General features: G+C 35.5%; 36 protein-coding genes (1 of these 36 running past the window's edge). 11 read left to right on the top strand and 25 right to left on the bottom strand.

Features of this window, described 5'->3' with window-relative positions:
- Positions 1-230: 230 nt before the first annotated feature.
- Positions 231-1865: a glycoside hydrolase family 10-like protein gene (locus GOQ17_RS09335; RefSeq protein WP_159637072.1), complete on the bottom strand. Its 1635-nt coding sequence runs from the start codon at positions 1863-1865 to the stop codon at positions 231-233.
- Between the two features lie 61 nt (positions 1866-1926).
- Positions 1927-3042 (bottom strand): N-acetylglucosamine-6-phosphate deacetylase, encoded by a 1116-nt coding sequence (gene nagA / locus GOQ17_RS09330; protein WP_159637071.1) that lies wholly within the window; start codon positions 3040-3042, stop codon positions 1927-1929.
- A 76-nt stretch (positions 3043-3118) separates the two neighbouring features.
- Here nagA and GOQ17_RS16595 point away from each other — a divergent pair, with 76 nt between their 5' ends.
- Entirely contained in the window at positions 3119-3235 is a 117-nt protein-coding gene (locus GOQ17_RS16595; protein WP_394350606.1) for a hypothetical protein, read from the top strand.
- 2 nt (positions 3236-3237) lie between these two features.
- Entirely contained in the window at positions 3238-3624 is a 387-nt protein-coding gene (locus GOQ17_RS09325; RefSeq protein WP_159637070.1) for a RidA family protein, read from the top strand.
- A 175-nt stretch (positions 3625-3799) separates the two neighbouring features.
- Here the strand turns inward: GOQ17_RS09325 and GOQ17_RS09320 are convergent, their stop codons facing one another.
- Together GOQ17_RS09320 and GOQ17_RS09315 are read right to left on the bottom strand one after the other, a co-directional pair.
- Positions 3800-4795 carry a Kelch repeat-containing protein gene (locus GOQ17_RS09320; RefSeq protein WP_159637068.1) on the bottom strand — a complete coding sequence of 332 codons (996 nt, stop codon included), beginning with the start codon at positions 4793-4795 and terminating at the stop codon, positions 3800-3802.
- 3 nt (positions 4796-4798) lie between these two features.
- Positions 4799-6163: a DUF4270 family protein gene (locus GOQ17_RS09315; protein ID WP_159637067.1), complete on the bottom strand. Its 1365-nt coding sequence runs from the start codon at positions 6161-6163 to the stop codon at positions 4799-4801.
- 243 nt (positions 6164-6406) lie between these two features.
- On the opposite strand from GOQ17_RS09315, the gene pncA reads away from it, so the two are divergent.
- Positions 6407-6997, top strand: coding sequence for a bifunctional nicotinamidase/pyrazinamidase (gene pncA, locus GOQ17_RS09310; protein ID WP_159637066.1), 591 nt, complete (start codon positions 6407-6409; stop codon positions 6995-6997).
- On the opposite strand, the gene GOQ17_RS09305 is transcribed toward pncA, so the two are convergent.
- Positions 6990-9740, bottom strand: a complete 2751-nt coding sequence (locus tag GOQ17_RS09305) for an outer membrane beta-barrel protein (RefSeq protein ID WP_236537109.1) — start codon at positions 9738-9740, stop codon at positions 6990-6992. The genes pncA and GOQ17_RS09305 overlap by 8 nt on opposite strands.
- 96 nt (positions 9741-9836) lie before the next feature.
- Between GOQ17_RS09305 and GOQ17_RS09300 the strand changes: the two genes are divergently transcribed.
- The 4 genes from GOQ17_RS09300 to GOQ17_RS09285 all read left to right on the top strand — a co-directional run bounded on the left by GOQ17_RS09300 (position 9837) and on the right by GOQ17_RS09285 (position 14601).
- Complete coding sequence (locus tag GOQ17_RS09300) at positions 9837-10379, top strand: TetR/AcrR family transcriptional regulator (protein ID WP_159637064.1); 543 nt, start codon at positions 9837-9839, stop codon at positions 10377-10379.
- A 97-nt stretch (positions 10380-10476) separates the two neighbouring features.
- Positions 10477-12180: a glycoside hydrolase family 3 protein gene (locus tag GOQ17_RS09295; protein WP_159637063.1), complete on the top strand. Its 1704-nt coding sequence runs from the start codon at positions 10477-10479 to the stop codon at positions 12178-12180.
- A gap of 109 nt (positions 12181-12289) precedes the next feature.
- Positions 12290-13717: an L-serine ammonia-lyase gene (locus GOQ17_RS09290; RefSeq protein ID WP_159637062.1), complete on the top strand. Its 1428-nt coding sequence runs from the start codon at positions 12290-12292 to the stop codon at positions 13715-13717.
- A 77-nt stretch (positions 13718-13794) separates the two neighbouring features.
- Positions 13795-14601 (top strand): MBL fold metallo-hydrolase, encoded by an 807-nt coding sequence (locus GOQ17_RS09285; protein WP_159637061.1) that lies wholly within the window; start codon positions 13795-13797, stop codon positions 14599-14601.
- Here GOQ17_RS09285 and GOQ17_RS09280 read toward each other — a convergent pair.
- From GOQ17_RS09280 to gltX, 8 genes are all read right to left on the bottom strand, one after another.
- The gene (locus tag GOQ17_RS09280; RefSeq protein ID WP_159637060.1) at positions 14540-15439 is read right to left on the bottom strand and encodes an AraC family transcriptional regulator; all 900 of its coding nucleotides are present in this window, start codon (positions 15437-15439) and stop codon (positions 14540-14542) included. The two genes, GOQ17_RS09285 and GOQ17_RS09280, sit on opposite strands and share 62 nt — an antisense overlap.
- 119 nt (positions 15440-15558) lie before the next feature.
- On the bottom strand, positions 15559-17082 hold the full coding sequence (locus GOQ17_RS09275) for a hypothetical protein (RefSeq protein ID WP_159637059.1): 1524 nt from the start codon (positions 17080-17082) through the stop codon (positions 15559-15561).
- Between the two features lie 21 nt (positions 17083-17103).
- On the bottom strand, positions 17104-17265 hold the full coding sequence (locus tag GOQ17_RS09270; RefSeq protein ID WP_159637058.1) for a hypothetical protein: 162 nt from the start codon (positions 17263-17265) through the stop codon (positions 17104-17106).
- A gap of 357 nt (positions 17266-17622) precedes the next feature.
- Positions 17623-18318 (bottom strand): lipoyl(octanoyl) transferase LipB, encoded by a 696-nt coding sequence (gene lipB, locus GOQ17_RS09265; RefSeq protein ID WP_159637057.1) that lies wholly within the window; start codon positions 18316-18318, stop codon positions 17623-17625.
- A 2-nt stretch (positions 18319-18320) separates the two neighbouring features.
- A complete protein-coding gene (gene hflX, locus GOQ17_RS09260; protein WP_159637056.1) occupies positions 18321-19514 on the bottom strand; it encodes a GTPase HflX in 1194 nt (397 codons plus the stop codon).
- Positions 19515-19660: 146 nt separating this feature from the next.
- A complete protein-coding gene (locus GOQ17_RS09255) occupies positions 19661-20986 on the bottom strand; it encodes a mechanosensitive ion channel family protein (RefSeq protein WP_201288595.1) in 1326 nt (441 codons plus the stop codon).
- A gap of 50 nt (positions 20987-21036) precedes the next feature.
- Positions 21037-23142, bottom strand: coding sequence for an ATP-dependent DNA helicase RecG (gene recG, locus GOQ17_RS09250; protein ID WP_159637055.1), 2106 nt, complete (start codon positions 23140-23142; stop codon positions 21037-21039).
- A 107-nt stretch (positions 23143-23249) separates the two neighbouring features.
- Positions 23250-24770, bottom strand: coding sequence for a glutamate--tRNA ligase (gene gltX, locus GOQ17_RS09245; RefSeq protein ID WP_159637054.1), 1521 nt, complete (start codon positions 24768-24770; stop codon positions 23250-23252).
- Positions 24771-24884: 114 nt separating this feature from the next.
- Here gltX and GOQ17_RS09240 point away from each other — a divergent pair, with 114 nt between their 5' ends.
- The 3 genes from GOQ17_RS09240 to GOQ17_RS09230 are packed head-to-tail and all read left to right on the top strand — an operon-like array spanning position 24885 to position 27028.
- Positions 24885-26111 carry a sensor histidine kinase gene (locus GOQ17_RS09240; protein WP_159637053.1) on the top strand — a complete coding sequence of 409 codons (1227 nt, stop codon included), beginning with the start codon at positions 24885-24887 and terminating at the stop codon, positions 26109-26111.
- Entirely contained in the window at positions 26092-26604 is a 513-nt protein-coding gene (locus GOQ17_RS09235) for a DinB family protein (RefSeq protein ID WP_159637052.1), read from the top strand. The genes GOQ17_RS09240 and GOQ17_RS09235 overlap by 20 nt, the downstream gene beginning before the upstream one ends.
- 1 nt (position 26605) lies before the next feature.
- Entirely contained in the window at positions 26606-27028 is a 423-nt protein-coding gene (locus GOQ17_RS09230; RefSeq protein ID WP_159637050.1) for a hotdog fold thioesterase, read from the top strand.
- A 62-nt stretch (positions 27029-27090) separates the two neighbouring features.
- Here GOQ17_RS09230 and GOQ17_RS09225 read toward each other — a convergent pair whose 3' ends face one another.
- The 5 genes from GOQ17_RS09225 to GOQ17_RS09205 form a co-directional block, all read right to left on the bottom strand.
- The gene (locus tag GOQ17_RS09225; RefSeq protein ID WP_159637049.1) at positions 27091-28662 is read right to left on the bottom strand and encodes an ADP-ribosylglycohydrolase family protein; all 1572 of its coding nucleotides are present in this window, start codon (positions 28660-28662) and stop codon (positions 27091-27093) included.
- A 58-nt stretch (positions 28663-28720) separates the two neighbouring features.
- A complete protein-coding gene (locus GOQ17_RS09220) occupies positions 28721-30253 on the bottom strand; it encodes an ADP-ribosylglycohydrolase family protein (RefSeq protein WP_159637048.1) in 1533 nt (510 codons plus the stop codon).
- 43 nt (positions 30254-30296) lie between these two features.
- Positions 30297-31301, bottom strand: a complete 1005-nt coding sequence (locus GOQ17_RS09215) for a GRP family sugar transporter (protein WP_159637047.1) — start codon at positions 31299-31301, stop codon at positions 30297-30299.
- Positions 31302-31312: 11 nt separating this feature from the next.
- Positions 31313-32251, bottom strand: a complete 939-nt coding sequence (rbsK, locus tag GOQ17_RS09210; RefSeq protein ID WP_159637046.1) for a ribokinase — start codon at positions 32249-32251, stop codon at positions 31313-31315.
- 185 nt (positions 32252-32436) lie between these two features.
- Positions 32437-33462 (bottom strand): LacI family DNA-binding transcriptional regulator, encoded by a 1026-nt coding sequence (locus tag GOQ17_RS09205; RefSeq protein WP_159637045.1) that lies wholly within the window; start codon positions 33460-33462, stop codon positions 32437-32439.
- Between the two features lie 385 nt (positions 33463-33847).
- Between GOQ17_RS09205 and gluP the strand changes: the two genes are divergently transcribed.
- Entirely contained in the window at positions 33848-35158 is a 1311-nt protein-coding gene (gene gluP / locus GOQ17_RS09200; RefSeq protein ID WP_159637043.1) for a glucose/galactose MFS transporter, read from the top strand.
- 48 nt (positions 35159-35206) lie between these two features.
- Here the strand turns inward: gluP and GOQ17_RS09195 are convergent, their stop codons facing one another.
- The 7 genes from GOQ17_RS09195 to GOQ17_RS09165 form a co-directional block, all read right to left on the bottom strand.
- Positions 35207-35791: a 5-formyltetrahydrofolate cyclo-ligase gene (locus GOQ17_RS09195; protein ID WP_159637042.1), complete on the bottom strand. Its 585-nt coding sequence runs from the start codon at positions 35789-35791 to the stop codon at positions 35207-35209.
- Positions 35792-35879: 88 nt separating this feature from the next.
- Positions 35880-36440, bottom strand: a complete 561-nt coding sequence (gene efp / locus GOQ17_RS09190; protein WP_159637041.1) for an elongation factor P — start codon at positions 36438-36440, stop codon at positions 35880-35882.
- Between the two features lie 67 nt (positions 36441-36507).
- Complete coding sequence (locus tag GOQ17_RS09185; RefSeq protein ID WP_159637040.1) at positions 36508-37128, bottom strand: ABC transporter ATP-binding protein; 621 nt, start codon at positions 37126-37128, stop codon at positions 36508-36510.
- 21 nt (positions 37129-37149) lie between these two features.
- Entirely contained in the window at positions 37150-37944 is a 795-nt protein-coding gene (gene lpxA, locus GOQ17_RS09180) for an acyl-ACP--UDP-N-acetylglucosamine O-acyltransferase (RefSeq protein ID WP_159637039.1), read from the bottom strand.
- A gap of 10 nt (positions 37945-37954) precedes the next feature.
- Positions 37955-39346, bottom strand: coding sequence for a bifunctional UDP-3-O-[3-hydroxymyristoyl] N-acetylglucosamine deacetylase/3-hydroxyacyl-ACP dehydratase (locus GOQ17_RS09175; RefSeq protein WP_201288594.1), 1392 nt, complete (start codon positions 39344-39346; stop codon positions 37955-37957).
- Positions 39347-39370: 24 nt separating this feature from the next.
- The gene (lpxD, locus tag GOQ17_RS09170) at positions 39371-40399 is read right to left on the bottom strand and encodes a UDP-3-O-(3-hydroxymyristoyl)glucosamine N-acyltransferase (RefSeq protein ID WP_159637037.1); all 1029 of its coding nucleotides are present in this window, start codon (positions 40397-40399) and stop codon (positions 39371-39373) included.
- A 34-nt stretch (positions 40400-40433) separates the two neighbouring features.
- A protein-coding gene (locus tag GOQ17_RS09165; protein WP_159637036.1) for an HD domain-containing protein crosses the window boundary here: on the bottom strand, positions 40434-40642 show its end. It continues 1048 nt past the right edge of the window; the window shows 209 of its 1257 coding nt (coding positions 1049-1257); the start codon falls outside the window, past its right edge; its stop codon occupies positions 40434-40436.

Raw genomic sequence — 40642 nt, 5'->3', positions numbered from 1 at the left:
TTAGCTTTAAAAATCTCAAATTGGGATGATAATAGCCAAATAGCATATCCTTATTGACTAAACTTACAATAAGGACCATTAATAAACAATCTTTCAGAAATCCCTTAAACAAAAATGACTGAGTAAGCTTAATACTATACTCAGTCATTTGTTTAAGTCTCTTAAAAAAATAGAAAATTTTTCAGTGCCCTCTAAAATTCTGACCCTTTTTTATAATGATATTTTAGTAATTATTTTACATTTTTTGCCTCGTACGCGCTTTCATTTCCTAGACGATCCACAGCTTTCACCGCAATGACTGTCAACTTTCTGCCGTTTTTGATTTGTGGGAATTCTTTAGCTGAAATATGATTTTCTACAATATCCCATTCCCAAGCATCACCGTATTTTGCATAGATAATAAAGTGTCTTACCTGCTCTGGCTGTTGATGCAACCATTTAGCAAAAATTTTACCTTGTTCTGGAGTTATTAATAACGTCGGAGCCAATAATGGGTTTGCTTTAAGCCAAGGAGACTTCGGCACCAATGATTTCTCTTTATAAGGACCATTTGATAACGCTGGCAACATTTCGGCATTTTTAGTTAAACCTGCAATACTCCAATGTACTACACCCGGACTTTTAGGCACAATGGCACGCGTCGCATTGATTTGGTTGACGATTTCTGTCGGTTTGTGCGCTGATTTTACTTCTACGGTATTCAAACCAGGCCAAAGATGTCTTCCGAAAGTATTTTCCGACTCCCACCATTTCAACAATGCCGTAAAACTTTGTTTTGCTGGTTCAATAGGCCAATACAATTGCGGTGTAAAATAATCAATCCAACCTTTATTCAACCACAATTTAGCATCTGCATACAATTCATCATATTGTGAAGAACCTGTTACACCAGCTGGATAACCTGGCTTCCAAATTCCAAATGGGCTTAATCCAAATTTTACAAATGGCTTTTCTGCTTTTATTTCTTTATAAATACGCTCAATAAAATTGTTGACGTGCGATCTTCTCCAATCTCCACGAGTCAATTCCCCATCGTTAGACTTATAGATATTCCAAGTCTTGCTATCAGGAAAATCCGCTCCACCATTGTAACTTGCATATGGATAGAAATAATCATCAAAGTGTACACCATCGATATCATAACGTTTTACGATATCATTTACCACACGAGATGCATGATCTTGCGTACGTTGATCCGCTGGATCAAACCAGTACATGCCATTTTTCAGACGAACTACATAATCAGAGGCTGTTCTTGCCATAGATTTCGAAGTAACTTCACCACCATTGGTATGATGCGCTCTATACGGATTCAACCAAACATGCAATTCTAAGCCACGTTTGTGGGCTTCCTCTACCCAAAATTCCAAAGGATCATAATATGGCTCCGGTCTTTTTCCTATTTCTCCATTCAAGAAATAAGACCATGGCTCAAATTTACTGTCATATAATGCATCAGCTGACGGACGAACTTGAAAAATAACAGCATTAAAGTTGTTATCTTTTAGCATATCTAATAATTTGATAGCCTCTTCCTTTTGCTGAGCCGTCGTCAAATTACGCTTAGATGGCCAATTTATATTTGCTACAGTCGCAATCCAAGCCGCTCGAAACTCACGTGGAACTTCTGGTAATTGGACTTCAACCTTTTCTTCCTTTTTTACTTGTTCTGCTTTCTTCTCTACAACCACTGATTCGACTTTTGCAGCAGGAATAACTACAACATTTTTCGTCGTATCCGCGTTAATAGATGTAGTAGTTGAAACTAATACTTTTGCATTTTTAGATTTACGAGATTTACACGAAATCGTAATTACTGCAAGTAGACTTAATAAAGTTAATAAACGAATTACATTAATTTTCATAGGATACAAAACTACAGATATAGTTTTATTATATATTATTTAAAGTGTAAAAGAATTATGGCTATTTGTCTACCTTTTGACCTTTGAAATAGACTGAATCCACACGAAATGCATCATCAAAAACTAAAATGTTAGCTAGTGCACCCTCTTCTAATCTTCCCAAATCGTCGCGATTTATTAAATTAGCAGGGTATAGTGTTGCCATCCTAATCGCTTCATCTAGTGCAATGCCTATGTGCCTCACACAATTTTCCACAGACTTAATCATACTTACTGCTGATCCCGAAAGAGTTCCATTAGGAAGCACATAATGGTCTTTATTATAAATATGCTTATAGATACCCTTATCACAGGATGTTACCGCATCGGTGATTAAAAACAATCTTTCACCCATCATAGCCTTACTAATTTTAACTGCTTCGAAGTCTACATGTATACCATCCGCAATTATGGAAGCGTGTACTGAATGATGGTTGTATGTTGCACCAGGCAACCCTACATTGCGGTGATGTAATGGAGACATAGCATTCCACAAATGTGTAACCGTTTTCACACCCGACTCGAAAGCCTCATTAGCTTCTTCATAAGTGGCATTACTATGTCCTGCGCTGATTAATATACCTTTGCGTTGCAAATATTGTATACATTCCGAACTCATCAATTCTGGAGCAATAGTCATCATCTTTACTACACCTTCATCTTCAGCTAAAAGATATTCCATTATTGATTCTGATGCTTCTATAATAAGTTCTTCGGGATGAGCACCTCTCTTGATAGGATTTAAAAATGGCCCTTCTAAATGAAGACCAAGAGCAATTTCTGACGAAGTGGATTTATAAATTTCAATTGCTTCTTTAAAAACCTCTAAAGTATTTGTCGCCAAGGTGAGATAAAAAGAAGTGCAGCCTTCACGAAGCAAAGCTTGTTCTATTCTATTAATAGAATCCACAGTCAAGTCTGCAGAAAATAAGCTTCCAGCGGCGCCATAAATTTGCAAATCTATAAGGCCAGGTGCTATATATTTCCCTTGTACATCAATTTTTTCAAAACTCTCAGGAATATTTGTTTCATCAACTACACAAAGAATACTTTCGCCTTCAATAAGTAAGGCTTTATACGTGTAGGTATTATTTCCTGTGAAAATAATACCATTGGTTAGGGCAAATTTGCTTTTCATATATACAATTATACTAAAAGCTTTTTTGAATTTGTAATTACACCGCTAGCATTGTAACTTAGCTCAATAGAGAAAAATGAAACAACTAAACACGAAAAAACCTTTGTCAATTCGCATCATGTATGTGATTAATGCCTTAGCCATTATTCTCTTCTTACTAGGAATAATTTATAAAATATTTATAGATAAATAAACATGTCACAAAAGGTAATAATTAATACTGAAAAAGCTCCTGCAGCTATAGGCCCTTACAATCAGGCTATAAGGGCAGATAAAACATTATTTGTATCTGGTCAAATTCCTCTGATTCCAGAGACCATGGAATTGGTTACGTCTGGAGTTCAAGATGAAACTCACCAAGTTTTCAAAAATATCCAAGCAATTCTTTCAGAAGCAGGATACGCTTTGGAAGATGTAGTAAAAGCTTCCATTTTTTTGAGTGATATGGGCGATTTTGCAACCGTAAACGAAATTTACGCTCAATATTTTACTACGAACCAGCCAGCTCGCGAATGTGTAGCTGTAAAGACATTGCCTAAAAATGTAAACGTTGAGATTTCTGTGATTGCTTGGAAAGCTTAATCAGAATACAATAACAAAAAAGCTGCTTTGATAATATGCTCAAAGCAGCTTTTTTATGCAGTAAATGCTAGAGGATCTAAATTAAAAGGGGAATAGAAACTTAGTTTCTATTCCCCTTTTAATTGTACTATTCATTACAATACTAGAATATAGTACTGTATTAAACTATCTATAATTATCTAACCGGAGTAAATACCCAGTTATCATCAAATTTTAAAGAACCATTAGCTCCAGTAGCTAAATAACCTTTACCACCAATCGAGTAAGAAACAGCACCGTCTCTTGCATTTTGAGGCAATGATTGGTGTTTGCTTTCCCATTTTCTAGCAGCTGGATCGTATTTCCATACTGTATTTAAAGAAGCTCCTTTTTTACCTCCTACTACATAACCGTAGTTACCAATCACGAATGTAGAAGCACCTTGACGTGTCAAATCGTACGTGTTATCAGTATCTTTTAATGGTGTTTCTTCTGTCCATTTTGTTCCATCAAAAGAATAGAAATCTTCAGGGAATTGGTTGTTATCAAAACCACCACCAACGTATGCTTTATTACCAATTACGAAAGCAAAAGCATTTACACGTTTTTGTTTGAACTCAGAACCAATTGCTTCCCATTTGTCAGCAGCAGGATCATATCTCCAAAAGTCTTTTAATGTTTTTTGTGTCTTTGTAGCACCTAAACCTACATAAGCATAATTACCTAAAGTAAATGCTACAGCACCATAACGAGCTTCTGCATTAGCAGGCAATGACGCTATTGGAGTCCAAGTACCATTGGCAGAATTATATTTGTAGAAATCTTTCAATACATCAGTACCATCAAAACCTAATCCTACATAACCATTCTGACCGATTGAAAAACCTACTGCACCATTACGCGCAACACCTGGGAAATCTTCTATTTGTTTCCAAACGTTATTTTCAAAAATCCAAGCATCATTCGTTCTTTCATTAGTCGTTAGAATACCTGTTGCTATAAAACCTTTATTATCAATCTGGAATGAAGCAGCAGCACTTCTTGGATCGCCATCAAAAGCAGATGATCTAACCCATTCCGTAGGCCCATTATCTGTCGTGTTATCGTTGTCGTCGTCTTTTTTACAAGAATTAAATGCTGAAAGTGTAAAAGCACAGGCTAAAACAATACATAGCCAATTTTTCTTATTCATAAATTATCTAAATTTAGTATATACAATATTTAATTTAATCTTAGGCTTACCATTCTCCGTTGCAATCTTAGCTGTATTAACAGTACCGAAAAGCGCTGGAGTAATAGTTGATATCAACAAATCCGTATCAATATATCGATTTGTATTAATATTTTTTATGTAATCAATCAAGTTAAAAATATATTTTCCATTCTGCCCTACGTCATTTCCTGGCATATACGTAGCTTGTTGAATCGTATTGGCGAATGGTGAAGGCACATAGTTCGTAGCTAATCCATTTTTATCGGATACAATCAACATCAAACTAGACGGAGCTGGATAATTTCCACTGCCCAAAGCTTCTGTTTCAATAATTAACTCCGCTTTATTGATACTAATGTTTTCATTGTACATGAATTCCTTTAATGTAGGAATTTTAATTTTTGTAGCTAGCCCAGTTCCTGACTGAATAACAGCACTTCTGTTGGCTTGTTGAAAAGATATTTCTCTATTTGAGCCACTTAATCCTTCAAATGGTGTACCTGTTCTATCATATTCAACATTATTGTATTGATAGGATGGTGAATAATTACTGATCACTTTCTTTCCTGTAACCTTGAAGCCATCTGACCCTACATAAGAGTAATTAAGGTGAATATTTAATGTGTCATTAAACCCTAAAACAACTGTATTGTTATCTTCTGGCACAATAGCTATTCCTTTCAGATAAGATTGAAATGCTTCTATATTACTTACATTAAAATCATTAGTGTTTATTTTATCAAAAAGATCCTTACCAAATTCATCAGTCAACCTTAAGCTGATCGTATCTATAGAATTAACATAAGGCCTAAATTGACCCGTACCTAATGCCGAACTTTCATAAGCAAACTTCTTATCACTAAATATTGTTGGCCCATTTACGTATACAGGAGCGTTATAACTGTCAATAGAGGAAAGAATATTCGTTGTAACTATTTCTTGCGTTACTTTATGTACAGAAAGGGTTTGTATTTGTGTCGTATCACCATAATAATATCTTACATTATTAGGTCTTAGCACAACATTCACCGAATCAAAGACCGCACCCTCAGGAATATTATCTGTGTATGAATCTAATGCTAGTCTAAGATAAGAAGTCGACTTAATTGAACCCAAGTCATTAGATCGAACTTTTCCTACCAAAATATTTCCTGTAGCAGAAGATGGAAGATAGTTTAATTGGTATGTCGAGGTATGTACAGTAAAAGAGTCAATGAAAGTGACCGCAATGTCTTCATCAATTTCGTCTAATGAAACGCTCATCTCTTTATTACAACTCGCAAAAAGTGATAAGGCAGAAATAATAGACAAAAAGTATAAATATTTAAAACGTAATAATTGACTCATATATATTAGTTGACATGCAAATGTAAGTAATACCTACTGTTAAATGTGTTATAATATGTTAAATATCTACTGTTCATAGATACGCGGTGCAAATCTAACAATTTATTTTGTTTTACTGACTTTGCATTCATATAAAATACACCTTTAAAACACGTGTAAATTCACACATCTGCTACACATTTTCTTTAATTTATCCGTCCATGAATTATCTTAAGTAAGCAATAATTTTTATAACTTCATATTATGAAAGCACTAATTATAGTAGACGTTCAAAATGACTTTTTGCCTGGCGGTTCTCTAGCAGTTCCTGCAGGTGACGAGATCATTGAATTGATAAATAAAATCCAATCCAAATATGAAATCGTAGTCGCTACGCAAGACTGGCATCCTGCCAACCATAAAAGTTTTGCATCGATGCATCCGAATCATGAGGTATTTAATGTAATTGATTGCAATGGATACCCGCAAACATTATGGCCCAACCATTGTGTACAAGGAACTTCTGGAGCAGACTTCTCTCCAGCATTAGACACGAATGCTGTACAAACGATTTTTCGCAAGGGAATGGATAAAAATGTTGATAGCTATAGTGGATTTTTCGACAACCTCAAAAGTAGAAATACAGGTTTAGATGGCTTTATGAAATCAAAAGGAGTAAATGAAGTGCACATTTGTGGATTAGCGGCTGATTTTTGTGTGTACTTTACAGCTATTGATGCATTAGATCTCGGATATAAAGCCGCTATTATTTCAAAAGGAACAAAAGCTATTGACAAAGATTCTTATATGAAGAAAAAAGAATTTTTTCTTCAAAAAGGAGGACTATTTATTTAAAAAGATTAGTTGACCCAAATTTTCGTAGATTATATGTAAAGGAAAGTAAAAAATATCTATTCAATGTATTTGATGTCACATCGGATATATTATTTTCTGTGACTCTTCTGCTTATATTTTGTGCTTTATTTAATAAGTCAAAACCTTTTAACGATACTTCCCCATTATTTTTTTTAAATAGTTTTTTACCAATCGAGGCATTCCAAATCCACGTTTCTACATTCGGATAATCCAAAATACCTCCGTTGTTTAACCACATCAAGTTTGATGTCAATACTATATTTTTAATTGGCTCAATAGAGATATTACTATTTAATCGGTGATTAGTAACATGATATGTAGCTGTTTGCATCATAATATTGGATGTCTCGCGTCCATCAATATGATATGACAGCCCTACAATATATTTCTTTGAGAACTTAGAGTTGACACCAATACTTTGTCCATACCCAAAAGTCTTGTTTTTAATAGGCAATTCATTGATCTGTGCCAATTCATTATTGAGATAAAATCTTGTATTCAAGTTGAGGTTCAGCTTTAGTTTTTCAATTGGAAACCCATAGCTGTTATTGACACGAAAATTATATGCACCATCAGCATTTATTGGACGAATATATTGTCCACCTGCCCCCAATCGGATATCATCAAATAAAATAATACTTGTATCCGTTTGTATGATACTGTTTATGATCTTATCTTGTAAATATTCGAAAGAAATATTCGTTGTCAATGATCTTCCTGTTTTTCGATTTACGTCTTTATACTGAACACGCATGGTATGCGCGTACTCTTGTTCAAGATTAGGATTTCCGTTAGTAATACGCAGTTCATTTTGATTATTTATAAAATCCTGCAACTGACTAATAGCTGGTGTATTCGTTTGTGTATTATAAGAAAATTCCACTTCTTTGGTCTGTCTAAACTTATAACGGGCTGATAACTCTGGCAACAAACTACTGAAATCAGCTGTAGTTTTTAAATTGATAGGCACAGTGCGATTATTGAGCCTCATACCATGTTGATATTGTACCCCAACTTGAAAACGTATAGAATCTTTTACAGCAAAAATATACGACAGTCCTGCACCATGATAATTATAATCATTTCTGAATTCATTAGAAAGCCTATCTCTTAATTCACCAGTCTGTCCCGTTTCAGCCAAAAACTCATACGTCTCCCTATTAGAATATGAAGCGGTATTTCTAAAATTATACTGCGCTTGCAAGCGACTAAATTTGGATAAATTTTCCGTAAATGAAAGTCTAGTGTTAAATCCAGAACCATATCCATTCGTCAGGCTCTTATTATTATTGGTATCAACACGATTGAGTAATGCATTCCGATAATATTCCGTCACAGCAAGATTCAACCCCAAGGCATCATTGGTGTTTTTATTACCACTAGCAGAGAGAGAGACGGTACGCCCCTGCTTCTTCAAACGCAACATATAAGTTAAAGATGCGCCATAACTCAAATTACTATTATCACTATCCGAAGAACGCGCAGACTTGTTGATAGGATTGCTATTCGTATTAATTGTATTAAAATCAGTAGAACTTAATCTTTCGGAATTGGTGTACTTAAAATTAGGCGAAAAATCTAATCGATTTGTTGAGTCAATTTGCCATTTGAGCCTTCCACCAAATGTATGCTCTGTATTATTTGCATCCGAAAGTTGATTTTGCGTTCGAAGTTGGTTAGCCTGCCTTTCGGATAAGTATTGAATATTTGACAGCGAATTGGTAAGCGTTGTTGATGAATTGAAATTATAATCCGAACTTACCTCCATCTTGGATTTTGGATAGGTATTGCTAAATGTAACAGCAGCTGCATAAGTATCGGACAATCCACGATCCGTATTATTGTTGCCACGGCGAGAACCACCGCGCCCTTGCTCACCAAAATTTGTTTCATTGATGTTATTAGCCATAAAATTTATGGCATATTTCTTATCACCGTTGAAACTATTGGTGGATGAGTTGACCGAAAACTTATCCCTATCGCCCTTACTGGCAGCTGACTTTCCAAAATAACCAACTTTCTTATCAGGCTTGGTGACTATATTTATTACTTTGCTTCGTTTACCGTCATCAAATCCCGAAAATCGAGCTTGCTCAGATTTCTCGTCTATCAATTGAATCTTTGCTATGATATCAGCTGGCAGATTTTTGAGAGCTACTTTCGGATCAGAACTAAAAAATTCCTTACCATCAACGATGATGCGCGTGACTGGCTCACCGTGTGCTGTGACATTTCCATCCTCATCTATCATCACACCTGGCACTTGAGCGACCAATTCATCTGCATCCGCAAAATCCCTTGCTACAAATTTGCCGGCATCATATTCCATCGTATCACCCTTTAAAAGAACCGCAGGTGAAGCACTAATAACAACTTCATCAATACCGATATTTTCTGCATCCAATTTAATAGCTAACGTTTCACTTTTAGAAGACTCAATCCGAATTGGTAAAAGTTTCTGTTGAAATCCCAATGCTTGGATATTTAGATTATAATCCCCAGCGGGCACTTGATTGAAAGAGAAGCTTCCTAGCTTATCAGAAGAAGTAGATTTGACACTAGATATATGCTGATTGGTCGAGACTAATCGAATAGTTGCCCCCATTATAGCGGTAGAATCAGTTTTATTAATCACACGACCATTTATTCTTTGCTGCGCAATAGAAGATAGTGTACTTATCAAAATGAAAAATAGGAGAATTAGTTTTACAAATGGTTTCACAATAGATAAACGTCTATGATACAATATTACTTTAAAACTGTTAAACTTCAAACTTATTCTTAAATTGAATATATTTGCTTGATTGTACGTGTTTATATGAAGAGTTCCCTGTTAAGTAGAAAAGAGAAGATATTGGAAGCAGCACTCCTTTTGTTTGCTAAGAATGGTTATGCTGACACCTCTACCAAAGAAATAGCCGCTAATGCCGGTGTATCTGAAGCTTTAATATTTAAACATTTTGGAAACAAAGATGCGCTGTTAGCTCATCTTATTAAGTCTGGCTATAGACGTGTTCTTCAGCATCACCGAGGAATGATGACTTACAAAAGCGCTAAAGACTTTTTGAAAAATATGATATTCTTGCCCAGCAAATTAGTAGCTGAAGAACCTTTATTCTGGAAATTGCAGGAACGATTGTATCATATTCCTTTTTCAAAGTCACAACACGATCAATTTATGAAACCTGTTCATCCCATCATCATTCGGGCATTCAAAGAATTGGGCTATGACAACCCAGAAATAGAAGCACAATATTTGTTATTAGTAATAGATATGTTGTGGAAAAAAGAAGCAAGTGGGGAGATAGATAATTCAATTGATTTAGCACTTCTTTTAGAAAAAAAATACCAACTATTGTGATGCGTTTTTTTGCGTTATGTTGTAACAATTTCGCAAAAACATTGAAATATCGAATTATTATAATATTTTCGTGACTATATACTTTAAATAAAATATTATGCTGAAACCTATTTTAGCTTTTTCTTTAGCATTATTGACCTCATTAGGAGCAATGGCACAGAAAAGACCTGATTTTGTGAAATTCATTAATAGTGAACACAAATGGGTCGACTCTGTATTTAATAGTCTTACTCCAAAAGAACGTATTGGTCAATTATTTCTAGTTCGAGCCCACACCAATTTGGGACAAAAATTCATTGACTCTGTCGGCACAGTTGTAAAAAATGAGCAATTAGGGGGATTAGTAGTTTTTCAAGGCGGGCCAGTTCGTCACTTGGATATGATCAACAACTACCAAAAAGTTTCTAAAGTTCCATTATTAGTTACTATTGATGGTGAGTGGGGATTAGGCATGCGTCTTCCAGATTCAACACAATCATTCCCTTATCAAATGACCTTAGGAGCATTACAAGATAACTCTCTTATCTATGACATGGGAAGAGATGCGGCAAAGGACTTTTTGCGAATTGGAATTCATTTCAATTTTGCCCCAACTGTCGATATCAATAATAACCCAAAAAATCCAGTTATTGGGTTCAGATCATTTGGTGACAATAAAGAAAACGTAGCTGTAAAATCTGCAGCTTATATGAAAGGAATGATTGACGGAGGTGTGTTAGCCTCAATCAAGCATTTCCCTGGTCATGGTGATACAGATGTGGATTCACATTATGACTTGCCAAAATTAAATTTTAGTCGTCAACGTTTGGAAGAATTGGAATTATATCCTTTCAAAGAACTTATCAAACAAGGCGCTAGTGCAGTAATGGTAGGGCATATGGACATTCCTGCATTAGATAACACACCAAATTTACCATCATCAATTTCAAAAAAGGTTGTTACTGATTTATTGAGAAGAGATTTGGGATTCCAAGGATTGACTGTAACAGATGCCATGAATATGAAAGGTGTCACTAAATACTTCCCTGATGGTGAAGCGGACATCTTGGCAATTGAAGCTGGTCATGATTTATTAGAGCTTTCAGAAAATAGTGCGCGTGCAATTGCTTTAGTTGAGAAATCTATTCAAAATGGTCGTTTGAAACAAGCAGATATTGATGCGCGCGTAAAAAGAGTGTTGGCAGCTAAACTTTGGTTAGGATTAGACAAATATACTCCAGCAGGACGCAATAGCGTGTATGAGGATCTTAATAGACCAGAGACGAAATCTTTGATTCAACGTATGGCAGATGGATCTGTGACCGTTTTAAAATCAAATCGCCGTATTCAATCTTTCGATACTAAAAAAGAAACTGTTATAGTAAGTGTAGGTATCACTGCAGCGCAAGATTTTGAAAAGGGAATGGCGGGCAGATTATCAAATGTGAAAAACATCTATATTTCTGGTAAAGAGACTGCAGCGCAATTAGGCGATTTAGTAAAAGATGTTAGAAATCATGAGCAAATTATTTTAGCAATCCATGACAATAGATCTCGCCCAAGACCTACATTGGACTTTTCGGATGATGTGAAGGCTTTTGTAGATAAAATAGCAGGTCGTCGTACGATCACCGTGATGTTAACAAATCCTTATGCGTTAACTTCTGTAAAAGTGGATCGCAGTGCGTCAATTGTGATGGGCTATCAAAATGAAGCATTCATGCAAAGAGCTGCTGTAAAAGTTCTTTTGAAAGACATCAAATCAAAAGGTAAATTACCTGTAACGATTAACAAAACATACACTTACGGAAAAGGACTATAAGACCGTTTAATTATAAAAAAATAGCCAAGTTGAAATATCAACTTGGCTATTTTTTTGTCATTTATAATCCTAACTTTGCGGAAAATTATTTACTCAATTATCAGCGATTATGGCGTCAGAGCAAATTTCTGTTTTCGATATGTTCAAGATAGGCATTGGTCCGTCTAGTTCTCACACGTTGGGACCTTGGCGAGCAGCACAACGTTTTGTTCAAAAATTAAAAGATACAGATGTATTAGATAAGGTAGAGCAGGTAAATATTCTTTTATATGGCTCTTTAGCCAAAACAGGTGTTGGACACGGCACCGATATCGCGATTTTGTTAGGATTAAGTGGTGATGATCCCGTGACTTTTGATGTCAATCAAGTAATGCCCAAAGTTGAGCAAATCAAATCATCTAGTTCACTTGTTTTAGGTGCCCTAAAAGAAATAGAATTTTCGTATACCAATCAATTATTGTTTTTGTTTGACCAAAGCTTGCCTTTTCATCCGAATGGCGTTACATTTCAAGCTTTTCTTAACGACGGCAAAGCGATTAGTGAGACATATTATTCTATAGGTGGAGGATTTGTTGTTCAAGAAGATGACTCTGAATCTGTACTTTCTGAAGTGGATTTACCATTCCCAATTGATACTGCACAACAATTGATGAGTGCTTGTATGCGAACTGGTCTCAAAATCTCGGAGTTGGTTATGGAAAATGAATTATCATGGCGTCCTGAAGAGCAAACAAGAGAGGGCATTCTAAATATATTTCGTGTCATAAAAGAGTGTATTTATAAAGGCTGCCATACTGAAGGAGTTCTTCCTGGTGGGCTAAATGTTGAAAGAAGAGCCTCAAGACTTAATAAGCGAATGCTTAAAGGTCGTGAATATTCAGATTACGACTCTTGGGTTGAAGCTATCCGTGCTGGAGGTAAAGACTTTGGTTATATCTTGGATTGCGTGAGTTGTTTTGCATTGTCTGTAAATGAAGAAAATGCCTCTTTTGGACGTGTTGTGACTGCTCCAACTAATGGTGCTTCGGGTGTAATACCGGCTGTACTACAATATTATATAGCATTTTATGATGCATATAATGACGATAAGATTATTCAATTCATTACAACCGCCTCCGAAATAGGATCCATTTTCAAAAAAGGAGCTACAATTTCGGCAGCTATGGGTGGTTGTCAAGCAGAAATCGGTGTTTCTTCAGCGATGGCAGCAGGCGCATTGACCGAGTGTTTAGGCGGTTCACAAAGACAAGTGCTGATGGCAGCAGAAATAGCTATGGAACATCACCTTGGTTTAACTTGTGACCCAATTGGTGGTTTGGTACAAGTTCCATGTATCGAGCGTAATACTATGGGCGCTATAAAAGCTATTACGGCTGCCCAATTGGCTTTGCAATCGAATCCCGACAAAGCGAAGGTTAGTTTGGATGCTGTCGTAAGTACCATGTGGGAAACGGCCCAAGACATGAACGTAAAATACAAAGAAACAGCTGATGGTGGTCTAGCGGTCAAAGTGCCGTTGAGTTTGCCAGAGTGTTAATTTTTCATTTCTTATAAAAAATATAGAAGCTCTTGTCCATAATTGACAAGAGCTTTTTCTTTACCTTTGTTGCCGATATGAAATACTGCTCGATTGCTTCTGGATCTAATGGGAATTGTTATTATGTTGCCAAAGGTGACGATGCTGTATTAATTGATATAGGCATCAATACCAAGCATGTGCTTATACGTATGGAACGTTTGGGTATTGATCCCACTAGCATTAAAGCAATTTTTATCACGCACGAACATACCGATCATATACGCGGTCTTTCGGTTTTCAGCAAGCGTTTTCAGATTCCAGTTTATATCACACAAGGGAGTTATGAAGGGTCGAAACTGCATATGCCAGAGCACCTAATCAATTTCATTCTGCCGGATGAGCGAGTGCAAATAGGTGACCTCACGGTAATGGGTATTCCAAAATATCATGACGCCAAAGAGCCCTGTAGTTTCGTAGTAACAGATGGGGACTTCAATGTTAGTATAATGACGGATTTAGGTCGAGGATGCGATAATGTGAAACATGTGATTCAGCATTCGGATGTATTATTGTTGGAGAGCAATTTTGATGAAGAAATGTTACAAAATGGCCGATATTCATATTTTCTAAAAAATAGAATTCGAAGTGGGTGGGGACATATTTCGAATGCTACAGCATTGGAATTGCTACTTGAGAATCGTTCGCCACGATTAAAGCATCTGATTTTGGGACACCTGTCAGGAGAGAATAACACCGTGGAGTTGGTTGATTCCTTATTCAGACCACATTGTCAAGATATTGATTTTTCCATAGCTACACGCACGGAAGAAACTCCCATTTTTACGGTAAAAATTTGTCATGATCGTAATCCAGCTTTCTATACTCTTCCGCACGAATACTAGTTTCCTTCTTGAAAAATTTAGCAAAGTTTGTAGGATCACTATAACCCAATTGAAAAGCAACTTCTTTGACCATGATTGCTGGATTTTGTAAAAGTTGTTTTGCTCTCAACAACAGGGCTTTCTTGATGAATTGCTTTGGGGTCTCTCCGAAACTTATGCGCATCGATTCTTGCAATGATTTTATTGAAACTCCAAGTTCATTTGCATAAAACTGAACATTATTTTTTACATTATTATTTCTTAAAACCATTATTTTAAAACGAATACATAGTTCACGATGCTTATCCATAAATGGCACCTCCCCTACACTATTGAGCTGTTTATCAATAGTGTGCACACATATTGTAAACAAATTTTCCAATATTAATGCAGTATTGACATGGAAAGGTTGGTAAATTTCGGACCATAATAGGCAGCAAAGTTTTTTCATTGTCTCAAATGAATCATCGGACAATGTCACTTTCTCATGTTCCTTAAATTTGAAGATTATTTCAAAATTTTGATGAAAGTTGAACATATTTTTAGTTTCATACAAAAAAGTGTCTGTAAAGCTTATTATATATCCTTTTACATCTGTATATTCTTTGAAAAAATGTATTTGCTCTGGTATTAGGATGGTTACATCTTTGGGGCCCAACTTTAAGATATGCTGATCCATTTGATGTGCTGCATCTCCCTCCAAAATTATAATTAATGCAAAAAATTTGATAGCATGGGGAACTCCAATAATAGCGGCTTTTTCCGAAATAAAATCTTCAATTCTCCGAATGGAGATTTTATGTTCATAGCTAGCTGGAGTAGAGTAAATATACTCTTTAATCTTAGTTGTTGTATTCATATATTTTTAAGAGCATTATACTGATGCGCTATGACACCTACTAATCCCTAAATTAGCAATAAATGAATACATAAAAAATAAGCGCAATTTTATTAAAAATTGCGCTTAATAAGATATTCCTATAGATACCTAATACACCTTATTTGCATCTCTTTAGTTTTTTCCTCCGAAAAAAACTGTGCGGTAATTGGGTTGTATCCACTGAATTGTATACTCTTCGCATTTGAAGCTGTTTCAGATTCCCACATCCAGTATTTTTGAGAGTTATCTCCTAATGCAGGGAAAAACAAATATGATGAGGGATTTTGTGACATCGCTCTTAGATCTTTTGAGCCAAAGAATGCGCCGTGAACACCATTGTACCTGAATTCCCAATTTGTAGAAGAATTAGGAATTTGTTCAATCAAGTTTTGATATTCATCAGTTGAAGGAGTTCTCCATTTTCCACCGGATACTTTTGAGCATGGATCCCGCTCGATAGAATATTCTGGCATGTCCTCTTTCTTCACTTGCCCACTATCATAATTTTTAGCAGGTTCAAGCATATTGAAATACCAATAATCACCTGTCTGATTAGGTTCTACAAAATAGTATTCCACCTCACCATTCGATAATTTACGGTAAGCTAAGTTTCCTGGAGCCCACCCTATCCCTATATTCTCATATTCAAAACCTGGCTCAGCTGTAAAACTTTTAATAGTAATATCCAATTGATATGCTATGCCTGGCTCTAATAAAAGGCCTTGAATCTGCAAATCAGTTTTAGTAATACCATTAATAGTTAATGATTTGAAAGTCAAATTATGGTCAATCTCACCATTTGTGTAAAGAATAAGCGGATTCGAATTTGCCTCAAAGTTACTTCCACTAATTATAAATGGATTTAATTTCGTAGCCTCTTCCTCATGGGTAAATTTCAAATTAAGAGGATAGTTTACTGATTCTCCTATGTTGAATAAGGCTGTTTTATACGCTTTATGCAATACCACATCCCCAACATTCTGAATAGCACCCACCGAAGAAGATGTATTGATCGTAGCACTTAAACTTGTGAAAGCATGTTTCAAAACAATTTTCATATCTGTATTGCCAGATTGAAAAGATATATTCTTGAAAATTTGAAAGGCAAAATCTTCATTATTTTCATATTGCAATGTGATTTCGTTCCAATTCACTCCTTGTTGAACATCAAGCGGATCTAAAGAGTTTTTTTCACCTAAAGAGTATATAAATATGTTATAAATATCTTTTGCATTTAACCTTATTGAATTCTGATTAGTTCCACTTATTAAATCTTTAGATTCTAAAAAATTGAATTCATCATCAAAAATTAACACACGGTAATGTGTCCCTTTTTCATAAGTGAGTTTTAAATTACTTTTTGTGACTGTTCTTGGCGTCGTTGCAGATTTACCAGATTCCTTTATCAACACAGAAACAATCTTATCATCACCAAAAGGAACAATAAATTCTTGCAATGAAGTTTTATTATTTAGGCTTGAACGTTTATTATTCGCCTCAGTCCTCGTCGCTCCTTGCAGATCTAGACTTACTGTTGCCTCACTTGACAATGAAATGTCAGTCGACTTTTGACATGACATTACTCCAATTAAGAGCAAAATCACAAATATATTTTTCAGCATTTTAATAGTTATTTTTTGAAATTACCATTCCACATTTTCGTAAATCTCAGAAGTCTCCCATTCATTCAGAAGATTAGTATCTTCTGGAACAAATTTTACGTCTATTTGATTAGACCCTGTAGATATACTTTCTTCTATTTCTACATATTCCACTAAGATTTCTGGTTTTAAATACTTTTTCATGATAAGTGATGTATTATTAAATAAAATTAGATCGCACGACAACTGTTTTTTAGAATAATTTTGCTCTAATAACGCCATCTTTATTTGATGGTAATATTACCTCTTATAGTAAATGTAGGCGCAAAAATAGCCATTTTTAAGATAACAAAATGGTGAATAAGGGCTAAAAAATGGTTAAATTGCGTTCATCTAATTATTCTAATCAATAAGTAAATCACAACAAAACACATTAAGTTAGTTAAACAACTAGCTTTCGAGGAGATTAAATATCTAAATTTATTAATTCATAAAGTACCAAAGAATATAGAGTGAATTAGAAAATTACAAGTATTTAGAATTTTTTAAGATGAAATTAGGTCACACAAGTTCCATGTGAAATAGGTTGGCTATATGATTCTTTAGCTTTTCTTTCACTTCATCCATATTGAGTTTTCTACCGAGTTCGCGCTCCATCGAGGTGACGTCTTTATCATCAATCCCGCAAGGAATAATATTTCCGAAATAATTCAAATCTGCATTCACATTAAAAGCAAATCCATGCATGGTTACCCAGCGTGAAGCACGCACTCCCATCGCACAAATTTTGCGTGCTTTGTCGTTTTCTGCATCCAGCCATACGCCAGTAAAACCCTCATATCTTCCCGCTTTAATGCCATAATCGGCTAAAGTTAAGATAATAGCTTCTTCCAAAGTTCGCAGATAAAGATGAATATCTGTGAAAAAATTATCCAAATCCAAAATAGGATATCCTACAATCTGTCCAGGGCCATGATACGTAATATCACCTCCACGGTTAATTTTGTAAAATTTCGCTTCTTTTTCTTTTAATCCTTCTTCATCCAATAGCAAATATTCTTCATGACCACTTTTCCCTAAGGTGTATACATGCGGATGTTCCGTGAAGATTAAATAATTCGGAGTCGGATTTTCTAAATTATTTGTTCTATTATCTTGTTTTATAGCTAAAGTTTCGGCAAATACCTGCTCTTGTCTATCCCACGCCTCTTGGTAATCCACCAATCCCCAATCTATAAATTGTACTTTTTTGTTCATTATTAATACAACAAATTATTATACGGATAACGTGCATTATGCATTTTAGAAATTATCTCGTAAAGCTTTTCTTTGAATTCTTCGATGTTGGTTTTATTCGTTGCCGATAAGAAAATGGCAGGGTCTGAATTTTTAGCCATCCATGAATTCTTGAAGTCATTTAAAGTAACTTTGATTTCTTCACCATTTTCGTCGACTTCGACAGCTGGTTTAAACGCATCTATCTTATTAAAAACCGTTATTACAGGTTTGTCTAAAGCATTAATATCTTTCAACGTCTCATTCACTGCGATAATATGGTCTTCAAAATTCGGGTGTGAAATGTCCACCACATGAATCAAAACATCAGCTTCACGCACTTCATCCAATGTCGATTTGAAAGATTCCACTAAATGATGCGGTAATTTGCGGATAAAACCTACAGTGTCAGAAAGTAAAAAAGGAAGGTTATCAATGACTACTTTTCTAACTGTGGTATCTAATGTAGCAAAAAGTTTGTTTTCGATATAAACCTCCGCTTTTGAAATCATATTCAATATGGTTGATTTCCCAACGTTAGTATAACCTACCAAAGCTACACGAATCATGTCACCACGATTTTTGCGTTGGGTTGCATTTTGTTTATCGATGGTTTTCAGTTTCTCTTTTAGCAAGGAAATCTTATCCAAAATGATACGTCTATCCGTCTCAATCTGCGATTCACCCGGACCGCGCATACCGATACCTCCACGCTGACGTTCCAAGTGTGTCCACATACGAGTTAATCTTGGGTATAAATATTGCAATTGCGCTAGCTCGACTTGGGTTTTTGCCTGCGCTGTCTGTGCGTGACTCGCGAAAATATCCAAAATTAAACTCGAACGGTCTAATATTTTGCGCTTCAATTCACGCTCAATATTACGTAGTTGTGAAGGTGTTAATTCATCATCAAAAATGACCATATCCACTTCTTCCGCTTCAGCGTACTCTCGTATTTCTTCTAATTTTCCTGTTCCCACAAAAGTAGCGTGTTCTGGTTTTTGCAGTTTTTGTGTGAAAACTTTTACGGTTTCAGCACCTGCTGTTTGCACCAAAAACTCTAATTCTGTTAAGTAATCTTGAGCCATTTGGTCAGATACATCAGGTGTAATGACCGACACTAATATTGCTGTTTCTTTCTTCGGTGCTGTATCTACTAATTTGAATCTTTTCGACATAAATATTTTTTAAACTAATATTAGAACAATGAACTAAAATTTCGGTCTTGTCCTAACATATGATAAACAAAGATAGTTTTTTAGATGGCAAAAAATAAAACTGTAGTTGCTATTCCTTGCCGTAATAAATCTTAAATATTAACAACTTAGTTGCTAATATGTTTATCGAAATTTGGTAGTTGCATTGCTCTAACCCTTAAATCATCCGAAGCTGGAAGTTCAAATATCTCCAAATGAAAATATTTGATAGCAGCAAATATATGGTCAAACAAATCTGCCATTACGCCTTCAAAATACAGCCACTCTGTTCCTTGAGTAAATGCATAAACCTCTAGAGGCAAACCATGTTCTGTAGGCGCCAGATGACGTACCATCAACGGATATTCCTTGTGGATATTCTTGTTATTCCTTAAATAAGCTTGGATATATGCTCTAAAAAGACCAATATTCGTCATTCTACGTCCATTGACTTTTACGCTCTCATCTACCTCATGTAATGCATTATAGGTCGCGATTTCTTCCTCGCGAGTAGCTATAAAATCTTTTAGCAGATGAATTTTCTTTAGCTCTTCAATTTCATTAGAATTCAAATAGCGAATGGAAGATATCTTGATGAAAATTGCACGCTTAATTCTTCTGCCACCCGATTGTTGCATACCTCGGTAATTTTTGAAGGAGTCGCTCAGTAAAGCATGAGTAGGAAGTGTGACGATGGTTTTGTCGAAGTTTTGAACTTTCACATTATTCAAATTTATCTGTACCACACTGCCATCAGCACCATATTTTTGCATTTCAATCCAGTCGCCCACACGCACAGAATCATTGGCAGAAACTTGAATACTCGCTACGAAACCCAAAATCGTGTCTTTGAAAACCAACATCAAAATAGCTGAAGCTGCACCCAAAGAAACCAAAAATGACCACGGTGAATTGCCTGTAATGATAGAAAATGAAACGGTGAATACAACAAATATCAAGAAAATCTGAATTACTTGTAAATAGCTATCAAGAGGCTTGTCGAAAAATGCTTTGGAGGTTTTTAGAATATCCCTTAACGTTTTTAATAAGGCATTAGAAAGCTTGTAAACAGCTATGACAACAATTACGCTTAATGCTTTTATTAGAATTTCTCGAAATGAATTAAAGCCGACAAATAAATGCGGAACAGTTTGCTGCGCTATGATAATTAATACCAAATGACTGAAGTCATCTAAAACTTTATTTTCCAGCAATTTGTCATCCCAAATTGTCTTTGAGCTACTGATAATTTTTATGAATAAAGTTTTTAGAACTTTTCTGAAAATAAAATCTGTAATGAGCAAAATGATAACAACACTTAATAATAAAGTAATTGTTGTCAATATGTGCGTTAATTTGCTCGTGCCACCAAGATAAACGAGTGTATTATAAATTTCTTGGTACAAATCACTAATTTGCTCGGACGCAATATTCGTTAAATCCGGGTTTTCCATAAGTATTGCAAATATACAGAAATACCTGCTTTGGAATTGAAACGCTAATGTCAGGAAATCTTATCCCAAGAGATTCCAGAGTTTCGCTGATTGAGATAATTTAGCAATATTTGATTTTCTGGAAGGGCCAGATTAGGGTCAGTTTTGAAGATTATAATAACAGAATTTCGAGCTTCTGCTAAGATTTTTTGGTCTTTAGCCAAATCAGCAATTTTCATGTCTAATACGCCTGATTGTTGCGTGCCAGAAATATCACCTGGACCACGTAATTCTAAGTCCACTTCGGCAATTTCAAAACCATCATTCGTACGCACCATGGTTTCCAATCGCGTTCGACCTTCTTTGCTCAACTTATTACCTGTCATCAAAATACAAAACGACTGTTCAGCGCCACGACCTACACGACCACGCAATTGGTGCAATTGTGATAAACCAAATCTTTCGGAATTTTCAATCACCATGACCGAGGCATTTGGAACATTCACCCCAACTTCAATTACTGTCGTAGCGACCATAATCTGCGTTTCTCCTTTTACGAATCGTTGCATCTCAAAATCTTTATCCTTCACTGGCATTTTACCGTGTACAATACTGATCTTGTATTGCGGCAGCGGAAATTCCTTTTGCAAACTTTCTAAACCTGCTTCCAGATTTAATAAATCAAGCTTTTCACTTTCTTTTATCAATGGATAAACGATGTAGACCTGTCTGCCTTTAGCGATTTCTTCGCGCATAAAACCAAAAACACGCAATCTTTGATTTTCGAAAAAATGAACAGTTTTAATCGGTTTACGACCCGCTGGCAATTCGTCAATAATAGAAATATCCAAATCCCCGTAGAGCGTCATCGCCAAAGTTCGTGGAATTGGCGTGGCTGTCATGACCAACATATGAGGAGGAATAACATTCTTACGCCACAATTTAGCACGTTGCTCCACCCCAAAACGATGCTGCTCATCAATTACTACAAAACCTATATTCTTGAATTTCACTTTATCTTCAATCAAGGCATGTGTACCGATCAGAATATCTAATGTGCCTTCTTCCAACTCTTGGTGGATGATACGACGTTCTTTCGTAGAAGTCGATCCCGTAAGCAATTTGATATTGCAAATACCTTCACCTAATAATTCCTTTAATCCATTGTAATGTTGGGTAGCTAAGATTTCTGTTGGTGCCATCATACAAGCCTGATAGCCGTTATCAATTGCAATCAACATACTCATCAGCGCGACAACAGTCTTTCCCGAACCAACATCACCTTGCACCAAACGGTTCATTTGCGCGCCTGTATTGGTATCAATACGGATTTCTTTGACTACACGTTTCTGTGCATTCGTCAAAGGGAATGGTAATCTGGTATTGAAAAAAGTATTAAATTTTTCGCCGACTTTATCGAATCGATGGCCTTTATATTTTTGCGTATTTAGTTGTTTGTTGCGTAATAATCGAAGTTGAATAAAGAATAATTCTTCAAATTTCATTCGCCGAATTGCAGCATTGAGGTCGTCCACATTTTGTGGAAAATGAATGGAAAGCAGAGCTTTTGGGTAGGCAAGCAAATTGTGTGTGTTAACCAAATATTCTGGCAATGTTTCTCTGAAACTTCTGAATGTAGTTTCAAGTGCGGTTTGTTGCAGTCGCTGAATTCCTTTTGTGTCGAGATTGAATTTCTTCAATTTTTCTGTCGAAGAATACACCGGTTGCATCGTTAGATTACCGATTTTCTTCTCTTGCACATTATACAATTCGATTTCGGGATGTGTAATTGATATCTGTCCGTTAAATTCTGTAGGTTTCCCATAGATAATATAAGCAGCCCCAACTTTTAAGCTTTTCTGTAAAAAGGAAACACTCTGAAACCAAACCAATTCCATCGAGCCTGTGTCGTCTTTGAAAACACCGACAAGGCGCTTTGCTCTTTTTTCACCAACTTCTTTCAGTTGAACCAATCGACCCAAAACCTGCGCACCAATCAAATCAGGATGCAATTGACGAATCTTGTGGAATTTTGTACGGTCAATATAGCGAAAAGGATAATATTGCAATAGATCGCCAATAGTGAATATCTGTAACTCTTTTTTGAGTACATCGGCCTTTTGTGGGCCTACACCTTTGAGGTATTCGATGGGAGTAATTACAGATAAATCAGCCATTCCTAAGAATGGCTAAAATACAAAAATTATTAAAGGGAAAATTTATAAAGCATAATAAAAGCCATTCAGAAGAATGGCTTTTTGCATTTAGTTACACAAAATAAATACTATTTAAATAATTCCAAAGCTTTCTTTACTCTAGAAACTACTTGTTCTTTTCCTAATAATTCTGTAATTAAGAAGACATCCGGCCCAAATTTACCACCTACCAACATAATACGATAAGGCATCATCAGTTCACCTATTTTCATTCCTGACTCTGCTACTTTGCCTTTGAAGAATGGTTCTAAAGCAGCAGCTGTCCACTCCGATTGGTTTTCAAATTCAGCAATTATATTCTCAAAAAATGCCGTTTTATCTTCACTCCATTTCGGCTTTACAGCATCAATATCATATTGCGTTGGCTCTTCAAAAAAGAATGATGTCTGTTCCCAAAAATCAGAAAGATAAGTCAATCTCTCTTTAACCGCTGTTAATACTTTATTAATGTATGCGTCATCAACATTAGTAATATTATGTTGCGCTAACACTTCTTTGATTTGAGGGAGAAGCGCTGCATTATCCGTTTTCTTGATCCACTCGTGGTTGAACCACTTAGCTTTTTCAAAATCAAATTTTGCCCCGCTTTTGCTAATTCGATCAACAGAGAATTTTGCTATTAATTCTTCAATAGAGAATAATTCTTGTTCTGTACCATCATTCCACCCCAATACACCAAGCATATTTACGAATGCTTCTGGCAAGAAACCTAATTCACGAAAGCCTTTTGTCAAATCACCTGTTTTAGGATCAGTCCAGTTCATTGCATAGACTGGGAATCCTAAACGATCGCCATCCCGTTTACTCAATTTACCATTTCCGTCAGGCTTTAATATCAACGGTAAATGCGCCCATTTTGGCTCGTGTGCTTTCCAACCTAAGTATTCCCACAATAGCAAATGTACTGGAGCTGATGGTAACCACTCTTCACCACGGAAGATATGCGTAATTTCCATAGCTTTATCGTCAACCACTACAGCCAAATGATAAGTTGGCATTCCATCAGCTTTTAACAATACCTTGTCGTCAATTAATTTTGTTTCAAAAGAAACGCGACCACGTATCATATCATCAAAAGACACCATTTCTTCTTCCGGCATTTTGATGCGAATGGTATGAGGTGCTCCAGATTCCAACAATGCTTTAGTTTCTTCTGCTGACAAGCTCAATGAATTTCGTAAGCTTAATCTATTCTCATGCGAATATCTAAAGTTTGGATGTAATTGACGTTGTTGATCCAGTTCTTCCGCTGTGTCGAAAGCATAATATGCATAGCCATTGGCCACTAATTGTTCAGCATACTGGCGATATGAGGGCTTTCTCTCACTTTGGCGGTATGGTCCAAATGCGCCTGGTTTTTCTGGGCTCTCATCTGGCGAAATACCGCACCACGCCAAACATTCGTTAATATATTCTTCAGCACCAGCCACAAAACGCGTCTGATCTGTATCTTCAATTCTTAAAATAAATTCACCTTGGTGATGTCTAGCAAATAAATAATTGAACAAGGCAGTTCTTACACCACCCAAATGCAATCCCCCTGTAGGACTCGGCGCGAAACGCACTCTAACTTTTTGTTGTGAACTCATGCCACAAAATTACTTATTTCTCATTTAATAAATGAATTAGAACACAAATGTTCCTCTTAAATAAACTTCAATTATTGAATAAATTACTTATTTTGTAATAGTTTATAATCTGGAATGAATCCTTATCAATACAATTCAAAACAAACGTGGAAAGTACTTTTGCTAGTTTTTGCTGCCACAATTGGGATAGCATCACTGTTGTATAGCGATTACTTGGTAAAAAGCCTTTCGAAATCAGAACGCACTAAAGCTGAAGTTTGGGCAATGAGCACACGTAGTATTATGACAATGCCTGATGTAGACGATGAGTTTATCAGCTTCATTTATGCTGTTCGGGATAGCCTAACACTACCCGCGATTATTACAGACGAACAAGACAATATTATTTTTTGGCGCGATTTGGATTCTACCAAAACAAACATTCAATTAGAAGATTCTCTCAAAAAGAATGTAAACTATGACCCTCAATATTTTCAAAATGAGCTAAATAAAATGAAGCGCGCCCATGCTCCCATCCATCTAATGTTAGAAAATGGGGAGAAATGGTCGGTTTATTATCAAGAGTCTAAAGCCCTTCGCAACCTTCGAATATTTCCATACATACAACTTTCACTTATCGCCATCTTCTTGATTATTGCCTATTATGTATTCAACTCCATACGAAAATCAGAACAAAACCTAGTTTGGGTGGGAATGGCAAAAGAAGCTGCGCATCAATTAGGAACCCCCATTTCATCATTAATGGGATGGATTGAATTGATTAAAATTAAGTTTGATGCCGAGGATGATCAGGTTGTGAATGAGATGGAACGAGATGTCACCCGATTAGAAATTGTAGCAGATAGGTTTTCCAAGATAGGCTCTCGTCCTGTCTTATCTAATCATAATGTATACGAAGTGATCGAAAATTTTGTAGAATATTTCAAGATTAGAACTAGTGACAAGATTACATTTCAACTCACTGGTGAAAGTCACCTCGAAGCGAAACTTAATGTTCCCTTGTTTGATTGGATCATCGAAAACCTTTTGAAAAACGCGGTCAACGCAATTGATACAGAAGGAAACATCAGCATTGTAATTAAAGAAAATATTGCGAAAGAAGAAATTTTTATAGACATTAGTGATACCGGTAAAGGAATACCAAAATCTAATTTTGAAGCTATTTTCCAACCTGGATTCACCACAAGACAACGCGGATGGGGATTAGGATTGAGTTTGACCAAAAGGATGGTGCGTTATCATAAGGGAAATATTTTTGTCAAAGAATCCGAAATCGGAAAAGGCACCACATTTAGAATAGTACTAAAAAGTAATTTAAATTATGAAGCTACTCAAGTCTGAAGATTATCCAGCTATCTACGAAGATTATATTGAAAATGTACAAGGTGATGTATTTGATGAGCTTGTGGCTCAACTCGAAACATTTCCAGAATTTATCCGCCAAATCCCAAAAGACAAAGAATTATTCAGCTACGCTGAAGGCAAATGGACGGTGAAAGAAATACTTTGTCATATTATCGATACCGAACGCGTAATGTCGTATCGTGCGCTACGATTTGCACGTAATGACATGACCGCATTGGCGTCATTTGAACAAGATGAATTTGTAATCAACGGACGGCATAATGAACGTGAAATAGATAGCATTATTGAAGAGTTCATTCACCTCCGACAAGCCAATATTGCGCTATTTAAAACCTTTAATGAAACAGAACTTGCTAGAAAAGGTATGGCCTCCGATCGGCTGATTAGTGTCCTTGCATTTATATACGTGATAGCAGGTCACTTGAATCACCACAAATTTATTTTGCTCCAAAAATATTTAAACAATTAATATGATTTGGAATAGAAAATACTCTGTTGATGAGATAAATGAATTGTTTGCTAGAAATATGACGGGATTCTTAGAGATAAAAGCAACAGCTATTTCGGCAGATTCATTGAAAGCAGCCATGCCTATCACAGAAAAAGTATTACAGCCTTATGGAATTCTGCATGGTGGAGCATCTGTGGTATTAGCCGAATCCTTAGGAAGTGTCGCTTCAGCGTTAATTATCAACACCGAAACACACAATGCGGTAGGATTGGAAATAAATGCGAATCACCTTAGACCTGGAAAACTAGGTAGTACCGCGGAAGCTGAATGCAAACCTATTCATATCGGTAGAACAACACATGTTTGGGATATCAAAATACATGATGACAAGAAAAGGCTTATTTGTATTTCGCGATTGACTGTAGCAATTGTAAAAAAATAACACCCCATTTCCGTACGTTATCAGTATGAAAATGGGGGTTAAAAATCTATAAAACTTAATAATTAATGAGAGTGGTATACTAAAGCTCTTTCTAAATAAATTTTATTTCCGCTCGATTTAGGGTTTTTACTTTCTGAAACCACTAATTTCAACGTATGTTTACCTGGAGCAAGATTTAAATCATGAAATAAATAAGCACGATTCACATCATATTTACCAGCCTCCTCGCGATAATACGTGTCAACTTGCTTTACATGTTTACCATCAATATAGATATCCGCTTTTCCACCATCAACATTCCAACTTCCTAACAAAGAAACTCCTGTTCCTTCGAATTCTATATTCAATTCATCTTTAGGTGAATGAGCAACTTTGTATAAATCAGGATCACCATCACCATATACGAAATCTTTCCAATCTCCAGTTAAAGTCCAATGCTTAGCATCTTTCATTCTCATTTCATACGAAAGCTTGCTGTTAGGAAATGATTGCTCCAATTGACCATTAAATTTGGCTTGTTGAAGTTTAATGACATAACTGTCTTCCGTAATTTTACCACCGTGGCGAATTATATTTTCTTCAATAAATTTCAGTGTTTGTTGTTTAGCTGTGTTAAATGAAGATTGTGTATGTAAAAAATGCTTATCAGCAATATTTGGAATATGTGATTTGAACTCTTCAGGAAGCTTTTCGTAACCTTGCATCACACCCAAAACCGCGGCAGCATTCGCAGAATTACAATCTGTATCTTGACCACATCTTATGGCGATTTCCATTGTTTTTTGTAGATCACTATTTCCATACAAAAGACCTATAACGATATATGCACCATTCAACTTAGCATCAATATTAAAGTCGTGATAAGGCGCACAAACATCGTGCTTTGCCCACTTATCCTCAATAACAGACCAAGTCTTTCTCCAATCATCTGGATATTTCTTGTGTGAATCAATTACATCCTTAATACACAATGCGTATGTACTTTCAGATGGAATAGCTTCCAAAGCCTTATTAATAACTGTCTGGATGTCATTCTCATAAAAAGCAATACTATGCATAGCAGCTACAAACATACCTCCATACAAACCATCTCCATAAGCCATGATACGTCCAATACTATCCGCCATTGCATTTGAAGACTGCGTCATAGCAGGATGTATAAACCCTATAAAATCTGACTCTATCTGGAAATCGATATCATCCGCATGAATATTATTACTTGGTTCACCTGTAAAAGGGGGAGTTAAACCATCAAAGATATTTTTACGTGCTTGAAGATTGGCGTGACACAAAGGAAAACTCGCATTAGCAAAATCTTGTGCTAATAGATTAGTTGTTGCATTCTTACCATGCTTTTCAAGACTATTCATGAAGCTTAATTGCCCGTAAATATCATCTTCTAGTAATGCCTTCTCAATCAATTCTGGATACCATGGAATAGAATCTTCATAAGTTTTTGCTAAAGCTTTGAACTCCATTTCTCTTCCATACATAACGCCAATCATCTTAGCAGCCCAAGCACCAGCTACTTTATCATTCATCACTTCTTTATTAATCGTAATGTGCTCATTTTTAGGAGCAGCACAGGACGCTGATAATAAAGCTAATCCAATATAAATTATTGATTTTTTCATATTTAAATAGGTGTTTTCAGTACTTTTTAAGTTAATGTTATTTTATAAAATTTATGCATTAAAATCTAATTCCTTGATTCTTTTTGTTATCATAAATCAAGTAATCAACAAGAAACAACTGCTGCCCTTCTTGCGCTTTATTAATTTTGATCTTAACGGTATGTTTACCTTTTTCTAATTGGTATTTCCAAAATAAATCCGCGCGAGTCTTGCTCTCCTCTGAAGGAAATTTGGCTACCTCTACAAGTTTGCCATCTACATATAATTCCGCTGATAATACATCATCCTTATTTTTGTTAGGATCTTGAACAATACCCGTCAAAACAAAACCTACCCCATCAAATTCAAATTCATATTCATCACGCACCGTTCTATGAAGTTTAACTCTTTCAGTTGGGTAATGATCTTTAAAGTTTTTTTCAAAAGGAACAAGTTCCGTTTCATATTTTGGAAGAATAATATTATCACCTTCTATTTTAGCGCCATGCGCTATAAGATTTTCTAAAGCTTGCTTATTACTCACGCTATAAACATCCAATAAAGAATAATCAGTATGACTGAATTTTTTATCTTCTGCTTTCACTAGCGGTGTTTTCCAATATGCTGGAATATTTGAATAACCATATATTGTTCCCAACACTCCTAAAGCTGTCGCTGGATTACAATCAGAGTCTTGTCCTGCACGTGTAGAAATTTCCGCAGTTTTCGTAAAATCTCCCTCTCCATATAATAACCCCATAACAACATATGCTGCGTTTACTTTAGCATCAATATTTAGCGGATGAAACACCAAAGAAGGGCAGCCGACCTCTTCAGACCACTTACGTTGAACCTCAAACCAAGTTTGCTTCCAATCTTTTGGGTATTTTTTGTGCCATTTTATAACATCTTTAATAACTTGGTAAAATTCACTTTCATGCGGAATAGCAAGCAATGACTGCTCAATGATGTATTTTATATCTTTAGTTACAAAAGCATTGCTATACATATTTGCCACAAAAATTCCTCCGTACAAACCGTCTCCAGAATTTACAAGCTTGCCAACTTTATTAGAGATTTGAGTAGCTACTTTCGGCATGCCAGGACTCATTAATCCTGCAAAATCTGCCTCAATCTGAAAATCAATATCATCCGCATGAGGATTATTTAACCAGTGTCCCGCCAATTCTGGGGCTATACCATTCTGCACATTATATCTTCCTGCTTGATTGGCATGCCATAATTGAAATTCTGTCTTTGCAAATGCTTCACCAAAATCTTTTAAACTTGCATTCAATCCCTTTTTCTCAAATACGTCGACAAACATCAAATCCATATATACGTCATCGTATAAACCAGGGAAAGAAGCCATAGCTACATTGATGTAATCATCATGCCAAGGCAAAGTTTTATAATCTTGGATGTAGGTTCCTGCATACATAAACTCTGTCGTCCATCCATAAGTAGTCCCAATCGTTTGTCCTGCCCATCCACCTTTTATTTTATCAAGCAATTGATCTTTCGTTAGTACTTTGGAAGGCTTATCTTTAGCAATCGATACGGAGTGAAATGCATTTAAAAATATTATCAGCAAAAAAAATATCCTTTTCATAATGTAAATGTTGTTTAAAAATAGGTATTACTGTACTCTTCAACTAAGTGCCTGCGATTATAATTAAGGTAATACCCAGTAGAAAGAAGAAAAACATTAGCGCTAATTTTCCATTAACAGCAGGTTGGATGGTTTTAAATTCTTTCCAAATAAAAACACCCCATAAAGCCGCAACTAGTGTCGCACCCTGCCCTAAACCATACGAAATAGCAGCCCCAGCTTTACCTGCAGCAATAAGATTCAAGGCATTTCCGCATCCCCATATCATTCCTCCTAAAACACCTGTAATATGGTTTTTGAAAGATCCTGAAAAATACGCCTTATAACTACTCGGATTGCCTACAAATGGCTTATAAATTAATAATGTGTTGAATAGCAAGTTTGAGATCAATACACCAATAGTGAACACAAAAAATGCTGTATAAGGAGTCATTTTGCCCACTTCGGGTGAATTAAGATTTTCCAAATCCATTGATGCCGCTATAAATCTATAGAAAAAAGCCATCAAAATACCCGCAAATACAGCTAAATAAATTCCCTTTTTGCTACCCTTGTCGGAAACATTTTGTGATTTTTTACGATACACTATAGCATTTATTACTATCGCAACTACTACAAATAATACCCCTAGACAGAGCCATATAGGATCACCTTGTTGAGCACCCAAATAGTTTATTATCACCCCTAATACTAGTGCAATACCTACGCCCACAGGAAATGCTACTGACATTCCAGCAATAGAAATCGAGGCAGACAAAAGAATATTCCCGGCATTAAACACTATACCTCCCAATATTGCAGATAGAAGGTTGTTAGATTCTGCTTGTTTCAAATCTACTAAGAAAGACCGTCCTTCTTCACCATATGATCCCAAAGTAAATGCAGATATCAGAGAGAATAACAACATCCCTAGTACATAATCCCAATAAAACAGCTCAAAACGCCAACTTCCAGAAGACATTTTCTGCGTATTACCCCATGATCCCCAACACAACATGGTGATAAAACATAAAAAAACCGCAAAACTATAACTTTCAACGATATACATAATAAAAAATCTTAATTTTTACATTTATTTATTGATAAAAACCTTGAAACTTCTTCATTTGTTGGTGCTGAATCTTGAGCTCCAAATCGCGTTACCGAAATGGCTGCTGCTGCTGTAGCGTATTCCACAGCCTCAAAAATACTTTTATCTTGAGACAAGGATACCGCTAATGCACCATTATAAACATCACCAGCTGCAGTAGTATCGGTTGCATTTACTACATATGATGGAACTAAGACCGACTCTGAACCTGTATAGATAAAAGACCCTGCTGCCCCCATAGTAATAATAACTATTTGTGGCCCTAACTGATGAATTATTCTTGCTGCGTCTAAAGCAGACTCTTCATTAACAACCGTTATTCCGGATAATAATTTGGCTTCAGTTTGGTTAGGGGTGATAATATCTACATTAGCTAATAATGAAGGAGGTAATTCGCGCGCTGGAGCGGGGTTTAATATTACCTTTGCGCCTTTTGCCTTTGCAAATTCACAAACTTTTATAATTGTATCAACTGGAATCTCCAATTGAAAAACAGCAATACTATTCTCATTGATAATATTCTCAAAAGAATTCATTTCATCAAAAAGCAAATTATTATTTGCCCCTGGAGAGACTACAATAGTATTCTCTGCCTTACTATCTACGCTAATTAACGCTACTCCTGATGCAAATTTTTCGTCAATAGAAATCATGGAAACGTCGATTTGCTCAGCTTTTAGAGTTTCAATAGCTTTACTCCCAAACACATCATTTCCAACGCGTGCAGCTAATGTAACATGTGCTCCTAATCTTGCGGCAGAAACAGCTTGATTTGCGCCCTTTCCTCCCAAAACCATATTAAACTGATGTGCTAATACTGTTTCACCAGGATTAGGAAACCTATCAGTAGAAACAATCATATCCGTATTGATACTTCCGACAACTATTATATTTCGATTATTAGGCATATTGGTTTAATTATAATAAAAACCTTAACGATAACGTTGTCGCAAATTAAAAATATTTTCTAATACACCAAAATAAAAAAATATTTTTAAAAACAAAAGCTATTAAATTGTTACATTTTAAAATATGTCACAGAGTATTCTCCCGTGTCATGTCAAAAATTTAATATAAAATTCATTAAAAATGACTATTCAATTTTTTTAACAGATGATCTTTTTATTATTTGTGATTCAATCGTAATGTTCTTGTCTGTAGAATTAGAGTTGTAAACGATTTTCCCATCAAGAATATCTATTATAAGATTAGCTGCGAAATCTGCGATCTCTAGAACTGGCTGATCAATGGAAGTTATAGGCACTTGCAAGTAGTCCAAATATGATGAATTATCAATAGATACTACAGATATATCTTCAGGAATACGTAGATTCTCTTCTTTTATAGCTTTTAACATGCCTAACAAAATTGTATCACTCAAAGCTATAACTGCTGTAGGTCGATCTTTTTGATTTATAAGAAGTTTCATCTCCTCATAACCTTTTTCGGTAGTAAAACTACTTCCGGCTACATAATTATATATTAGAGAGTGCTTCTTAATTGCTTTTTCATACCCTTTTACACGAAGTTGATTCGAAATGGCATTTAAATCTCCTTGTATACAAGCAATTTTCTCATGTCCCATTTCAATTAAATGTTCCATCAATAAGGTCGTTGAATTATAATGATCTGTAGATACAGAGAAATATTCAAAATCATCAAAGAAGCGATCTATAAAAACAGTATTTATATGAAGTGATTTAAGTATTTCATAATTTTTCTTTACACCGATAGGAATAGCAATTAACCCTGACAAATTATGTGACAAAAGTGTTTTTAGTATACGTTCTTCTTCTTTCTCATTGTTGTCACAATCACTTATCACCACCACAAATCCATGCTTAAATAAAATTTTTGTTAATGTACTTGCAACTTTTGAAAAGAATGGATTATTAAGACTTGGCACTATCAAACCAATCGTATAACTTTTATTGTTTCGCAAAGTTTTAGCAGCCATATTAGGTATATATCCCTGCAATGCTGCCTCTTTAAGAATGATATCCTGGGTGCTTTTTGATATTCTATATTTTTCAGAAGTACCATTTAGAACCCGAGAAACGGTAGTTAAAGAAAAATTGGTTTTGCTAGCTATAGTTTTAATGGTGACTTGATGATCCATGCAATAATTATATAATCCAATGACTACACACATTATTAAAAAAATGCATATAGAACTGCGAAAGATAGCAAATAATCTAAATTCATCACGACCGTGCTTAAAAAATAAAAAAAGTTAAAACCTTTTTATCGTCGTCATTGTTATCATTTAAAATACCATTCATTTGGTAATATGATACGGTTTAGGTTTTTAGAGAGACTTCGCCCAACGAAGTCTCTCTTTTATTATAAAATTTAAAAAGAACAAACGTTTGATTGAAATATTTTTTTTCTAAAATCCATTAAATTTTATTAGTCTTGTAATAGAAACTGGGCTATTTAAACCGTGATAATCATAATGCCAATACAAAAAGTTTCAAGTATACTTTAGTAAAATAAAAAATTTTATGTCTTCAACATCTTCCTCAAGCGCTTTGGGTAACGCGCCACAAAAAACGGCCTTTTTGCCTATGGCAATTTGTTGTCTTTTATTTTTTATCCTAGGTTTTTTTACATGGGCAAATGGTGCGCTGATTCCTTTCGTAAAATTAGCATTTAGTTTAACTTCAGACCTCCAAGCATTTTTTGTGTTGTTTGCGTCTTATATTGCTTATTTTTTCTTGGCTTTACCAAGTTCATGGATTATTAAAAAAACAGGTTTTGAAAATGGCCTTATTTTAAGCCTAATTCTTTTGGGAGTTGGATCATTAATATTTATTCCAGCAGCTCATCAAAGCAGCTACGGATTATTTTTGTTGGGTATATTCGTACAAGGCTCCGCTATGGCTCTAATGCAGACAGCTGTAAACCCCTACTTAAGCATTATCGGCCCAATAGATAGTGCGGCACAACGTATCGCAATTGCTGGTGTATTTAACAAAGGTGCTGGGATTATTGTTCCATTTATCTTAGGTGGAATCCTATTAAAAGGTTCGGCCGAAATTTCAGAAAAAATCCAAACTCTTCCTGCTGGTGCTGAAAAAGATGCGTTACTAGAATCATTGTTAAGCCGTGTTGACACACTTTATATTATTTTAGCAGTGGTTGTTTGCTTCTTTGCTTTGGTCATCAAATTAGCAAAAATGCCTCCTGTTGATGTAGACAAAGAGGATGACGCTGAACTAGCGGCAAGCCCTGCAGATAAAAAGAAAAGCGTATTTGATTTCCCTCATTTGTTCTTAGGTTCATTAGCCATTTTTGCAACTGTAGCAGTAGAAGTTATGGCTGGTGATATCATTGGTACTTACGGACAACAATTAGCATTGCCTGAGTTTTTTGTCAAATACGGTACTGCATTTACACTTTCGTGTATGCTTTTAGGTTATTTTATTGGTATTGCCACCATTCCTAAATATGTATCCCAACAATATGCTTTACGTATCTGTACATTTGTTGGTATTGGTTTAACAATATTCTCTGTATTTACTACCGGATTAACTTCGTATATCGCCTTGGCTTTGTTAGGTGTTGCTAATGCTTTATTGTGGCCAGCTATTTTCCCTCTTGGAATCAAAGGGCTAGGTAGATTCACAAAAACTGGTTCAGCTATTATGGTAATGGGTATTGCGGGTGGTGCTATTTGGCCTTTGCTATATGGATTCTTAAAGGATACTGTCGGTATGAATTTCCAAATCGCATTCCTAGTAGCAATGGTTCCACCATATTTATACATCTTATATTTCGCTACAAAAGGTCACAAAGTTGGTAAAAAAGCATAATTACTTTGTAACACTATATTAATAAAAAGCAGCCTTAGATTTTTGATTCTAAGGCTGCTTTTTATTAAAAGAATATAATCTCTCAGGTGTAATAAGATTAGTCAACCGTACATCCCATTCTCCAACATCGCTTATAAGCTCAACAGGTTCAAAAAAACTTACACCGTATGACTTAACATCTTTTCTACATTTCAATAAAAACCGATCATAAAAACCTTTTCCATATCCTATTCGATTACCAAAACAATCTACCACTAACAATGGTACAAGAACAACATCTAACAACTTTTCATCTACTAACACCCCATTCATCGGCTCTAAAATACCGTAGTTGTTTTCTACTAATTTTGTTTCAGCTTTAAGTTCATAATGAAGTAGTTCGCCTGTATCAAAGTTAGATTTGGAGATGACCAGCTTTAAATGAGGATGATATTGACGAAGCCAATTTAACAAATTGGAAGTATCGGGCTCATTAAACTTTGTAAGGGGTAAATATACATGCACATAAGAATAATTAGACCAATCAATTGTTTTGAACTGTTCTAATAAGTTTTCGTTTAATAACCGTTGTTCCTCAATGGATAGACGATTACGTTTTTCCCTAAAAATCTTCCGCAATTCAGATTTGGTCATTTCTAATGATGCTAAATAAAAAACGGCCTTGTAGTTTGAGTACTAACAAGACCGAAATAATCAACCTAAACCTAATTCTTTATATGTATTATTTTACACGTTCGATATAATCACCAGACGTTGTATCTACTTTTACCTTATCACCTTGATTGATAAATAACGGAACATTGATTTCAACGCCTGTCTCAACAGTTGCTTTTTTCAATGCGTTTGTAGATGTATCACCTTTCACTGCTGGCTCTGTATACGTAATCTCTAATTCCACATTTTTAGGTGCATGAGCCATAATTGGTTCATCACTTTCAAACGCTACAACCACGTTCATACCTTCTTTCAAAAAGCGTGCCGAATTTCCAAATAAAAATTTTGGAATATTAAATTGTTCGTAAGAGTCATTGTCCATTACAACAAAAAAATCACCATCTTCATACAAATATTGGTAATCATTTGTCTCTACGCGTGCAATCTCTACCGCCTCGTCTACACGAAATCTATATTCTACTAATTTACCAGTCTTAACATTACGCATTCTCGCTTGATAAAAAGCACGTAAGTTACCTGGTGTACGGTGTATATATTCTTCAACAGTTACTAATTCACCATTGAAACGTAAAACATTTCCTGATTTTACATCTGAAGCTTTAGCCATTTTGATTTATATTATTGTTTACAAATGCAAAAATAGAAAAAACAAAGCGCTTAAAAAAACTGAAGAATTACTTATAAGAGGTTATAGAAAATTTTTCGTCACAAAAACCATACTCCTTTTCTTGATTAGAACCGATTATGAGTAATCTCTCGGAGATAAATGTTTTTTTAAGCAATTCTAAGTACCAACTTTCGCCAGAAGTATCAAGATTTGAGGTAGGTTCGTCCAGAAATAATATTTTAGAATCACTACAACATGCCAAAGCTAATTTAACTCGTTGTTTCATTCCAGAAGAAAAAAACTTTAAACCCTTATTTGCAGATTTTTCCATACCTAATAATTCAATGATTTGACTATTTTGAAAATCTGCAAGCGGTTTTTTGTATTTGAAATGAAAATCGAGTAATTCATTAAGTGTAAATTCCTCGATCAATTCAATGTAAGGTGCTGCAATAGAAAGGTATTGATAGATGTTTTCGACATCAATGGTGTTGGAATTATCTGTAAATATAATCTTCCCTTCACTAGGTGTTAATTGGCCAGTCAACACTTTGATAAGTGTCGATTTACCTGATCCATTTGGTCCTAATATGGCATATGATTTATTTGAAGAGAAGGTATAGTCAATACCTTTAAAAATCCATTCTTGATTAAACCTTCTCCCGATATTATGTAAAGTTATATTCAATAATATTCCTTCTTTAAAAAATTAAACGCCAATTTTTCCAGTATTGAAACCGCGAACTACGCCACGATTTGAACTACGAACAAAACCTAAGATCTCGTCTCTAATTTCTGTCGCTTCAAACTCAGCTTCAACGATATCCAAGGCTTTAGCCAAATTTCTATTCTGAACAAAAAGTACGCGATATATATTTTGTATCTCCGAAATTTGCTCTGAAGAATATCCTCTACGACGAAGACCTACAGAATTGATTCCAGCATAAGAAATCGGCTCACGTGCTGCTTTGATGAATGGAGGTACATCTTTACGGACTAATGTACCACCTGTCACGAATGAATGTGATCCAATTTTACAAAATTGATGCACCGCAACTAATCCTGCTAATACCACGTGATCGCCAACTGTGATGTGACCAGCTAATGTACTTGAGTTAGAAAAAACACAATGATCACCGATGATACAATCATGCGCAATATGGCTATACGCTTGTATCAAGCAATTTTTCCCAATAACAGTTTTGTATCTATCTTTAGTACCTCTATTGATTGTGACACATTCACGTATTGTTGTATTATCTCCTATTTCGGCTGTCGTAACCTCGCCCTCAAATTTCAAATCTTGAGGCTCACCTGAGATTACCGCGCCAGGAAAGATACGACAGTTCTTTCCGATGCGAGCGCCGTTCATAATGGTCACATTTGACCCTATCCACGTACCCTCGCCAATTACCACATCCTTGTGTATCGTGCTAAATGGCTCAATCACGACATTCTCGGCAATTTTTGCCTCAGGATGTATATACGATAAAGGTTGTATCATTATATGTTGATTATTTCACTTTGACAATTTGAGCCATTAATTCAGCTTCGCTCACTATTTTCTCTCCTACCATACCCACACCTTTCATACGAGCTATACCTCTACGAATTGGTTCTAACAATTCGCAACTGAATATAATAGTATCTCCAGGTTGCACCTGATTTTTAAATCTTGCATTTTCAATTTTTAAGAACAATGTCAACCAATTCTCTGGATCAGGAACAGTATTTAAAACCAAAATACCCCCCGTCTGTGCCATTGCCTCAATCTGCAATACCCCAGGAAATACAGGCGCTCCAGGAAAATGTCCCATGAACAAATCTTCATTCATAGTCACATTCTTTAAGCCTACAACATGTGTTTGAGACAATTCCAAAATCTTGTCTACCATCAAAAAAGGTTGACGATGAGGAAGGATTTTCATTATTTGTACAGTATCATACACAGGTTTTGCGTGGATATCGTACGTATTTATTTTCTTCTTATTTTTATCTCTCTTAAATTGATTTTTAATACGCTTAGCAAAGGCTACGTTAGCAGCATGACCAGGTCTTGCAGCCATAATATGACCTTTGATAGGACGACCAACCAATGCCAAATCACCAATCATATCCAAAAGCTTATGACGCGCAGGCTCATTTTGGTGTCTCAACTGTATATTGTCTAATATTCCTTCGTCAGCAACAGTCACACGCTTATTGAATAAATCTTGAAGCTTGTCTAACTCTTCTGTAGAAACTTCTTTATCAACTATAACGATAGCATTAGACAAATCGCCACCTTTGATCAAATTATTATTTACCAAAGCTTCTAGCTCGTGTAAGAAACAGAAAGTACGTGAAGAAGAAATCTCTTTCTCGAATTCATCAATACTACTTATAGACGCATGTTGACTCCCTAATACTGGAGAATTGAAATCAATCATACAAGTCAAGCGGTATCCGTCCAAAGGCATACCTACGATCTCAACTTTACGATCAGGTTCGGAATAATGAATATTTTCTTTGATCTCGTAGAAATCACGATCTGCTTCTTGATCAGCAAATCCTACTTCTGTTAATTTCTCAATGAAAATACTAGAGCTTCCATCCAAGATAGGAACCTCAGGTCCATCTAAATCAATAAGCACATTATCCACTTGTAAGCCTATTAATGCTGCCATCAAATGTTCTATAGTACTTACAGAAGCCCCATTTTCTGATATGGTAGTTCCTCTTGAAGTATCTGTTACGTTATCCGCATCAACCGTTACTAGGGGTTGACCATCAAGATCAACACGTCTAAATTTGAACCAATGATTCTCGGGAGCTGGTCTTAAGGTTAAGGTTACCGATTTACCTGTGTGCAAACCGATTCCTGAAATTGAAACCTCAGATTTTATTGTCCTTTGCTTTGTGTTCATTTCATCCATATTATGGTAAATAGTTTATTTGTCTTTCAAAAGTTTTTCTAATTCAGCCACACGCTTTTCCAACTCTGGTAATCTCGTGTATACTACCTGCGAACGCAATTGACTCGTATATGGAGCAAAAGGAGTCCCACCCCATTTTTTGAACGCCTCTGTTATACTACGATTAATACCAGACTGCGCTTGAACTTGTGTTCCATCTGCAATACTAATGTGCCCTACTACACCTACTTGGCCACCTAAAACAACCTGTTTACCAACCTTTGCACTTCCTGACACACCAGTTTGAGCAGCAATAACTGTATTAGAACCAATCTCTACATTGTGCGCAATCTGAATAAGATTATCCAATTTTACACCTTGATGTATCACCGTCGATCCCAAAGTTGCTCTATCAATTACGGTATTAGCACCGATCTCTATATTATCTTCAAGAATTACATTTCCGATTTGCGGAATTTTTTCATAAGAGCCGTCCGACTGTGGTGCAAATCCAAATCCATCACTACCTATTACAGCTCCAGAATGAATTGTCACATTTGCTCCAATTATACAATCATAATATACAGTAACGCCTGGAAACAAAATTGAATTATCTCCAATTGTAACATTATCTCCAATATAGACTCTAGGATAAATCTTTACGTTATTACCTATTTTAACGTCTCTACTAATGTATGCGAATGCTCCTATATACCCACCCTCACCAATTTGTACTGTTTCATGTACAAAAGCATGATCTTCTCGACCTGCTCTTTCTACACGCAATGCATGATAAATTTTTAGTAATTCTGAAAAAGATGTATAAGCATCTTCCACACGAATCAATGTTGATTTAACTGGTTTTTGTAGTATCAAATCCTGATTAACAATCACAATACTTGATGCAGTATCGTATAAAAAAGGCTCATATTTGCGATTAGACAAAAAAGACAATGCTCCCTCAAAACCCTCTTCAATTTTGGCTAATTGAGATACCAAAGCTTCTGGATTTCCCTCTACTGTCCCGTTTAATAATGTCGCTATTTGCTCCGCTGTAAATTGCATGTATTACAAATGTATCTTTTTTTCTGAAAATAGTTTAAAATTTTACGTTCGTACGCTCTTCTAAAAATCCGATTTCTTTCGGATATGTCAATGCGTATTTCACCACCTTACGTGATAATGCCTCCAAATTGGATAAATCTGACGCTTCAGCAATATCTACTAATTGTCCTTTATTATTAATTATACGAATAGGCTCTTTGTCAGCATTATACGCAGAATTATAAATCACTTGTTCATAGATAA

Origin of the sequence: Sphingobacterium composti (genome assembly GCF_009829075.1) — a bacterium.
GTDB classification, from domain to species: domain Bacteria; phylum Bacteroidota; class Bacteroidia; order Sphingobacteriales; family Sphingobacteriaceae; genus Sphingobacterium; species Sphingobacterium composti.
Note: the sequence above shows the minus strand (reverse complement) of the source record. Positions and strands in the feature narration are given on the sequence as shown.

Coding starts and splice junctions, on each gene's coding strand:
- GOQ17_RS09335 (WP_159637072.1), bottom strand. CDS start 1,865: ATGAAAATTAATGTAATTCGTTTATTAACTTTATTAAGTCTACTTGCA.
- nagA (WP_159637071.1), bottom strand. CDS start 3,042: ATGAAAAGCAAATTTGCCCTAACCAATGGTATTATTTTCACAGGAAAT.
- GOQ17_RS16595 (WP_394350606.1), top strand. CDS start 3,119: ATGAAACAACTAAACACGAAAAAACCTTTGTCAATTCGCATCATGTAT.
- GOQ17_RS09325 (WP_159637070.1), top strand. CDS start 3,238: ATGTCACAAAAGGTAATAATTAATACTGAAAAAGCTCCTGCAGCTATA.
- GOQ17_RS09320 (WP_159637068.1), bottom strand. CDS start 4,795: ATGAATAAGAAAAATTGGCTATGTATTGTTTTAGCCTGTGCTTTTACA.
- GOQ17_RS09315 (WP_159637067.1), bottom strand. CDS start 6,163: ATGAGTCAATTATTACGTTTTAAATATTTATACTTTTTGTCTATTATT.
- pncA (WP_159637066.1), top strand. CDS start 6,407: ATGAAAGCACTAATTATAGTAGACGTTCAAAATGACTTTTTGCCTGGC.
- GOQ17_RS09300 (WP_159637064.1), top strand. CDS start 9,837: ATGAAGAGTTCCCTGTTAAGTAGAAAAGAGAAGATATTGGAAGCAGCA.
- GOQ17_RS09295 (WP_159637063.1), top strand. CDS start 10,477: ATGCTGAAACCTATTTTAGCTTTTTCTTTAGCATTATTGACCTCATTA.
- GOQ17_RS09290 (WP_159637062.1), top strand. CDS start 12,290: ATGGCGTCAGAGCAAATTTCTGTTTTCGATATGTTCAAGATAGGCATT.
- GOQ17_RS09285 (WP_159637061.1), top strand. CDS start 13,795: ATGAAATACTGCTCGATTGCTTCTGGATCTAATGGGAATTGTTATTAT.
- GOQ17_RS09280 (WP_159637060.1), bottom strand. CDS start 15,439: ATGAATACAACAACTAAGATTAAAGAGTATATTTACTCTACTCCAGCT.
- GOQ17_RS09275 (WP_159637059.1), bottom strand. CDS start 17,082: ATGCTGAAAAATATATTTGTGATTTTGCTCTTAATTGGAGTAATGTCA.
- GOQ17_RS09270 (WP_159637058.1), bottom strand. CDS start 17,265: ATGAAAAAGTATTTAAAACCAGAAATCTTAGTGGAATATGTAGAAATA.
- lipB (WP_159637057.1), bottom strand. CDS start 18,318: ATGAACAAAAAAGTACAATTTATAGATTGGGGATTGGTGGATTACCAA.
- hflX (WP_159637056.1), bottom strand. CDS start 19,514: ATGTCGAAAAGATTCAAATTAGTAGATACAGCACCGAAGAAAGAAACA.
- GOQ17_RS09255 (WP_201288595.1), bottom strand. CDS start 20,986: ATGGAAAACCCGGATTTAACGAATATTGCGTCCGAGCAAATTAGTGAT.
- recG (WP_159637055.1), bottom strand. CDS start 23,142: ATGGCTGATTTATCTGTAATTACTCCCATCGAATACCTCAAAGGTGTA.
- gltX (WP_159637054.1), bottom strand. CDS start 24,770: ATGAGTTCACAACAAAAAGTTAGAGTGCGTTTCGCGCCGAGTCCTACA.
- GOQ17_RS09240 (WP_159637053.1), top strand. CDS start 24,885: ATGAATCCTTATCAATACAATTCAAAACAAACGTGGAAAGTACTTTTG.
- GOQ17_RS09235 (WP_159637052.1), top strand. CDS start 26,092: ATGAAGCTACTCAAGTCTGAAGATTATCCAGCTATCTACGAAGATTAT.
- GOQ17_RS09230 (WP_159637050.1), top strand. CDS start 26,606: ATGATTTGGAATAGAAAATACTCTGTTGATGAGATAAATGAATTGTTT.
- GOQ17_RS09225 (WP_159637049.1), bottom strand. CDS start 28,662: ATGAAAAAATCAATAATTTATATTGGATTAGCTTTATTATCAGCGTCC.
- GOQ17_RS09220 (WP_159637048.1), bottom strand. CDS start 30,253: ATGAAAAGGATATTTTTTTTGCTGATAATATTTTTAAATGCATTTCAC.
- GOQ17_RS09215 (WP_159637047.1), bottom strand. CDS start 31,301: ATGTATATCGTTGAAAGTTATAGTTTTGCGGTTTTTTTATGTTTTATC.
- rbsK (WP_159637046.1), bottom strand. CDS start 32,251: ATGCCTAATAATCGAAATATAATAGTTGTCGGAAGTATCAATACGGAT.
- GOQ17_RS09205 (WP_159637045.1), bottom strand. CDS start 33,462: ATGGATCATCAAGTCACCATTAAAACTATAGCTAGCAAAACCAATTTT.
- gluP (WP_159637043.1), top strand. CDS start 33,848: ATGTCTTCAACATCTTCCTCAAGCGCTTTGGGTAACGCGCCACAAAAA.
- GOQ17_RS09195 (WP_159637042.1), bottom strand. CDS start 35,791: ATGACCAAATCTGAATTGCGGAAGATTTTTAGGGAAAAACGTAATCGT.
- efp (WP_159637041.1), bottom strand. CDS start 36,440: ATGGCTAAAGCTTCAGATGTAAAATCAGGAAATGTTTTACGTTTCAAT.
- lpxA (WP_159637039.1), bottom strand. CDS start 37,944: ATGATACAACCTTTATCGTATATACATCCTGAGGCAAAAATTGCCGAG.
- GOQ17_RS09175 (WP_201288594.1), bottom strand. CDS start 39,346: ATGAACACAAAGCAAAGGACAATAAAATCTGAGGTTTCAATTTCAGGA.
- lpxD (WP_159637037.1), bottom strand. CDS start 40,399: ATGCAATTTACAGCGGAGCAAATAGCGACATTATTAAACGGGACAGTA.